This window comes from Agromyces ramosus, assembly GCF_004216665.1.
Classification (GTDB): domain Bacteria; phylum Actinomycetota; class Actinomycetes; order Actinomycetales; family Microbacteriaceae; genus Agromyces; species Agromyces ramosus.
This window is the reverse complement of the sequence record NZ_SGWY01000004.1, coordinates 111821-167722: the sequence shown is the minus strand read 5'-3', so window position 1 is coordinate 167722 and position 55902 is coordinate 111821. Positions and strand designations below refer to the sequence as shown.

At 69.9% G+C, this 55902-nt stretch carries 56 protein-coding genes and 1 tRNA gene (2 of these 57 only partly in view); 38 read left to right on the top strand and 19 right to left on the bottom strand.

Features of this window, described 5'->3' with window-relative positions; all coding sequences use genetic code 11:
- The 3 genes from EV187_RS16990 to EV187_RS16980 all read left to right on the top strand — a co-directional run.
- On the top strand, nucleotides 1-124 hold the 3' portion of the coding sequence (locus EV187_RS16990) for a metal ABC transporter permease (protein WP_130354268.1). Its footprint begins 719 nt before the window's first position; only the last 124 of its 843 coding nucleotides appear in the window; its start codon lies off the left edge, out of view; it ends in the stop codon at nucleotides 122-124.
- The gene (locus EV187_RS16985; RefSeq protein WP_130354267.1) at nucleotides 121-525 is read left to right on the top strand and encodes a Fur family transcriptional regulator; all 405 of its coding nucleotides are present in this window, start codon (nucleotides 121-123) and stop codon (nucleotides 523-525) included. Before EV187_RS16990 ends, EV187_RS16985 begins: the two co-directional genes overlap by 4 nt.
- 133 nt (nucleotides 526-658) lie before the next feature.
- Complete coding sequence (locus tag EV187_RS16980; RefSeq protein ID WP_242609678.1) at nucleotides 659-1342, top strand: YrhK family protein; 684 nt, start codon at nucleotides 659-661, stop codon at nucleotides 1340-1342.
- A gap of 18 nt (nucleotides 1343-1360) precedes the next feature.
- Here the strand turns inward: EV187_RS16980 and EV187_RS16975 are convergent, their stop codons facing one another.
- Entirely contained in the window at nucleotides 1361-1753 is a 393-nt protein-coding gene (locus EV187_RS16975) for an MmcQ/YjbR family DNA-binding protein (RefSeq protein ID WP_130354266.1), read from the bottom strand.
- A 302-nt stretch (nucleotides 1754-2055) separates the two neighbouring features.
- On the opposite strand from EV187_RS16975, the gene rpmB reads away from it, so the two are divergent.
- The 5 genes from rpmB (at nucleotide 2056) to EV187_RS16950 (ending at nucleotide 5510) form a co-directional block, all read left to right on the top strand.
- On the top strand, nucleotides 2056-2292 hold the full coding sequence (gene rpmB, locus EV187_RS16970; RefSeq protein WP_056727420.1) for a 50S ribosomal protein L28: 237 nt from the start codon (nucleotides 2056-2058) through the stop codon (nucleotides 2290-2292).
- A complete protein-coding gene (gene rpmG / locus EV187_RS16965) occupies nucleotides 2292-2459 on the top strand; it encodes a 50S ribosomal protein L33 (protein WP_022892462.1) in 168 nt (55 codons plus the stop codon). Before rpmB ends, rpmG begins: the two co-directional genes overlap by 1 nt.
- Before the next feature lie 3 nt (nucleotides 2460-2462).
- Nucleotides 2463-2768 (top strand): 30S ribosomal protein S14, encoded by a 306-nt coding sequence (gene rpsN, locus EV187_RS16960; protein WP_130354265.1) that lies wholly within the window; start codon nucleotides 2463-2465, stop codon nucleotides 2766-2768.
- A gap of 263 nt (nucleotides 2769-3031) precedes the next feature.
- Entirely contained in the window at nucleotides 3032-3319 is a 288-nt protein-coding gene (locus tag EV187_RS16955; protein WP_130354264.1) for an HU family DNA-binding protein, read from the top strand.
- 250 nt (nucleotides 3320-3569) lie between these two features.
- On the top strand, nucleotides 3570-5510 hold the full coding sequence (locus tag EV187_RS16950) for a bifunctional copper resistance protein CopD/cytochrome c oxidase assembly protein (protein ID WP_207221894.1): 1941 nt from the start codon (nucleotides 3570-3572) through the stop codon (nucleotides 5508-5510).
- Nucleotides 5511-5546: 36 nt separating this feature from the next.
- On the opposite strand, the gene EV187_RS16945 is transcribed toward EV187_RS16950, so the two are convergent.
- Nucleotides 5547-6593, bottom strand: a complete 1047-nt coding sequence (locus EV187_RS16945; RefSeq protein WP_130354263.1) for a hypothetical protein — start codon at nucleotides 6591-6593, stop codon at nucleotides 5547-5549.
- Nucleotides 6594-6777: 184 nt separating this feature from the next.
- Between EV187_RS16945 and EV187_RS16940 the strand changes: the two genes are divergently transcribed.
- Entirely contained in the window at nucleotides 6778-8103 is a 1326-nt protein-coding gene (locus EV187_RS16940; RefSeq protein ID WP_130354262.1) for an ATP-dependent DNA helicase, read from the top strand.
- 52 nt (nucleotides 8104-8155) lie between these two features.
- On the opposite strand, the gene EV187_RS16935 is transcribed toward EV187_RS16940, so the two are convergent.
- Both EV187_RS16935 and EV187_RS16930 read right to left on the bottom strand, forming a co-directional pair.
- Nucleotides 8156-8743: a hypothetical protein gene (locus EV187_RS16935; RefSeq protein ID WP_130354261.1), complete on the bottom strand. Its 588-nt coding sequence runs from the start codon at nucleotides 8741-8743 to the stop codon at nucleotides 8156-8158.
- Nucleotides 8744-8753: 10 nt separating this feature from the next.
- Nucleotides 8754-9161: a DUF4383 domain-containing protein gene (locus EV187_RS16930; RefSeq protein WP_130354260.1), complete on the bottom strand. Its 408-nt coding sequence runs from the start codon at nucleotides 9159-9161 to the stop codon at nucleotides 8754-8756.
- A 227-nt stretch (nucleotides 9162-9388) separates the two neighbouring features.
- Here EV187_RS16930 and EV187_RS16925 point away from each other — a divergent pair, with 227 nt between their 5' ends.
- The 5 genes from EV187_RS16925 to EV187_RS16905 all read left to right on the top strand — a co-directional run bounded on the left by EV187_RS16925 (nucleotide 9389) and on the right by EV187_RS16905 (nucleotide 15096).
- Entirely contained in the window at nucleotides 9389-10621 is a 1233-nt protein-coding gene (locus EV187_RS16925; protein WP_130354259.1) for a serine hydrolase domain-containing protein, read from the top strand.
- Between the two features lie 12 nt (nucleotides 10622-10633).
- The gene (locus tag EV187_RS16920; protein WP_130354258.1) at nucleotides 10634-11200 is read left to right on the top strand and encodes a dihydrofolate reductase family protein; all 567 of its coding nucleotides are present in this window, start codon (nucleotides 10634-10636) and stop codon (nucleotides 11198-11200) included.
- A 114-nt stretch (nucleotides 11201-11314) separates the two neighbouring features.
- Nucleotides 11315-12952, top strand: coding sequence for an MFS transporter (locus EV187_RS16915; protein WP_130354257.1), 1638 nt, complete (start codon nucleotides 11315-11317; stop codon nucleotides 12950-12952).
- A complete protein-coding gene (locus EV187_RS16910; RefSeq protein WP_130354256.1) occupies nucleotides 12949-14406 on the top strand; it encodes a DUF2252 domain-containing protein in 1458 nt (485 codons plus the stop codon). Before EV187_RS16915 ends, EV187_RS16910 begins: the two co-directional genes overlap by 4 nt.
- A gap of 84 nt (nucleotides 14407-14490) precedes the next feature.
- The gene (locus EV187_RS16905) at nucleotides 14491-15096 is read left to right on the top strand and encodes a hypothetical protein (protein ID WP_130354255.1); all 606 of its coding nucleotides are present in this window, start codon (nucleotides 14491-14493) and stop codon (nucleotides 15094-15096) included.
- On the opposite strand, the gene EV187_RS16900 is transcribed toward EV187_RS16905, so the two are convergent.
- Complete coding sequence (locus tag EV187_RS16900; RefSeq protein WP_130354254.1) at nucleotides 15053-16867, bottom strand: glycosyltransferase; 1815 nt, start codon at nucleotides 16865-16867, stop codon at nucleotides 15053-15055. The genes EV187_RS16905 and EV187_RS16900 overlap by 44 nt on opposite strands.
- A gap of 328 nt (nucleotides 16868-17195) precedes the next feature.
- On the opposite strand from EV187_RS16900, the gene gad reads away from it, so the two are divergent.
- From gad to EV187_RS16850, 10 genes are all read left to right on the top strand, one after another.
- On the top strand, nucleotides 17196-18536 hold the full coding sequence (gene gad, locus EV187_RS16895) for a glutamate decarboxylase (RefSeq protein ID WP_242609698.1): 1341 nt from the start codon (nucleotides 17196-17198) through the stop codon (nucleotides 18534-18536).
- Nucleotides 18537-18665: 129 nt separating this feature from the next.
- Complete coding sequence (locus EV187_RS16890; RefSeq protein ID WP_242609676.1) at nucleotides 18666-19451, top strand: phosphatase PAP2 family protein; 786 nt, start codon at nucleotides 18666-18668, stop codon at nucleotides 19449-19451.
- Nucleotides 19441-20193: a phosphatase PAP2 family protein gene (locus EV187_RS16885; protein WP_242609675.1), complete on the top strand. Its 753-nt coding sequence runs from the start codon at nucleotides 19441-19443 to the stop codon at nucleotides 20191-20193. The genes EV187_RS16890 and EV187_RS16885 overlap by 11 nt, the downstream gene beginning before the upstream one ends.
- Nucleotides 20194-20322: 129 nt before the next feature.
- Nucleotides 20323-20697, top strand: coding sequence for a DUF7144 family membrane protein (locus EV187_RS16880; RefSeq protein ID WP_130354251.1), 375 nt, complete (start codon nucleotides 20323-20325; stop codon nucleotides 20695-20697).
- Nucleotides 20698-20842: 145 nt separating this feature from the next.
- Nucleotides 20843-22027 (top strand): low temperature requirement protein A, encoded by a 1185-nt coding sequence (locus EV187_RS16875; RefSeq protein WP_165391256.1) that lies wholly within the window; start codon nucleotides 20843-20845, stop codon nucleotides 22025-22027.
- A 114-nt stretch (nucleotides 22028-22141) separates the two neighbouring features.
- Nucleotides 22142-23875: a SulP family inorganic anion transporter gene (locus tag EV187_RS16870; protein ID WP_242609674.1), complete on the top strand. Its 1734-nt coding sequence runs from the start codon at nucleotides 22142-22144 to the stop codon at nucleotides 23873-23875.
- 81 nt (nucleotides 23876-23956) lie between these two features.
- Nucleotides 23957-24148, top strand: a complete 192-nt coding sequence (locus EV187_RS16865) for a hypothetical protein (RefSeq protein ID WP_130354249.1) — start codon at nucleotides 23957-23959, stop codon at nucleotides 24146-24148.
- A gap of 68 nt (nucleotides 24149-24216) precedes the next feature.
- Complete coding sequence (locus EV187_RS16860; RefSeq protein WP_207221879.1) at nucleotides 24217-24591, top strand: NUDIX hydrolase; 375 nt, start codon at nucleotides 24217-24219, stop codon at nucleotides 24589-24591.
- A 59-nt stretch (nucleotides 24592-24650) separates the two neighbouring features.
- Nucleotides 24651-25304, top strand: a complete 654-nt coding sequence (locus EV187_RS16855) for an RNA polymerase sigma factor (RefSeq protein ID WP_130354248.1) — start codon at nucleotides 24651-24653, stop codon at nucleotides 25302-25304.
- A 1-nt stretch (nucleotide 25305) separates the two neighbouring features.
- Entirely contained in the window at nucleotides 25306-26076 is a 771-nt protein-coding gene (locus EV187_RS16850; protein ID WP_130354247.1) for a hypothetical protein, read from the top strand.
- A 143-nt stretch (nucleotides 26077-26219) separates the two neighbouring features.
- On the opposite strand, the gene EV187_RS18455 is transcribed toward EV187_RS16850, so the two are convergent.
- From EV187_RS18455 to EV187_RS16840, 3 genes are all read right to left on the bottom strand, one after another.
- Entirely contained in the window at nucleotides 26220-27311 is a 1092-nt protein-coding gene (locus EV187_RS18455; protein ID WP_165391255.1) for an AI-2E family transporter, read from the bottom strand.
- A complete protein-coding gene (locus EV187_RS18450) occupies nucleotides 27308-27829 on the bottom strand; it encodes a hypothetical protein (protein ID WP_165391254.1) in 522 nt (173 codons plus the stop codon). The genes EV187_RS18455 and EV187_RS18450 overlap by 4 nt, the downstream gene beginning before the upstream one ends.
- Before the next feature lie 135 nt (nucleotides 27830-27964).
- Entirely contained in the window at nucleotides 27965-28570 is a 606-nt protein-coding gene (locus tag EV187_RS16840) for a DUF1269 domain-containing protein (protein WP_130354245.1), read from the bottom strand.
- 159 nt (nucleotides 28571-28729) lie between these two features.
- Here EV187_RS16840 and EV187_RS16835 point away from each other — a divergent pair, with 159 nt between their 5' ends.
- Nucleotides 28730-30028 (top strand): PucR family transcriptional regulator, encoded by a 1299-nt coding sequence (locus tag EV187_RS16835; RefSeq protein ID WP_130354244.1) that lies wholly within the window; start codon nucleotides 28730-28732, stop codon nucleotides 30026-30028.
- A gap of 117 nt (nucleotides 30029-30145) precedes the next feature.
- On the opposite strand, the gene EV187_RS16830 is transcribed toward EV187_RS16835, so the two are convergent.
- Both EV187_RS16830 and EV187_RS16825 read right to left on the bottom strand, forming a co-directional pair.
- Nucleotides 30146-30703 carry a hypothetical protein gene (locus EV187_RS16830; protein ID WP_130354243.1) on the bottom strand — a complete coding sequence of 186 codons (558 nt, stop codon included), beginning with the start codon at nucleotides 30701-30703 and terminating at the stop codon, nucleotides 30146-30148.
- A 39-nt stretch (nucleotides 30704-30742) separates the two neighbouring features.
- Complete coding sequence (locus EV187_RS16825; RefSeq protein ID WP_130354242.1) at nucleotides 30743-31990, bottom strand: hypothetical protein; 1248 nt, start codon at nucleotides 31988-31990, stop codon at nucleotides 30743-30745.
- Here EV187_RS16825 and EV187_RS16820 point away from each other — a divergent pair.
- On the top strand, nucleotides 31967-32377 hold the full coding sequence (locus EV187_RS16820; protein ID WP_242609673.1) for a GntR family transcriptional regulator: 411 nt from the start codon (nucleotides 31967-31969) through the stop codon (nucleotides 32375-32377). The genes EV187_RS16825 and EV187_RS16820 overlap by 24 nt on opposite strands.
- A gap of 391 nt (nucleotides 32378-32768) precedes the next feature.
- On the opposite strand, the gene EV187_RS16815 is transcribed toward EV187_RS16820, so the two are convergent.
- A tRNA-Gly gene (locus tag EV187_RS16815) sits at nucleotides 32769-32839 on the bottom strand.
- A gap of 78 nt (nucleotides 32840-32917) precedes the next feature.
- Here EV187_RS16815 and dcd point away from each other — a divergent pair.
- The 5 genes from dcd to EV187_RS16790 all read left to right on the top strand — a co-directional run bounded on the left by dcd (nucleotide 32918) and on the right by EV187_RS16790 (nucleotide 38223).
- Complete coding sequence (gene dcd, locus EV187_RS16810) at nucleotides 32918-33523, top strand: dCTP deaminase (RefSeq protein WP_130354241.1); 606 nt, start codon at nucleotides 32918-32920, stop codon at nucleotides 33521-33523.
- A gap of 1081 nt (nucleotides 33524-34604) precedes the next feature.
- Complete coding sequence (locus EV187_RS16805; RefSeq protein WP_165391253.1) at nucleotides 34605-35672, top strand: glycosyltransferase; 1068 nt, start codon at nucleotides 34605-34607, stop codon at nucleotides 35670-35672.
- A complete protein-coding gene (locus EV187_RS16800; protein WP_130354239.1) occupies nucleotides 35669-36538 on the top strand; it encodes a nucleotidyltransferase family protein in 870 nt (289 codons plus the stop codon). The genes EV187_RS16805 and EV187_RS16800 overlap by 4 nt, the downstream gene beginning before the upstream one ends.
- Nucleotides 36535-36804 (top strand): PqqD family protein, encoded by a 270-nt coding sequence (locus tag EV187_RS18445; protein ID WP_165391252.1) that lies wholly within the window; start codon nucleotides 36535-36537, stop codon nucleotides 36802-36804. The genes EV187_RS16800 and EV187_RS18445 overlap by 4 nt, the downstream gene beginning before the upstream one ends.
- A gap of 54 nt (nucleotides 36805-36858) precedes the next feature.
- Complete coding sequence (locus EV187_RS16790; RefSeq protein WP_130354237.1) at nucleotides 36859-38223, top strand: O-antigen ligase family protein; 1365 nt, start codon at nucleotides 36859-36861, stop codon at nucleotides 38221-38223.
- Here EV187_RS16790 and EV187_RS16785 read toward each other — a convergent pair.
- Nucleotides 38220-39389 (bottom strand): ATP-binding cassette domain-containing protein, encoded by a 1170-nt coding sequence (locus EV187_RS16785; protein ID WP_165391251.1) that lies wholly within the window; start codon nucleotides 39387-39389, stop codon nucleotides 38220-38222. The two genes, EV187_RS16790 and EV187_RS16785, sit on opposite strands and share 4 nt — an antisense overlap.
- Nucleotides 39390-39474: 85 nt before the next feature.
- On the opposite strand from EV187_RS16785, the gene EV187_RS16780 reads away from it, so the two are divergent.
- Genes EV187_RS16780 through EV187_RS16760 form a run of 5 tightly spaced genes read left to right on the top strand, consistent with a single transcriptional unit; the run spans nucleotide 39475 to nucleotide 45414 of the window.
- Nucleotides 39475-40980, top strand: coding sequence for a tyrosine-protein kinase domain-containing protein (locus tag EV187_RS16780; RefSeq protein ID WP_165391250.1), 1506 nt, complete (start codon nucleotides 39475-39477; stop codon nucleotides 40978-40980).
- A gap of 20 nt (nucleotides 40981-41000) precedes the next feature.
- Nucleotides 41001-42086, top strand: a complete 1086-nt coding sequence (locus EV187_RS16775) for a glycosyltransferase family 2 protein (protein ID WP_130354234.1) — start codon at nucleotides 41001-41003, stop codon at nucleotides 42084-42086.
- 31 nt (nucleotides 42087-42117) lie between these two features.
- Nucleotides 42118-43251 (top strand): glycosyltransferase WbsX family protein, encoded by a 1134-nt coding sequence (locus EV187_RS16770; protein WP_130354233.1) that lies wholly within the window; start codon nucleotides 42118-42120, stop codon nucleotides 43249-43251.
- Between the two features lie 50 nt (nucleotides 43252-43301).
- Nucleotides 43302-44324 carry a glycosyltransferase family 4 protein gene (locus EV187_RS16765; RefSeq protein ID WP_165391249.1) on the top strand — a complete coding sequence of 341 codons (1023 nt, stop codon included), beginning with the start codon at nucleotides 43302-43304 and terminating at the stop codon, nucleotides 44322-44324.
- A 16-nt stretch (nucleotides 44325-44340) separates the two neighbouring features.
- Nucleotides 44341-45414 (top strand): glycosyltransferase family 4 protein, encoded by a 1074-nt coding sequence (locus tag EV187_RS16760; RefSeq protein WP_165391248.1) that lies wholly within the window; start codon nucleotides 44341-44343, stop codon nucleotides 45412-45414.
- A 2-nt stretch (nucleotides 45415-45416) separates the two neighbouring features.
- Here the strand turns inward: EV187_RS16760 and EV187_RS16755 are convergent, their stop codons facing one another.
- The gene (locus EV187_RS16755) at nucleotides 45417-46655 is read right to left on the bottom strand and encodes an ABC transporter ATP-binding protein (RefSeq protein ID WP_130354230.1); all 1239 of its coding nucleotides are present in this window, start codon (nucleotides 46653-46655) and stop codon (nucleotides 45417-45419) included.
- Between the two features lie 224 nt (nucleotides 46656-46879).
- On the opposite strand from EV187_RS16755, the gene EV187_RS16750 reads away from it, so the two are divergent.
- A complete protein-coding gene (locus EV187_RS16750) occupies nucleotides 46880-47356 on the top strand; it encodes a hypothetical protein (protein ID WP_130354229.1) in 477 nt (158 codons plus the stop codon).
- 85 nt (nucleotides 47357-47441) lie between these two features.
- On the opposite strand, the gene EV187_RS16745 is transcribed toward EV187_RS16750, so the two are convergent.
- Genes EV187_RS16745 through EV187_RS16720 form a run of 6 tightly spaced genes read right to left on the bottom strand, consistent with a single transcriptional unit; the run spans nucleotide 47442 to nucleotide 54797 of the window.
- Nucleotides 47442-48260: an ABC transporter permease gene (locus tag EV187_RS16745; RefSeq protein ID WP_165391247.1), complete on the bottom strand. Its 819-nt coding sequence runs from the start codon at nucleotides 48258-48260 to the stop codon at nucleotides 47442-47444.
- Between the two features lie 49 nt (nucleotides 48261-48309).
- The gene (locus EV187_RS16740) at nucleotides 48310-49431 is read right to left on the bottom strand and encodes a glycosyltransferase (protein ID WP_242609672.1); all 1122 of its coding nucleotides are present in this window, start codon (nucleotides 49429-49431) and stop codon (nucleotides 48310-48312) included.
- Nucleotides 49428-50465, bottom strand: a complete 1038-nt coding sequence (locus EV187_RS16735; protein ID WP_130354227.1) for a glycosyltransferase family 4 protein — start codon at nucleotides 50463-50465, stop codon at nucleotides 49428-49430. The genes EV187_RS16740 and EV187_RS16735 overlap by 4 nt, the downstream gene beginning before the upstream one ends.
- Entirely contained in the window at nucleotides 50462-51592 is a 1131-nt protein-coding gene (locus tag EV187_RS16730) for a glycosyltransferase family 4 protein (RefSeq protein WP_165391246.1), read from the bottom strand. The genes EV187_RS16735 and EV187_RS16730 overlap by 4 nt, the downstream gene beginning before the upstream one ends.
- Entirely contained in the window at nucleotides 51589-52761 is a 1173-nt protein-coding gene (locus EV187_RS16725; RefSeq protein WP_130354225.1) for a glycosyltransferase family 4 protein, read from the bottom strand. Before EV187_RS16725 ends, EV187_RS16730 begins: the two co-directional genes overlap by 4 nt.
- A complete protein-coding gene (locus EV187_RS16720; RefSeq protein WP_242609671.1) occupies nucleotides 52758-54797 on the bottom strand; it encodes a glycosyltransferase in 2040 nt (679 codons plus the stop codon). The genes EV187_RS16725 and EV187_RS16720 overlap by 4 nt, the downstream gene beginning before the upstream one ends.
- A gap of 478 nt (nucleotides 54798-55275) precedes the next feature.
- On the opposite strand from EV187_RS16720, the gene EV187_RS16715 reads away from it, so the two are divergent.
- Nucleotides 55276-55902, top strand: partial view of a glycosyltransferase family 4 protein gene (locus tag EV187_RS16715; RefSeq protein ID WP_165391245.1) — the 5' portion only. The gene runs 606 nt beyond the window's last position; the window shows 627 of its 1233 coding nt (coding positions 1-627); its start codon is at nucleotides 55276-55278; its stop codon lies beyond the right edge, outside the window.

Here is a 55902-nt window from a genome sequence, read left to right as displayed (position 1 = left end):
CGCCATCGCGCTCGCCGCGACGGCGTTCTTCGTGCTCGCGCTGGGAATCTCCAAGGTGCGCGCACTACCGTTGAATCGAGTCGCCATCCCCGTGGAGACCGCAGAGGACGCACGCACCGCATGAAGCGCAACACCTGGCAACGCGAAGCCGTTCGCGAGGCCCTCGACGAGACCGAGGGATTCATCAGCGCGCAGGCGCTGCACTCATCGCTGCACGCGAGCGGCTCGCCGATCGGGCTCGCCACGGTCTACCGCGCGCTCGGCGATCTCGCGGCCACGGGCGAGGCCGACTCGCTGCAGTCGCCCGAGGGCGAGGCCCTCTACCGCGCGTGCACCACGACGGGCCACCATCACCACCTGATCTGCCGCAACTGCGGCCTCACGGTCGAGATCGCCGCCGACGAGGTCGAGGTGTGGGCCAAGCGGGTGGCCGCCGACCACGGCTTCACCGGCGCGGCGCACGTCGTCGACGTGTTCGGCCTCTGTGCGAACTGCACCAGGCTGCTCACGGCGAACGCGGGCTGAACCGCCGCGAACCGGGCCTCTCGGCGGATATCACCCAGAACGCGTGATATCGCCGACGGTCGGTGCGGCGTAGGGTCGGCGTGAGACGGTGACCGAGCACCGTCCGCGACACGCGGATCCCGGAGGACGTGGAGTGAGCGAGCCGGTCCGCCCACCGGTCCCGACCGAGAGGCGACTGCGCCGGGAGGCGTGGGGCTTCGCGGTGGGGTCGGTGTGCTTCTTCCTCGGTGCGCTGCCCTGGTACGCGAACTGGCTCGGCGTCGTCGGCGCGAACCTGACCTTCTTCATCGGGTCGATCTTCTTCACGACGGCGGGCTTCATCCAGTTGAGCCTGAGCGGCCGGAAGGCGCCGCACGCCCGGATGAACCGCGCCGATCGCGCCGACTGGTGGGCCGCCGCAATCCAGTTCCTCGGAACGCTCCTCTTCAACATCTCGACCGGTGCTGCGCTCGCCGCGGCGATCGCCCGACCCGACGCCGTGGGCATCGGCTGGCGGCCCGACGCGTGGGGATCCCTCGCGTTCCTCGTGTCGAGCTCGCTCGCCGTGATCGCGACCAGGGATCGCGAACAGCTCTGGGACGCGGACGCCCGCACCTGGCACGGCACGTGGCTGAACCTCGCGGGGTCGGTCGCGTTCGGCGCCTCTGCGGTGGGTGCCTACGTCGTGCCGGTGACCGGTGACCTGGTGAGCGAGTTCTGGGCGAACCTGGGCACGGCGCTCGGTGCCGTCTGCTTCTTCACCGCGGCGATCCTGTCGCGACGGCCGATCACCCGGAAGGCACGCAGGGACCTCACGGATGCCCCGGCCGCCGGCTGAGACGGGCCGGCGCAGCGACTAGTCGACCTCGTGATCGAGGTGCTCGCGGACGAGCTTCGCGGGCGCGGCCGCCGCCCATGCCTCCGCCACGAGCTCGCCCAGGCGTCGCCTCGAGATGCGGTCGAGGTGCACGAGCACCGCGGCGTAGCCGTCGAAGTGCGGGGTCGTGAAGAACACCGCGGGGTCCTCCGAGACCAGGGCGAACTTCACCGCCTCGTCCTCGGTCCTCGCGCCGAGCACGGGTCCCGCCTGCGCGTCGATGCCGAGCGAGTCGAGGTCGGCGCGGCGCAGCGGACGCTCCCAGACGAAGCCCTTCGTGCGCACCTTCCACTGGGCGCTTCCGCGCGACACGTGCTCGCTCGCCTCGGGCAGCGCAAGCGCCAGCTCGCGCACGTCGTCCCACGTCGCCATGCGCGTCAGGCTACGCCGCCGGATGCCACGTCCGCAGCCCCGTCCCACCGGCTCCACCTGCGCGCATCGCATCCGACACCTGGTCGCATGCGCCCGCCGCCGGCGCGGCTGCGGCATCCGCCGATGACGGCCGCGATCGGCCGGTCTGGTAGACTCGACGTTTGGCTGGGTGCTTCCACCGCCCAGACCGCGACATTCCTCCCAAGAGATCCGCGAGAGATCGCGGGTTTCGGCGTGGGGAGCGTCAGCAGACAAGAGACCTTGGGAGGGGCATCCGCCCCTCGGTATTGGAGGAAAGACCAATGGCAGCAGTGTGCCAGGTGACTGGAGCCGTTCCCGGCTTCGGGCACAACATCTCGCACTCGCACCGCCGGACGAAGCGCCGCTTCGACCCGAACGTGCAGAAGAAGACCTATTACGTGCCGTCGCTCCGTCGTAACGTCACCCTGAACGTGTCCGCCAAGGGCATCAAGGTGATCGACGCCCGCGGCATCGAAGCGGTCATCAAGGACATCCAGGCTCGTGGGGTGAAGCTCTAATGGCCAAGGCGCAGGACATCCGCCCCATCATCAAGCTCCGCTCGACGGCCGGCACCGGGTACACCTACGTGACCCGCAAGAACCGTCGCAACAACCCCGACCGTCTCGTGCTCAAGAAGTACGACCCCGTGGTGCGCAAGCACGTCGACTTCCGAGAGGAGCGCTAAGACATGGCGAAGAAGAGCAAGATCGCGCGCAACGAGCAGCGCAAGGTGGTCGTCGACCGCTACGCGGCGAAGCGCCTCGAGCTGAAGAAGGCCCTCGTCGACCCGAACGGCACCGACGAGACCCGCGAGGCCGCCCGCGTCGGCCTGCAGAAGCTCCCCCGCAACGCCTCGCCGGTGCGCGTGCGCTCGCGCGACGCCATCGACGGCCGCCCCCGTGGCGTGCTCACGAAGTTCGGCGTCTCGCGCGTCCGCTTCCGTGACATGGCCCACCGCGGCGAGATGCCCGGCATCACGAAGTCGAGCTGGTAGGCGAGACCCGCTTCACCGAGAGGGGCGTCCCGAACGGGGCGCCCCTCTCGTCGTCTCCCGGGGTCGAGGCGACGGATGCCGCGGCATCCGTCACGGCGACACGCCGGGTGCCGATCGTCCCGAAGTCCCGGAAATCCGCGTGTTTCCGCGGTTCTCTGCTACATTCGAGGCGGCCCGATCGGCCACGGGGGCGGTAGAACGATCGTTCCCGAGAACTCACAGATAGCTGTACCGAAACAGCGGAAGTCCGAGGAGGACATTCAATGGCTGACAAGTCGCTGAACAAGACCGAGCTCGTCGCGAAGATCGCCGCGTCGACCGGCCAGAGCCAGGCCACCGTCGACGCCGTGCTCGGCGGTCTCTTCGATGCGCTCTCCGAGTCCGTCGGTTCGGGCACCAAGGTCTCCATCCCGGGGTGGCTCGCCGTCGAGCGCACGCACCGTGCCGCGCGCACCGGCCGCAACCCGCAGACGGGTGCGACCATCGACATCCCGGCCGGCTACTCGGTCAAGGTGTCGGCCGGATCGAAGCTCAAGGCTGCGGCCAAGTAACGAGGTCCCGAGACTCCTGAAGGGGCGTGCGGCATCGGCCGCGCGCCCCTTGGTGGTCTCCGGTCGTGAACGCCGGGCGATCGGCGTGAGGCCCGGGGGAGTGGCCGACACCGCGGGGGAGTGGCGGATGTCGCGGGCCGCGTCGCACGCTCCGGGCGATCGCACGGGCGGCGGCGTCTAGGCTGGTTCGGTGCCCCGCTCCGTTCGCGTGCTCGGCCCCGCCGTGCTCCTCGCCGTCGCGCTCCTCGCGATGTTCGCGGGCCTCGCGTACGGCGGCGGCGCCGCGCCGCTCCCCATCCAGGATCCCGGTCCCGTCGCCCGGTACGGCCTTCCCGTCGCCAAGCTCGTCGTGAACCTGGGCGCGGCCGGCATGATCGGCGCGCTCGTGCTCGCCGTCTGGGCGCTCTCGCCGAAGCGGCGCGAGTTCGACCTCGCCCTCGACGTCGCCGCGGCATCCGCTGCCGTGCTCACCGTCGCGAGCGCAGCGACCGGCATCTTCACGTTCCTCGTCGTCACGGGCGAGCCGTTCTCGTTCGGCCCCGCGTTCGGGCAGAAGCTGGGCCAGTTCGTCACGACGATCGCGCTGGGCCAGGCGTGGCTCACCACCACCCTCGTCGCCGCCGCCGTCACGGTGCTGTGCTTCGCGGTGCGCAACCACACGGCGCTCGTGTTCGTGACGGTGCTCGCCGTCGCCTCCCTCGTGCCCATGGCGCAGCAGGGGCACGCTGCAGGTGCCGCGGGTCACAACGCCGCGATCGCGTCGCTCGGACTGCACCTCGTGTTCGCGGCGGTCTGGCTCGGCGGCCTGCTCACGATCGTGCTGCTCCGCCGGGAGCTCGACCGGGAACGGCTGCCCATCGTGCTCGCCCGGTACTCGTCGGTCGCGCTCATCGCCTTCATCGTCGTGACCCTGTCGGGATACGCGAACGCCGCGCTCCGCATCGGCACGTGGGACGAACTGGGCACGACCTACGGCGTGCTCGTGCTCGTGAAGGTCTCGGCCCTCATCGCGCTGGGCCTGTTCGGCGCGGCGCAGCGTCGCTTCCTGATCTGGCGGATGCAGCGGCCCACCTCGGCCCACGGCGCCCCCGCCGACGCGTCCATCTCCCGCGACTTCTGGGTGCTCGTGGTCGTCGAGCTCGCGTTCATGGGCCTCGCCTCGGGGGTGGCCGCGGCGCTCGCGCGCACGGCGACGCCCGTGTCGGAGGATGCCGCCGGCTCGCTGGCCCGCACGCCGGCCGAGATCCTGACGGGCCAGCCGCTCCCCCCGTGGCCCGAGTGGACGCGCTACTTCACCGAGTGGAACCCCGACCTGCTCTGGCTCCTCGCCTGCGGCTTCGGCATCTTCTTCTACCTCGCGGGCGTGCGGCGGCTGCGCAGGCGCGGCGATCATTGGCCCGTGTACCGAGCGGTGCTCTGGGTGGCCGGCCTGCTGCTGCTCGCCTACGTCACGAGCGGCGGCGTGAACGTCTACGAGCAGTACCTGTTCTCGGCGCACATGGGCGCGCACATGGTGCTCACGATGGCGGTGCCGGTGCTGCTCGTGCCCGGCGCCCCCGTCACGCTCGCGGCGCGTGCCATCCACCCCCGCAAGGACGGTTCGCGCGGCGGCCGCGAGTGGATCCTGCTGGCGGTGCACTCGAAGTTCGCGTCGATCATCGCGAACCCCATCGTCGCGGCGGTGCTCTTCGCCGGCTCGCTCTGGGTGTTCTACTACACGCCGCTGTTCCGCTGGTCGATGCTCGACCACATCGGGCACGAGTGGATGATCGGGCACTTCGTGATCACCGGCTACCTCTTCGTGCAGTCGCTCATCGGCATCGACCCGGTGCCGTACCGGTTGCCGTACCCGTTCCGGCTCGTGCTGCTCCTCGGCACCATGGCCTTCCACGCGTTCTTCGGCCTCGCGATCATGTCGGGCACCGGACTCCTGCTCGCCGACTGGTACGGCGCGATGGGCTGGGGAACCGACGCGCTCGTCGACCAGCAGCTCGGCGGCGGCATCGCCTGGTCGGTGGGCGAGATCCCGACGGTCGCCCTGGCGATCACGGTGGCGGTGCAGTGGGCGCGCAGCGACGAGAAGGAGTCGAAGCGCCGCGACCGCCACGCGGACCGCACCGGCGACGCCGAGCTCGAGGCGTACAACGAGCGGCTCGCCGCCATCGCCGAGCAGGACGCGCACCGCGGCTGACGCGGGCGAGCGGATGCCGCGGCACCCCCACACGTGTCACTTCAGCTGGATCGCGATGCTGCCGTCGGGCCGGATCGACGCGCTCAGGGCGACCAGGAACGGCCGATCCTCCTCGAGCGTGTAGAAGTCGCCGTCGAAGAGCGACTGCAGCTCCACCGAGATGTGCGCCACGCCCTCGGTGGGCGGCATCTCGAAGGCCGTCTCACCCGGCGCGAGGGTGACCGGGGGATTGGTCACCATCGTCCAGACGGGCGGGCTCACGACCCGGTCGTCGATCTCGATGCCGAAGGGGCATCCGGCCGGTTGCAGGACCTGCTGGGTCGCGCACTGCGCGAGGTAGTCGTCGAGCTTCACCTGCACGCGTTCCACGAAGGTGGCGGTTGGCAGGGAATCGACGCCGACGGCGTACCGCGAAGCCGGCGCCACGGCCATCGACGTCGGCACCGCCTCGAGCAGGGTCGAGGTGTAACCGAACTCGTAGACGGCCGGTGCGATCGCGAGGTATGGCGCGGTCTGCGTGAAGGCGGCCAGCTCGTCGCCGGTCTTCGTCGCGCGCGTGTCGAGCGTGAGCGTGCCGACGGTGAACAGCGGGTTGTGGGCGGCCGTGACATCGACCACGGTGAGCGGGCTGGTTGAGAACTCCCACCGGTTGAGCACGCCGTAGAGCGGAGCGATGGGGCGAACGTCGAAGGTCGTCTCGATGATGGACACGTCGAGGCGGTAACTCGCGGTTACCGAGTGTGTGCCGTCGGGGTTCGCGACATCGCTCACGATGCGCACGTCCTCCGGGCCGGCCTCGACGACGCCCGAGCGGAACATCGCGGTCGACACGTTCTCGGGCAGGCCCATGGCGGTGAGCTCGGCGGCGTCGAGCGCCACGCCCGGGGTCGTGGATGCGGCGGCGATGTCGTCGTCGGCGATCGCCTCGAGATAGCGCTCGACGAAGTTCGATGCCCCGTAGATCGTCTGGTTCAGCGCGCCGAGCGCGGCGAGGAAGGCGCCGACGAGGAGCATGGCGAGCCCGACCCAGCCGATCACCGCGGCGGGCGACACCGGACCCCGCCGCACGCCTGAGCTCCCCACCCGCACAGTCTATGCGGGCGCCCGGCGCCGTCCCGTCCTCCCCGGGCGCCCGTCGGATGCCGCTCGCGATCCCGGCCGGCGTGGCCCTGCCGCCGCGCCGTTCCGCGGTTACAGTGGGAGCGCGCCCCCACGGGCGTCGCCGCCGCGGGAGCCGCCCGCGGCATCCGCTCGCCGAAGGCAACCAGTGCAGAACGTCACCCTCACCCGCGAACAGGCAGCCGTGTTCCAGGCCATCGAGGGCACGCGCGAGCACGTGTTCGTCACCGGCCGCGCCGGCACGGGCAAGTCGACGCTGCTGAACCACCTCAACTGGCACACCCAGAAGCAGATCGTGATCTGCGCGCCCACCGGGGTCGCCGCGCTCAACGTGGGCGGGCAGACCATCCATTCCCTGTTCCGGCTGCCGATCGGGGTCATCGCCGACCACGACATCGACCAGAACGACACCGTGCGCAAGATCCTGAACGCCATGGACACGCTCGTGATCGACGAGGTGTCGATGGTGAACGCCGACCTCATGGACGCGATGGACCGGTCGCTGCGCCAGGCCCGCCAGCGACCGCACGAGCCGTTCGGCGGCGCGCAGGTCGTGCTCTTCGGCGACCCCTACCAGCTGGCCCCCGTGCCCGGCAGCGGCGACGAGCGCCGCTACTTCACCGACACGTACACGTCGATGTGGTTCTTCGACGCGAACGTTTGGCGCGAGGCCGACCTGCGCATCTACGAGCTCGGCGAGGTGCATCGGCAGCACGACGACGAGTTCAAGCTCATGCTCAACGCGGTGCGGCACGGGGCGGTCACGGCCGAGATCGCGGGCGTGCTGAACGACGTGGGCGCGCGCCGGCCGCTGCCCGAGCAGGGGGCGATCACGCTCGCCACCACCAACGAGACGGTCAACCGCATCAATCGCACCCAGCTGCACCGGCTTCCCGGGCAGTCGATCGCCAACGAGGCGGAGGTGAACGGCGACTTCGGCGGGCGGGCGTTCCCGGCCGATGAGCGGCTCGAGCTGAAGATGGGTGCGCAGGTGATGTTCCTCCGCAACGACAACGCCCTGCGCGGCGACGGGCCGCGGTGGGTGAACGGCACGATCGGCACCGTCACCTCGCTCCAGCGCGAGGTGCGGGTCGAGATCGACGGCGAGGAGCACGAGGTCGAGCCCGTCACGTGGGAGAAGTTCCGGTACACCTGGGACCCGGCGGCGAAGAAGCTCCACCGCGAGATCGTGGCCGAGTTCACGCAGTTCCCGCTGCGGCTCGCGTGGGCGGTCACCATCCACAAGTCGCAGGGCGCCAGCTACGAGACCGCCATCGTCGACCTCGGACCCCGGGCGTTCAGCCCGGGACAGACCTACGTGGCGCTCAGCCGCCTCACGGCGCTCGACGGGCTCTACCTGAGCCGTCCGCTGCGACCGAGCGACATCATCGTCGACCGCGACGTCGAGCGGTTCATGGCCGGCGCGCTCCGCGAGATCGGCCTCGATGCCGCGGCGCCCGGGGCGGCCGGATGAGGTGACCGGGGGTGCGACCGGGGACGTCGTCGCCACGCATCCCCGGTCGCGGTCAGTGGTGTCCGTCGCCGCCGTGGTCGACGTCGGTCACCGAGGTGCCGGTGCCGCCGTGCTCTCCGTGCGGCACGGCGAGCTCGCCCGCCTCGGTCGCGGCGAGTGCCGGTGTGGCGAGTCCCGCCACGAGCAGGGCGCCCGCCACCAGCCCCGCGAGCGAGAGTCGGCCGTCGACGGCCGGCTGCGGCGCGGCATCCGCCGGCCTCGTCGGATGGGGGATCGTGCGGGCGGCGGCTCGGGATCCGCGGCGCACGACGAACGCGCTGTGCACGGCCACGACGCCGATGAAGGCGGATGCCGCGACGAGCGGGCCGACCGCGACTCCGGTCGACGCGGCCAGACCGGTGCCCACGAGGGCGCCGGCGCCCACGAGCACCGCGGCGCCCACGCCGAGCGCGACCGCCGGCGCGATCGCACGCCCCGCGCGGAGCGAGAGGAGGCCCCAGCCGAGTCCGCCGATGCCGGTCCCGGCCAGGGCGACCCCCGCCGTTCCCCCCGCACCGGCGGCGAGGGCGAGGAGCACGAGTCCGCCGCCGAGGGCGGAGAGCATCGGCCAGGTCCTCGCCAGCGTCGTCAGTGCGTTCATGGCGGGCTCCCTAGGCCGTCGCCACGCGTGCCGAGCGCTCGGCCCCGAGCCCCACGCCGAGCAGCACGATGGCGCTCGCGAGGTGCAGGAAGTGGTCGGCCGTGTTCAGCGCCAGGATGTTCGCCGCCGTGCCCGCAAGGAAGAACCCGATGATGCCGAGCAGCAGGTAGGCGCCGCCGACGACGGTGTTGACGGACTTGGCGGCGGTGACGTTCGCGAAGCCCGCGATGAGCAGGGCGGCGCCGATGAGCAGGTGGGCGATGTTGTGCAGCGGGTTCACCTGGAAGACGCCGAGCAGCAGCCCTCCCTCGGTGGCGATGAACCCGACCCCGCCGGTGACGGCGAAGCCGAGGAGCCCGACGAGCACGTAGACCGCGCCGAAGACGGTTGCGACGATGCGATTCGGGGAGTTGCGCATGAGGTGCCTCCTTCGTGGAGCCCGGTGGTCCCGGGTGTGACCGTGGTTCGGCGCGGCCCTCGACGCGGATTGGTCGGCCCGCGGATCGCGGCGATCGAAGGTCGCGCGTCGGGTGGCCACGGGCGCGCCGCCATTGCGGGTTACAATCGCAGCGGACACACGGCTAGGGGGGCTTGGTGGCTGGAGGCCCGGGGAGGTTCCGACGGCGGCTCGTACCCGCCGTCGCGATGGCCGCTGCGCTGGGGCTCGGACTGAGCGGATGCTTCGGCGGCGTCGTCGATCCGGCATCGCAGTTCGACCCGGTCGAGGCGCCGCTCGGCGACGACCTCGCGACGAGCCTCGATGCGGTGCTCGACCAGGCCGTCGCGCTCAGCGGGTCGAGCGGAGCCGTCGCGGGTGTCTGGGCGCCCTGGGCCGGCGAATGGACCGCAGCGACCGGCACGGTCGAATTCGGCGAGGGCGCCCCGGCCGCACGTGCGGACAGCGGCTTCCACATGGCGACGCTCACGACCGAGATCACCTGCACGGTGCTGCTGCGACTCGTCGACGCGGGAACCGTCAAGCTCAACGACGAGGTCGAACAGTACGTCGACTGGATCCCGACGCTCGATGGCATCACCCTCGAGCAGCTCTGCCGGCACACCTCGGGCCTCGCCGACTACTACCCCACCCTGCGCAGCCACTTCATCGCCAATCCTGCGCGCCTCTGGCCCGCCAACGAGCTGCTCTCGAACGGCCTCGCCCTCAGCCGCGTGGGTCCGCCGGGGGAGCAGGTTCGCGAATCGCGCACCGGCATCCTCCTGCTCGGGCTCGCGCTCGAGCGGCGCACCGGCAAGCCGTGGACCGAGCTCGCCGATCAGTACGTGTTCGGGCCGCTCGGTCTCGAGGACACCCGGATGCCCCCGCCCTCGGTCACCGATCACACGGGAGTGCTCGGCGCCTACTCGTCGGCCATCGCGCCGACCGGCGCCGTGGATTGCGCGGTGCTCGTCGACGCCTCCGAGCAGTCGAGTTCGATGGGCGGCGCGGCCGCGGGCGCCGTCTCGACGCTCGAGGACACCCGGGTGCTGAGCGAGGCGTTCGCGACCGGTGCACTGCTCAGCGAGGCCACGGAGCGCAAGCAGTGGGCCGCGATCCCGCTCGGCGGGTCGGCGCCGGCTTGGCAGACGGCCGGCATCGGCGCGCTGCAGTACGGGCCCATGCGCGGCTCCGCCGGTGAGTCCGCCGGTGCCCTCACGGCCGCGTTCACCGACCCCGCGAGCGGGCTCACGGTGGTGGTCGCCCTCAACAACTCGACGGCGGGCGCCGACTTCGTGCGGGAGACGGCGTTCGCGCTCGCCTCCCTGGCGTCGAAGGCGAACCCCGTCGACGGTCGGGAGCGCCCGCTCGTGGAGCTGCCCTGGTCGATCGACCAGGCGACGGCCAAGATGCAGGAACTCGGCATCTGCCCCACGGCATAGGCGAGGAGGCTCATGGGCGCATTGGTCAGCGGCGGCATCATGTCGCTCGACGGGTACATCGCCGACGAGCATGGCGACTTCAGCTGGGGTAGGCCCGATGCCGAGGTGCACGCCTTCGTCAACGACCTCGAACGCTCGGTCGGCACCTACCTCTACGGCCGCCGCATGTACGAGGTCATGCGGTTCTGGGAGACCGCCGCCGACCTGCCCGACCTACCGCCGGTGGAGCGCGAGTACGCCGCGACCTGGCGGAAGGCCGACAAGTTCGTGTACTCCTCGTCGCTCGAAGCGGCGCCGACGAGCCGCACCAGGATCGAGCGCGCATTCGATCCCGAGGCCATCCGGCGCCTGAAGGCGCGGTCCGAGCGCGACCTCTCGATCTCGGGTCCCGGCCTCGCGGCGAACGCGTTCCGGGCCGGTCTCGTCGACGAGGTGTGGATGCTCCTGTACCCCGTGGTGCTCGGCGGCGGCACGGCGTTCCTGCCCGACGGCGTGCGCCTCGACCTCGAACTGCTCGACGAGCGCCGCTTCGACAGCGGCGTGGTGTACCTGCGATACGCGGTGCGCGAGGAACGCTGAGGGGGCATCCGCGCGCCGCTTCCGGTCGGGACGGTTCGGTGGGAGCATCTGACGAGGGCGACCGTCGGGTCGCCGCCATCGCGTATCCCCTACTGGGGCGGGATCGGGGTTGAGATGAAGAACTGGCCGGTCGTTGCGATCCTCGGCAGCGCGCAGTTCGTGATGGTGCTCGACGGCACCGTCATGAACGTGTCGATCTCCACGGTCGTGGAGGACCTCGACACGAGCGTCGACGCCATGCAGGCGGCGATCACGTTCTACACCCTGACGATGGCGGCACTGATGCTGCTGGGAGCGAAGCTCGGCGACGTGTGGGGGCGACGGCGTGCGTTCGTCATCGGCTCGATCGTGTACGCGCTCGGCTCGCTCACGACGGCGTTGAGCCCGAACGTCGTCGTGCTCTTCCTCGGCTGGTCGATCGTCGAGGGCATGGGAGCGGTGCTCGTCATCCCGGCCATCGCGGCGCTCATCGCCGACAACTACGAAGGCCACGCCAGGGTCGCGGCGTATGCGATCATCGGCGCGGCATCCGGTGCCGCGGTCGCAGCGGGGCCGCTCATCGGCGGCTTCGTCACCACCTACTTCAGCTGGCGGTACGTGTTCGTCGCCGAGGTCGTGATCATGGCGTTCGTCGTGCTCTTCTCGCGACGCGTGACCGATCGTGCCGGCGCCAGGCCGGTGCGCATCGACGTGCTGAGCGTGCTGCTGTCGGCGGCCGGACTCGTGTTCGTCGTGTACGGGATGCTGCAGAGCAAGACCTGGGGTTGGGTCATCCCGCAGAACCCGCCGGTCGTCAACGGGTTCCCCATCGCACCGCTGGGCGTGTCGATGACGACCTGGTTCGTGCTCATCGGGGCGGCGCTCATCTGGGCGTTCGTCGTGCGCCAGCGCCGCCTCGTGGCGACCGACCGGGCGCCCCTCGTCGACATCACCCTGTTCCGGATCCTGCGCCTGCGCAGCGGCCTCACGGTGCTCCTCGCGCAGTACGCGATGACCGCGGGCCTGTTCTTCATGATGCCCGTCTACCTGCAGATGACACTCGGCCTCGACGCGCTCCAGACCGGCATCCGGATCTTCCCGCTCTCGATCTCGCTCATCCTCTTCTCGATCCTCGGCACGCGTCTCGCCCTCACGTGGTCGCCCCGACGGATCATCCGCATCGGCCAGGTGCTCCTCGTGCTTGCGTCGTTCCTGCTGCTCGGCGCCGTGGACATCGAACTGCAGAGCCCGGCGTTCGGCGTGGGGATGTTCGTCGCGGGTGCGGCCCTCGGACTGCTCGCCTCGCAGATCGGCAACGTGAACATGTCGAGCGTGGGCGAGGACCAGTCGAGCGAGGTCGGCGGGCTGCAGGGCGTCTTCCAGAACCTGGGCTCGTCGCTCGGAACGGCCCTCATCGGCTCGGTGCTGATCGGCACGCTCGCCACCTCGTTCGCCTCGGGGGTCGCCACGAGCGACCTGCCGCAGGACACGCAGGTCGTCGTGGCCGAGGCGACGCAAGGCGGGGTCGACATCGTGCCCGCGGCATCCGTGCCCGACCTCGCGCGCGAGGCGGGGCTCGACGACGCCGAGGCAGCGGAGCTCGAACGCGTCTATGCGACCTCGCAGATCGAGGCGTTGCGGGTGTCGCTCGTGGCGCTCATCGTGATCGCCCTGCTGTCGCTGTTCTTCTCGCGCGGCATCCCGGCGGAGGTCGGGGGGCGCCCGCGCAGCGAGATCGCGGAATCGGATGAAGGGTCGGAGGTCAGGACATGAGCAGCCAGGGAACGCCCGCAGTCCGGAGCACGAACGAGGAGCTCGCGCCGCCGCCGACGGACTTCGACGCGCGCCGTGCGTACGGGAAGGAGGCGCGTCGGCGTACGCCGCGGTCCGACCACGAGGGCTGGGCGCCCTCCGCGGACCGGGCGGATCCGGTCGCCCTGCTCGAGGAGCAGGCGACGACCCGCGTGCAGGAGCTGGTGCCGATCCGGCACGCGCGCATGATGGTGTCGCCGTTCACGTTCTACCGGGGCGCCGCGCTGCTGATGGCCGCGGATCTGGCCGGCACCCCCACCTCGGGCATCACGACCCAGATCTGCGGTGACGCGCACCTGTCGAACTTCGGCGTCTTCGGCACGCCGGAGCGACGGATGGTCTTCGACATGAACGACTTCGACGAGACGCTACCGGGGCCGTGGGAGTGGGACGTGAAGCGGCTCGCGGCGAGCTTCGAGGTCGCCGGAAGGAGTCGCGGCTTCACCGACGAGGAACGTCGGGAGATCAACCTCGCCGTCGTGCGCGGCTATCGCGAGCGGATGCTGCAGGCCGCGGACTCGCGGGTGCTCGACGCGTGGTACGACCAACTCGACACCGACCGGTTCCTCGCGTTCGTCGAGCAGGAACGGAAGCAGAAGCAGCTCGCCGGAAAGCAGGCGAAGCGCGCCGACGCCGCGCTCGCGAAGGCCCGCACGCGCGACAGCACGCGCGCCGTCGCGAAGCTGACCGAGGTGATCGACGGCCGGCTGCGGATCGTCGCGGATCCGCCGCTCATCGTGCCGGTCGAGCAGCTCGACCCGGTCGGTCGCAGCTACGAGGAGGAGATCGCATGGATGGAGGAGGTGCTGGCGTCGTACCAGACGACCCTCCAGCAGCAGAACCATCCGATGCGGGAATTCTCGTACGTGCACATGGCGCGCAAGGTCGTGGGCGTCGGCAGTGTCGGCACGCGCGCGTGGATCGTGCTGCTGCGCGGCCGCGACGACGCAGACCCGCTGCTGCTGCAGGCCAAGCAGGCCGAGACGTCGGTGCTGGAGCGGTTCCTGCCGCAGAGCGAGTACGGCAACCACGGCGAGCGCGTGGTCAGGGGGCAGCGCCTGATGCAGGCGGCGAGCGACATCTTCCTCGGCTGGCATCGCCAGCCCGGGTTCGACGGCGTCGACCGCGACTTCTACATCCGCCAGCTGCACGACTGGAAGGGCGCGGCCGACGTCGACGCGATGGTGCCGTCTGGTGGCCGCGTGTACGCACGAGTCTGCGGCGAGACGCTGGCGCGGGCGCACGCCCGTTCGGGCGACCGCGTCGCGATCGCCTCGTACCTCGGGCACGCCGATCGCTTCGACCGGGCGATCGGCGAGTTCGCACGTGACTACGCCGACCAGAACGACCGCGACTACGCCGCGTTCGTCGCGGCCGTGCAGTCCGGCCGGCTGGAGGCGGCCGCGTCGGTCTAGGCCGGGGCGATGAGCCCCGCGACACGTCGGACCCAACGTTCCGGCGCCCTCCTTCGTCTGTATCGATGAGGGAAGGAATCGACCATGCCCATCACGACCTCGCCGCCGCGGCGACATCCGCGGGCCTTCGCCCTGGTCGCAGGCATCGCGTGCCTGATCGCGCTCGCCTCCAGCGGCTGCGCCTCCACCGCCCCGAGCGCGCCCGTCGCGCAGCCCGTCGCGCAGCCCGGCGACGAGCTCGACTGCCGCACGGAGGGCACCTGGATGCTGCCGGATGCCCCGCCCACGCCCGATTCCGCGATCCCCGTGCCGGGTCGCGTGCCCGACGGGTTCGAGCCCGCAGCCGCCCTCCGCTGCACGCCGCTCGCCCCGGGCGCCGCGGGCACGGCTCCGGTGGACGACACCCCGCCGGGCGAGCCCGTGGCGCGGGTGGAGCGCTTCGAGGGCGACCTCGCGCCGCTCATCTCGGCGCTCGCCGAGCCCGACGATCCGGTGCCCGACGGTGTCGTGTGCACCGCCGACCTGGAGCTCGTTCCCCCGCTATGGCTCGAAGGCGTCGACGGGCGACTGATTCCGGTGCACTACCCGCGCGACGCGTGCGGCAAGACCAAGCCGGGCGTGCACGACGCCCTCGAGGCGCTGCAGGTCACCTCGGTGAGCGAGGTCGCGGTCGCCCCCAGGAGCGAGTGAGGCGCTGCACCGCGCGACGCGGCAGCGATCTCGTGTCGGGGTGGAGGGTGACGGCGGCGAGCTCGGCCGACGTGCTCCCGACCTCGACCGTGACGACGCAGGTCAGCGGATGCCGCGCGCCGACCAATCGCGTCGCCGACTCGTCGAGCCGCCACGCGATGCGGCCATCGCGGCCCTGCTTCCTGGTGCGCACGAGCGGCCCGCGGCCGCCGTGCTGCACGGCGAGCACCACGCTCGCGTGGCGCGGGACGCCGCGTAGTGCGGCGGAGAAACGGAGCAGCCCGCCTCGGTGCCGCAGCCGGAGCCGATCGGCGCGCGCGTGGATCTCGACGGCCGGTCGGTCGTGCCGCCGGGCGGCGGCGCGCTGCACGCGCCCCCACTCGGCGACGATCCGACGGTCGTCGTGCCGCGCGGCCGTCGCCCGCGCCGCGTCGCGCATGCGCTCGCGTTCGTCGGGCGCCATGGCCACGAGCCTCGCGACGGCGGCAGCCGCCGCTGCCCGATCGCCGTCGGGCACGAGCAGTCCGTCGACCCCGTCCACGATGAGATCGCCGGGTCCATAGGGGATGTCGTAGGCGATCGGGATGCATCCCCGGGACATTGCCTCGGCGAGCACGAGCGGCGAGCCCTCCGACGTGCTGGTGAGCAGGGTCCACGATGCGGTCGCGAAGGCCTCGGCCGCGTCGTCGCGGTGTCCCGGGAAGGTCACGGCATCGGCGAGGCCGGCATCCGCGGCGCGCGAACGGAGGGTTGCGGCATCCGGCCCGTCGCCGTAGACGCCAAGGGTGACCGGGATGCCAGCGACCCGACACCGCCGCACGACGTCGAGGGCGTGGTGGACGCGCTTGCGCCGGGTCAGCCCGGCGACCACCACACCCGCGCCGGCGTTCCGGCCGCGGTCGGTCCTCGGATCGGCGACGGGCGGATCGATGCCGTTCGGCACGACCGAGAGGTTGCCGGGGTCGGAGAGGAGGGCCGCGGCATCCGCACGCTGCCGTTCGGTGAGGAACACGACGCCGTCGAAGCGCTCGAGGCGGGCGAAGACGGCGCGGCGCGACGGGCGCACTCGTGCGTAGGGCCGGCTCGCCCCCTCGTGGGAGTCGAGGTGGGAGTTGTGCACCACGTGCAGCGAGACGAGGTTGGGGCGGCGATGCTCGGCCATGAAGTTCGCGATGGTCTTGCTGTCGGTGAGGGCGAACGTGCGATCCGAGCCGATCCGGCCGTCGAGCCAGTGGGCGTAGAACTCCCACGCGCCGGTCCACTGGCGCACGGGCTCGCCCGCCTCGTCGAACGCGGTCAGCAGCCGCGGCGGGCCCGACGCCCTGGCGCGCTCGTCGAGGAGGGCCAGCGTGCCGTCGGCGCGGCGGTGCTCGAGCGCGAGACGACGCGCGCCCCGCTGCGCCACGAGTAGGGCGGAGCCGTCGCCGGCCTCGGTGACCTCGACGGCGTCGGCCTCGACATGCCCCGTTCGGAATACGATGGGAGCGGGCTCCGGCGCGGCGGCGCGCAGGTCCTCGTAAGGGTTCAGCAGGCGGATGCCGCGCACGAGCTCACCCCGCTCCGCAAGGCGTTCGCGCACCTCGCCGTATCCCGGGCGCGGGTCGAACGTGAGCACGTCGACCTCCCGCCCCGCCAGTCGCACGAATGCGCGCGAGCGGTGGAGCAGGGCCGACGTCATGCCCCCGTACCGTTCGGGGATCCCCCACGTGACGGCGAGCTGTCGGCCGTCGGGCAGCGCGTCAGTCCCGGCGAGATCCTCTCCGAGCGTCATGCCACCACGCTACCGATCCCCACTTTCACGCAGTCTGAGTGATGCGGCCGAGGCGGGCGGGACGTCGAATCGGTGAGGAAACGGAGTTGACCTTGACCGCATCGGGGAGCGGGACCACACTGAGCACCTGGGCCCACTGTGAGTCGACACCCTACCGCTGCCCCCTCGTTCCGGGTCTTCACCGTGCAGACGCACATCCGCGAAATTGGGGGACCACATGACCGACGTCAAGCGCGGCTCGGCATCCGGCGACGGTACCGGACCGATCACATCGAACCGTCCGCCCCACGCCTTCTCGGGGCGGGGCACCCGCAACCAGGTGAACCCCATGTTCGCCCGTGAGGGGATCGCCACGGACTTCCCGATGGACCGGATGCCGGACGTCGGCACGCTGCCCGAGACGGCCTACCAGATCGTGCACGACGAGGCGATGCTCGACGGGAACGCCCGGCTGAACCTGGCGACCTTCGTCGGCACCTGGATGGACCCCCACGCCGCGAAGCTGTACTCCGAGTCGTCCGACAAGAACATGATCGACAAGGACGAGTACCCGCAGACGGCAGCGATCGAGACGCGATGCTGGAAGATGATCGCCAACCTCTGGAGTGCTCCCGACGCGGAGAAGGCGATCGGCACGTCGACCATCGGCTCGTCCGAGGCCTGCATGCTCGGCGGCCTCGCCCTGAAGCGGCGCTGGCAGGTCGCCCGAAGGGCGGCCGGCAAATCCACGGAGAAGCCGAACCTCATCCTCTCGAGCGCCGTGCAGGTGTGCTGGGAGAAGTTCTGCAACTACTGGGACGTCGAGGCGCGGTACGTCCCGATCAGCGACGAGCACAAGGTGCTCGACGGCCACGACCTCGACAAGTACGTCGACGAGAACACCATCGGCGTCGTCGCGATCATGGGCGTCACGTACACCGGAATGTACGAGCCGGTCGCGAAGATCGCCGCCGCGCTCGACGAGATCCAGGAGAAGACCGGGCTCGACGTCAAGATCCACGTCGACGGGGCATCCGGTGGAATGATCGCGCCGTTCCTCCAACCCGAACTCGAGTGGGACTTCCGGGTCGAGCGGGTGGTCTCGATCAGCACGTCGGCGCACAAGTACGGCCTCGTCTTCCCGGGCCTCGGGTGGGTGGTCTGGCGAACCGTCGACGACCTGCCGCAGGACCTCGTGTTCGACGTGACCTACCTCGGCGGGCACATGCCGACCTTCGCACTGAACTTCTCGCGGCCGGGCGCCCAGGTGCTGCTGCAGTACTACCTGTTCCTCCGGCTCGGATGGGACGGGTACCGGAACGTGCAGCAGGCGTCGCAGGATGTCGCCGTCTACCTCTCGGGGGAGATCGGCAAGATGGAGGCGTTCGAGCTGTGGAACGACGGCACGGACATCCCCGTCTTCGCGTGGCAGCTCGCCAAGGGCCATACCGAGAAGTGGAACCTCTACCACCTCTCCGAGCGCCTCCGCCTCAAGGGCTGGCTCATTCCCGCCTATCCGATGCCCGACGACCTGACGGACGTCGTGGTCCAGCGCATCGTGGTGCGCAACGGGCTGAGCCTGAACCTCGCCGAGTCCCTGGTGCTCGACATACAGGAGGCCGTCGAGTACCTGGACCGCCTCGAAGCGCCGATGCCGCACGAGGGCCAGGTGTCCTCCTTCACCCACTGAGCGCTGCGCGCCTGCCGTTAGCACGTTCCCGCTCGACGTGCAATGCATCGGGTGGGGCTTCTGGCGGGCGCCCGACGGGTCATACGGTGGAGGAGCCGCACCGCGAGGGTGCGGCGGAAGGGCGCATCGGTGACGGAGACGACGGAGCGACCCGGCCGGCTGCGACGGTTCCACGAGAAGTTCCTCGTCGAGGAGCGCGTCGTCCCGGCATCCGCCAAGCGCAACCTCTACCTGATCTCGATCGCCCTGGTCGTGGGAGGCCTCACGGCCTTCCTCTTCATCTTCGACTCGGTGCTCGAGGCCGACGACATCTCCGCCGTCGACGCCCCCGTGGAGCGTTGGCTCGAGACCGGCCAGACCGACTGGCTGACCACCGTCATGACCGTCATCGCGTTCGTGTTCGGGCCGATCGTGATGCCGATCATCATCCTCGTCACGACCGTGACCTGGGGCATCGTCGCGAAGCACGCCTGGCGCCCGCTGCTGCTGGCCGGCGGCATGCTGCTCGGCGTGATCATCGTGCAGGTGCTCGCGCCGGTGATCGCCCGCGAGCGGCCGCCCATCGGCGACATGATGCTCGAGATCGACCACACCTCGTCGTTCCCCTCGGGGCACGTGATGGGCGTGGCGGACTTCCTCTTCATCACGACGTACCTCGTGTTCTCGCGGCACCGCAGGCCGGTGATCACGGTGCTGGCGTTCGTCGTGGCATCCGGGATCGTGCTGCTGACCGCGGCCTGCCGCATCTACCTCGGCTACCACTGGGCGACCGACGCGCTCGCCTCGATCGCCTTGTCGCTCGTCGTGCTGGGCATCGTGATCGCCGTCGACACGTGGCGCACGGTGCGGGTCGGCACGCCCTCGGAGGTGGACGCCTCGGAGTCGACCCGGGAGGAGGACGGGAGTGTCGGGTAGCGACGACGAGCAGCCGGTTCCGGCGGCAGCGCCGATCGACAACGCGCACACCGCGCCCTCGCCGGTGGGCGTCGCCCGGTTCTGGCCGGTCGTCTCGGGCTCCGCCGCGCTCGCACTGGTCGCCATGCTCGCGCTCGTGATCTTCTACCGCGAGAGCGACAAGCCGTTCGGGTTCGAGATCGAGTTCATGGCCGGGATGGTGGCCAACCGGGCCGAGTGGCTCACCGTGCCGGCCCTCGTCTTCAACGCCGTCGGCGGCGGCATCCTGTCGAACCTGGTCGTGCCGGCCGTCATCATCGGCGCGCTGCTGCTCTTCCGCAGGCCGTGGGGAGCCGTCTACTACGTGACCGCGGCGATCGCGAGCGCGGCGGTCACCCGCCTCATCAAGGTGCTCGTCGGCCGTGAACGGCCCGAGGACATCCTCGTGAATCCCGACTTCGGCTCGTTCCCCTCGGGCCACAGCTCCAACGCCGCCCTCGTCGCGACCGCACTCGGCATCATCTTCATGCGCACGTGGGTGTGGGTCGCCGGCGCCGTGTACACGGTGCTCATGATGCTCAGTCGCACCTACCTCGGGGCGCACTGGATCTCCGACACGATCGGCGGGATGCTCGTCGGCGCGGGCGTCGCGGTGATCGTCTGGGCGCCCTTCGCGGAGAAGCTGTACCGAGAACACCGGATGCCGCACCCGCCGATCTGGGTGCGGGTGCGCGCGCCGTCGGAGGAGGCAGCGGACCGCTGACCGCTCGCCGACGGCCGGCGACCGCCGACTCGATGGCTCCAGCGACACCCCGAACGGGGTGATGACACGCGCGTCGCGGCGGGAGTAGCTTGTGCCCGACCGCACCTCGTCCGATCGAAGGAGATCATCATGGCAGGTCCTCGTCCGGGCGGGGTCACCCTCGTCGCCGTCATCGCATGGATCAACGGCGTGCTCGGGGTGATCACGGGAATCCTCCTCCTCACCGGAGGCGCCGCGGCCGACTCGCCGGCGGTGACGACCGCCGCGTGGGTGACGATCGTCATCGGCATCGTGACGATCCTCGTCGGCGTCGGACTGCTGCGGGGCAGCAACCTCGCCCGCATCGTCGCCACGGTCGTCTTCGTCCTGAACCTCGCGAACGCGATCTGGACGATGTTCGCCGTGCCCGGCCAGTTCTGGACGGCGATCATCAACGCGCTGCTGGCCGTGATCGGCCTGGTGCTGCTCTACTCCGCCCGCGCGAACGAGTTCTTCCGCGACTAGCGGCGCGCGGATCGTCGTCGCCTGAGCCCCGACGGCCTCGCCGCGGGGCTCAACCCTCGCCCGTCTTCCCGCTCGGTCCAGACGGATGACGCGCCAGCCGCCGCTCGTCGCTTCGGCGCACCTGCGCCGCATGCCATCATGGGCCATGCCCTTCGGACTGCGACGCGATGTGCTGCGGCCGTCGGATTCGTCGCGCGCCGACCGGGTCACGTACGTCGAGCTCTTCTTCGACCTCGTGTTCGTCTTCGCCCTCACCCAGCTCTCGGCGTACCTCTACGAGAACCAGACGCCGCTGGGTGCGCTCGAGGGCGTGATCATGGTGCTCGCGCTCTGGTGGGCCTGGGTGGCGACGACGTGGGTCACGAACTGGCTCGACCCCGTCCGGCTCCCGGTTCGCGGTGCCGTGATCGCGCTCGCGTTCGTGGCCCTCGTGATGAGCATCTCCATCGCCGACGCGTTCGGCGAGCGTGCCTGGGTCTTCGCGATCGCGTACGTCGTGCTGCAGCTCGGCCGCACGGGCTTCATCGTGCTCGCGACATGGCGGCACGATCGCGAGGCGGCGTTCGACTTCACGCGGGTGTTCATCTGGACGGCCGCCGGAAGCGTGCTCTGGCTCGTCGGCGCGCTGCTGCCGCTCCCCGCCCAGCTGCCCTTCTGGGCGATGGCGCTCGGCCTCGAGGTCATCGGCACGCTCACCGGCTTCCCCCTGCCCATGATGGGCTCGATGGACATGGGGCGGTGGGACCTCTCCGGCGCCCACATCGCCGAGCGCTCCGCGCTGTTCGTGCTCATCGCGCTCGGCGAGGGCCTGCTCGTGACGGGATTCGCGTTCGTGGACCTCGAGATCACCGTGGAGACGACGACGGGCATGGTGCTCGCGTTCTTCTCAGCGGCGGCGATGTGGTGGATCTACTTCGACCACGGCGAGCGCATCGGGTCCGAGGCGATGGAGGACTCGGATGCCCCCGGGCGGCTCGCGCGCACCGCCTACACGTTCGTGCACCTGCTCGTCATCGGGGGAATCGTGCTGACGAGCGTCGGCGACAAGGAGCTGCTCGGGCATCCCGAGGAGCAGAGCCTCTCCGCGGTCATCACCGTGCTCGGCGGCCCCCTGCTCTTCCTCAGCGGCACGCTCGTCTTCCGCCGGCTGCTCGAGCACCGCTGGGTGACGCCGCAGGTGGCCGGGCTCATCGGGATCGTCGCGGTCGCCGCGGTCTCACCGCTGCTCACCCCGCTCGGGGTCGGCGGCGCGTCGACGCTGGTGCTCGTCGGCGTGGCCGTGATGGAGACCGTCGACCGGGTCCGGCGCGGGCGGCGCAGCGGCGGCTGAGTCCGCCCGGCTCCAGCCTGACGTGCACGGCCGGCCCGCGACGCACCGTGGTCGAGGCGATACTCGGCACGGCGGCGGGGCACTGCGCGAAGATGGACCCCGAAGGGGGCCGAGATGGCGGCGAAGCGGATGCGGCGGTGGCTGCCGCCGGGCGTCGAGACGGCGCTGCACTACCGGCGCACCTGGCTCCTGCCCGACCTGCGTGCGGGCCTCGTCGTCACCGCGCTGCTGATCCCCGCCGGCATGGGCTACGCGGAGGTCGCCGGGCTTCCCCCCGAGACCGGTCTCTACGCCACGATCGTGCCGCTCTTGGCATACGCGCTGTTCGGCCCGTCGCGCATCCTGGTGCTCGGGCCCGACTCGGCGCTCGCCCCGATCATCGCGGCGGCCATCCTGCCGCTCGCCCTCGGAGACGACACGCGCGCGGTGGCGCTCGCCGGACTCCTCGCGATCATGGTCGGCGTGATCCTGCTGTTCGGTGGAATCCTGCGCCTGGGCTTCGTGACCGACCTGCTCTCGAAGCCCATCCGCGTGGGCTACCTCAACGCCGTCGCACTCCTCGTGCTCATCTCCCAGGTGCCCAAGTTGCTCGGATTCTCGATCGATTCCGGCTCGCTGTTCGGCGACGTGGTGGCCATCGGCGCGGGCATCGCCGCGGGCGAGGCCCAGCTGCTGGCGCTGGTGTTCGGCGTGGCATCCCTCGTCGTCATCGTCGGGCTCACCTGGGCCAGGTCGCCGGTGCCGGGCGTGCTCGTCGCCGTCGTGGCGGCGACCGCGCTCACCGCGATCCTCGGCCTGGCCGACCGACTGCCCGTGGTCGGCGCACTGCCGCAGGGCCTGCCCGCGCCCGCGCTCGGGGGCCTCGAGTGGTCGGATGTCGCGGCGCTGGCGCTGCCCGCGGCGGGCATCGCGCTCGTCGCGTTCACCGACACGGCCGTGCTCTCGCGCACCTTCGCCGCGCGGCGGGGCGAGACGGTGAGCGGCAGCGGCGAGATGGCGGCCATCGGGGCGGCGAACATCGGCGCCGGGCTCCTCGGCGGGTTCCCGATCTCGGCGTCGTCGTCGCGTACTCCGGTCGCCGAGCAGGCGGGTGCCCGCACGCAGCTCACGGGTGTCGTGGGCGCCGTCCTGATCACGGCGTTCATGCTCCTCGTGCCGGGACTCACGGCCTTCCTGCCGTCGGCGACCCTCGCCGCCGTCGTGATCGCGGCGGCCGCTCGCCTCATCGACGTGCACGGCTTCATCCGGCTCGTGCGGATGGACCGGGTCGACGCGTTCCTCTCGCTCGCCGCTTTCGTGGGCGTACTCGTGTTCGGTGTGCTTGCCGGCATCGCCGTGGCGATCGGCCTCTCGCTCCTGGCATTCGTGAACCAGGCCTGGCGACCGTACCGCGCCGAACTCGGGCTGGTGAAGGGGCTCCGCGGCTACCACGACCTCTCGCGCTATCCCGAGGGCGAACGCATCCCCGGCATCGTGATCGTGCGCTTCGACGCCCCGCTGTTCTTCGCCAACGGCGGCATCTTCGAGGACTTCGTGCGTTCACGGGTGAAGGCGGCGGGCCCCGGCATCCGAACGGTCATCCTGGCCGCCGAGCCGATCACCGACATCGACACGACCGCGATCGACGAGCTCGTCGAGCTCGACGACTGGCTCGACTCGCACGGCATCCGCCTCGTGCTCGCCGAGATGAAGGACCCCGTCGTCGACGTGCTGCGCGACTACGGACTGCTGCAGCGCTTCACGCCCGACCGGTTCGCGCCGACCGTGGGCGCCGCCGTGGACGACATCACCGGGCGCCTGCGGAGCGATCTCGACGGCACGAAGTGGGAGGACGACCGTGGCGAGTAGCGGCAGGTCCTGGTGGCCGAGGGGGCCTTCGGTCCCGTGCGGATCGGGCCGGGGCGCGTATCGTGTGCCCGGGAGGTCGACATGAACGACAGGAGTTCGAACGCCGGATGCTTCGCCGGCGGTGGGGCGATCTACGGGCTGGGCATCATCGGCGCCTGGGTGTTCTTCTTCCAGCGTGCCGACGAGTTCTGGGAGTTCATCTGGGCGTTCTTCCAGGGGATCTTCTGGCCGGCGTTCATGGTGTACGAGGTGTTCCGGACGCTCGTCGAGTGACTCCGGGCTCGTCGGGCCGCGCGGGCCGCGCAGGTCGCGCAGGCCGCGCAGGTCCCGTCGTCCACGCGGTGAGCGCGATCGTCACGGATGCCGCGGGGCGGGTCCTGCTCGTTCGTCGGTCCCACGCGCCCGAGGCCGGTCGGTGGGCGCTCCCGGGAGGAAAGGTCGAACCGGGGGAGACCCTCGCCGACGCCGTCATCCGGGAGGTCGTCGAGGAGACCGGACTGGCCGTGCGACCCGGCCGAGAGGCGGGAGTCGTGCGGCGCCGGGCGCCCGGCGGAGGCACCTATGAGATCCACTGCTTCATCGTCGACCTGCTCACGGGCGAACCGGTGGCGGGAAGCGACGCCGCGGGTGTCCTCTGGGTCGCGCCGGGTGAACTCCCCACGGTGCAGACGGTTCACGGCCTGGTGGACGCGCTCCGTGCATGGGGGTGTGTGTGACCGACCCCTGTGAGTGATCGCGGGCGCGCGGCGGCCGGATTGCCTACACTGTTCCGGTCATGCCCGATCTCGAAGGCGCGCTGTCCCCTGCCACGTCCCGTGCACGCACGTCGTCGCGCGGCGGCGCCGGTCGCGCGACGAGCGGCGACGCGTTCCCCGGCGTGCTGCTCGCGGCGCAATCGGGTGCCTCGTGGGCGTGCACCAACCTCTGGATCGACTACGCGCCGGCGGTCATGGGCTTCCTCAGGGCGCGCGGCTCCCTCGAACCCGAGGACCTGACGAGCGAGGTGTTCCTCGCCGTCTTCGATTCACTCGACCGCTTCAGCGGCGGCGAGCCGGAGTTCCGCACCTTCGTCTTCACGATCGCCTACCGCCGCCTCGTCGACGAGCTGCGTCGGCGTTCGACCCGCGGCGTGCACGTGGAGTGGCGCGACGATGCCGACCCGCGGCGCAGTGCGAGCGCGGAGGACGAGGCCATCGGCAACCTGGCGGATGCCTCGGCGAGGGCGCTGCTCGAGGGCCTCCCTCCCGACCAGCGCGACGTCATGGTGCTGCGCATCATCGGCGACCTCACCATCGAGCAGGTCGCCGAGATCGTCGGCAAGCGGCCAGGGGCCGTGAAGGCACTGCAGCGGCGGGCACTGGGTTCGCTTCGGAGGAGATTCTCGGCAGGGCGTACCCCTGCGACGCCCTCCGGCGATAGCAGGGAGTGAGATGAACGAACGCATTCCGGATGCCGCGGCCGAGGCCGTGCTGCGCGGACACGTCCCCGCGGGCTCCCCCGAGCTCGCGCCGGTGGCGGAGGCCGTCGCGGCGCTGCGCGCCGTCTCGTTCGAAGTGCCTCCGCGGCCCTCGGCCGACCTGGCGCTTCGCCTCGACCTCAAACGCGCGGCGAGGCTCTCGACCGACCGACAGCACGTATCGACCACGGTGGTCGCGCAGCCGAACGGGGCGCCGACGCCGAGAAGAGGAAGACGAAGAGTGGCACTTGGTGCATTCGCGGGTCTCGGACTCGCAGCGAAGATCACGATCGGAGCGGTCGCGGCCGCGGCAGTCGGCGTCGCCGGCGCTGGAGCGGCGGGCGCCGTGGGCGGGCTGCCCGCGCCGGTCCAGGAGGTCTTCGACGAGGTCACCGGGCACCCCGGTGGCGAGCACGTGAGCGACACCGGTCTCGAGAAGAGCGAGTTCGGCCAGCAGACCGCCGAGGAGGCGCGTCAGAAGGCGGAGGAGCAGCGACAGGCGGCGCTCGAGAACGCCGAGGAGCGGCGGCAGGCGGGACTCGACACCGCCGAGGAGGCGAGCCGGACCGGCGCCGAGCATGCCGACGGCGCTGGCCAGGCCGGGCTCGAGAAGGCGGGCGACGCTGGTGGAAGCTCCGGCACCGCGAACGGGACCGGACTCGAGACCGCCGGAGAGAAGGCGAACGCCGAACTCCCCGAGCCGGGCGGCAGCAACGAGGCTGAGCAGGCGAAGGAGCGCGACTGACTCCTGACGCCGACCGCCTGCGGAGCGAACGCCCCCCCGTTCGTTTCGCACGGAAGGAGTGATCGTCCCCCCACGAGAGCTCCCCGGGAGAGGACCCCCGCCACTCGGCGGGGGTCCTCTTCGTCAGGGCTGCGGTCCGGATGTCACCCCGAGCGGGATGCTGCCGGATCACGCGTCTTCGGGCGCGCCCAGCGTGCGGGAACGTCGTCGCCGTCCCACACCTGCACGACGCCCCAGGCCGCGGCGGTGAGCGGGACCGCGAGCAGGGCTCCGGTGATTCCGCCGACGGCCGTGCCCGCGGCGATGACGACGAGCACGACGAGGGCGTGGAGGCTGACCGTTCTGCCCATCAGGATCGGCTTCAGGACGTTCGCTTCGACCTGGTTGACGACGATCACGACGAGCACGACGAGGGCCGCGTTGAGCGGTCCGTTGCTGACGAGCGCCACCAGGGCGGCGATCGCTCCCGCGCTCACGGCGCCGATGATCGGGATGAAGGCGAGCAGGAGCGTGAGGATGGCGAGCGGTATCGCGAGGGGGACCTGCAGGATGAGGAGACCGATGAGGATTCCCACGGCGTCGAACAGTGCCGCGGTGGCCGTACTGGAGATGTAACCGCCGAAGACATCGACGGTCTTGCGCCTGATGCGTTCGGCGCGGTCGTAGGCCGTTCCCTCGAACGGTCGGGCGAGGAACTCCCACATCGCCGGGCCGTCCTTGAGGAGGAAGAAGAGGATGATCGCCATCATCCCGAGACTCGCGCCGACCTCCGTGACGGCGCCGATTCCGCCGAGCGCGCCCGATCCGAACTCTGCGCTCGTGACGAAGGCGCTGACCTGCTCCGTGACCTCATCCAGCTGACGCCGGTCGGGTGAGAACGGCATCGTCTGCAGCCAGGCCATGACGCGCTGGAGGCCGTCCTGGGCCTTGAACGCCAGCTCGCCCCATTCGTGGCTGACGGATCCCACCACGAAGGCGAGAGCGCCGGCGATCACCGCGAGGAGGAATACGAGTGCGAGCACGGCGCCGAGGGAGGGCGGCATCCTGCGTCGTCGTGTCCACTCCATCCACGGTGCGAACGCCGCCGCGAAGATGAGCGCGAGCACCAGCGGGATCGTGACGATCGACAGGCGGCTGAGGAGCCAGACGAGGGCCACCACGACGGCGCCGACGAGGAGGAGCTGCGCCCCGCGGGTCCCGGCGCGCCCGAACCCGTCGCTCCAGAGCCGGGTCAATGGACCACGACCTTGAGCAGGACGACTCCGCCGACGGCGGCCAGCTGGAGCAGCAGGTAGCCCGCCTTCTGCCACGTCGTGGTGGCGCTCCCGCGCAGGCCCCAGAGGACGAGCACGAGCTGGGTGACGGTCAGGGCCGCGATCGCGAGGATCAGCCCCGTCCTGAGACTCCAGATGCCCGTGTCGCTGAGCAGCAGGAGGACGGCGGGCACGACGGTGATCTCCAGCGCGCGAATCGACGCCCCGAGGATGCGGCGCATCGTGCTCCGCCGCGTTGCTCCGCCGTGCTCGCTGGCGTGCGCGATCGTGTCGGCCACGAGGCCCGCGGCGAACAGCCCTCCCATGGTGCCGAGGAGACTGCCGGCGGCGGCTCGTCCGGTGAACGCCTCGGACGACGGGATCATGACCAGGAGCGTGGCGACGCCGGTGATGGACGCGTACAGCGCCTCTCGCGCATGCTGCGTCATCCGCGCCGGTCGCGTGTCGCCGGTCGCGAGCACTGGTCGTTCGACCTCCATGGTTTCGTTCCCTCCTTCTGGATCCGGTTGTCGGCGGCCGAACGAGCAACCGCTCGCCGAGGCCCCTCCCGAGACGGTGATCGGGGCGACGGTCCGCGCCGAAGCGCGGCTCGGTGCCCCGATCTCCGCGGCGTCTCAGGCGGCGTCGAGCTTCTCCTTGAGGGCGGCGATGCGCTCCTCGGCGTTCTGGCGGCGCTCGGCCCTGCGCTGTTGGCGCGCTGCCTTGTCGGCTTCCTTCTGCGCCGTCCGGTAGGCGTCCTCGACCGCCTCGAGCTCGGCGAGCACCACGTCGGCGGGACGTCGGTACACCGTGCCGCCCTGCTCGGTCATCAACGTGTCGACGATCTCGACGGCGTACTCGTTGACTTCAGCGACGACGGCCGTGCCGCCCAGTGGGATGTAGCGGCTGATCTCGCCGAGCACGCTGTCAGAGTCGTCGGCGCGACGGATGTCGAAGGCGCCGCCGACGAGCAGGCCTCCGGTCCACCCGAACAGCATCCCGATCGGGCCGCCGATGACGCCGACCATGAGCCCGATGAGGCCGCCTCCCCAGGTGGCGGCCCCGACGACGGCGTCGCCTCCCTCCGGGGTGTCGAGACGGCCCTGCTCGTCACGGGTGACGATGCTCGCGGAGAGCACCTCGACGCGCCCCTCCAGCCCGGCGCCCTTGAGCTCGCTCAGCGCCTGATATGCCTTGCTCCGGTCCTCGAACGAGACCGCGATGACATTGTGTTCGTACATTGTGTGTGACCTCCAGATCACTGTGATTTCTGATGGATTCGCGGGGATCTCCCCGACTCATCAACGGTCTCGTGGATGGGTGCTGGGGTCATCGTGCGGTCTGTCGCTGCAGTCGACGTGGTCATGTGCACTCTGCCCTCGGAGGACTAGGCTGACCGCGTGTCAACCGCTGATGCGATGGCGAGGGTCATCGCAACGCTCGACTGGGACGGCGACCTCTGGCCGGACTCGCTGCCGTTGCACGAGGCCGAGCAGCTCCGCTCCCGACTGGGAGACGGCGCCGCGCGGTGGGTGGCCGGGGCCGTCGAACGGTCCCTCGAGGCATTGCAGGAGCAGATCCACGACTCGCTCGCACCGTGGCCGACCATCCGAACATTCGCCCGGCACGTCCTCACCGCGACCCTGCTCCGGCTCGCCGGCGAGGACGGGCTTCCGGCCGACACGGAGGCGATCGATCGCGACCTCGCCGAGGACATCGTTGCGCGGGACATCCCCCTGTCGGATATCACCGGAGCCCTGCGGAGCATGCAGCACGAGTGGCTGTCGCTCCTGATCGATGCCGCCGTCGGCGTGCGACCGGAGGGCATCGGCGTCATACCCGCCTTGGCGACCTCGGTGACCGGAACGATGGACGCGTGGATCGGCGCGGCAACCGATGCGATCGTCGACGAGCGCCGTCGTGTATTCCTGGCCGAGCAGGTTCGCGTTCGCAGCGCGATCGAATCGCTGGTGACGGCCGAGCCCGTCGATGTCGAGGCGGCCACGCAGTTGCTGCGGATCCCGCTGGCCGGCTGGCACCTCGGCTGCGCCATCGGAGTGCCGCCGGGAGGCGCGGTCGAACGGCGAGTCCTCGATGGCCTCGTGCATCGGTTCGGCCGGGCGGTCGGCAGCGAACGGATGCTGCGATACGAGACGAGCGCCGGGAAGGTCCACCTCTGGGTGACCACCGATGGCCGGCCGCGAGCGCCACGAGTCGAGGATCTCCGCGTGCCGGCCCCGCTGCTCGTCGGCATCGGCGCACCGCACCGGGGAGCCGACGGATTCCGTCGCACCTTCGTCGAGGCTTCCGATACGCTGCGACTCGCCGCCGGTCTGGGCGACCACGGCGGTGCCTCCTACGGCGACGTCGCGCTGGCGATCGTCCTGAGCCAGGACGAGGAACGCGCCCGCTGGTTCGTCGAGCACGAGCTTCGCGAGCTGGCCGGCGACAGCCCCGAGACGGCCGAGATGTGCAACACCCTCCGGACGTTCTTCGACACGCGGATGCGCATCGCTCCGGCAGCCGAACGACTCTTCCTGCACCGCAACACGCTCATCAACCGCCTCGAGCGGATCCAGGCCGTGCTCGGCCACGGCGTCGCCGAACGCTCGGCCGAGACGCAGGCGGCGCTCGTGCTCGCCGAACTCTTCGTACGGCGCCTCGACGACCCGGCCACCGAACGCGACGACAGCGGGTGAATCTCGAGCGGATGACGGGAATCGAACCCACGCGCTCAGCTCCGGAAGCCGAGCCCAGCCCGAGGTATGTCAGCCTCTGCTCTGGTAAAGGCTGATGCCGCAGCTCGCTCACGGCGCTCAGCCAGCCGATTGCACCCACCCTCCATCGGGCAGGACCGGTCCGAACACCACCTCGAGGTCGGCACCGTCCGAGGCAGTCAGTGTGGCGTAGGACGTGTCATCCAGCAACATCATCGCCTGGTCCCTGGGGTGACCCTGCGCCCACACTGCCCGCGCCTGCTCCGGACTCAACACGAAGCAGTCAACTCCCGGTCCGGGCCCGGTGGCGTATACCCACCCTGCCCCCGCCGCCCCTGCCTCTGCCGCGCCCGCCGACAGGGTGAAGGTTCGTTCGGTTCCTCGGAGGAGCGTCTGCAGGTCCAGTGAGAGACGGTCCCGGATCGCGCCCACGTCGCCGATCGCGCCCACGCCGCCGGGGTCGGTGGGGCAGAGGGCATACTGCGACGGCAGGTACTCCTCAGGAGTGGGATCGGACCACACATCCATCGGCACGTCGTCGCGGTCGACGAGGAGCATTACATGGATCCTGCTCCATCCGGCAACGATCTCGGCCTCGTCGACCGGAGCCGAGAACCCGGTGGATTCGCCGTGTTCGGATCCCTGCTTGGGAACCATCGACGAACTCTTCGCGCCGGCATCGACCCGCTAGGAGAACTAGCGGCCCCTCGGGCCCGGATGCCAGGCCACTCCGGTGAAGAGATCGTTCGCCGGAAGTTCGGCGAGGACCCGTGATGCCGAACCGTCGGAACCCATCAGCAACAGTCGGCGGTCCGAGGGGGCGAAGTCGATCGCGGCGATCTGCGCGCCGTCGGGCGACCACGCCGCGGCGACATAGTGGCCTGAGGCGATCGGGTGCAGCGCCGAGGCCGAAATCGCCGGGCTGGAGCGGTCGGCGCTGACCAGGTACAGGCCGGCCTTCTTCGGGCTGGTCAGCGGGTTGAGCGATGTCGATTCGGGGTTCTTCTGACGCCAGGGGCCTGCGATTACGAGAAGCTGCGAGCCGTCGGGCGACCAGGCCATCTGTCTGATGTGGTCGAACCCGGGGCCCACCAGTTGTCGAGTACTGCCAGTGTCGAGGTCGACGACATAGACGGAAGGCAGCACGTCCATGCCGTCCTGCTGGTACGCGAGATAGGCGATCCGGGCGCCGTCGGGGGACCACGCGGTGACCGGCACCACGCCGGTGTCACGGTCTCCCACCGGCGGATCGAGTTCGATGACGCGAGACGCGTCGACACCCTCGAGATCATTGAGGCGGAGCCGGTCGCCCTCGTCCTCGAAGAACTCGATGGCGGCGGTGCCGTCTGGGGAGAGCCAGGGATCGGTCACGAACCAGCAGCAGCCCCCAGGGCCCGGGACCGGCGTGATCGCACCGTCGGCATCCATCACGTAGCTGCTGCCGCTGTGTTCGGAGGTCAGGGCCAGCCTGGTGCCGTCGGCGGACCAGCCCGCCGGCGTGAGTGCACTCATGCCATTCGGGAGAGCCAGGGCATTGACAGAGGACGGGTCGGTTGGGTCGATGGAGTTCAGCACACCACTTACCGGGTACACGATCCGACCACGTGCCGGCTCGAAGACCCCGAAGGACGCCGGGAAGGCTGGTGGGTCGACCGCAGCTCCCTGGCTCTGCGGCGCGCCGCCGTCCAGAGCAGCCGTCACGGCGATCGCAGCAACGGCGACCGTCGCAGCAGTGACGGCGCCGATGACGAGGCGCCGTCGACGGGCGCGGTTCCTGGCCTCCTTGATGAGCACCTCGACGGGCTCGCGCGTCGCGGACTCGTCGAACGCGGACCGAGCGGCGACGGGCTCGCGTAGCCGGGCGTTGCCAGGCTCGTGCGATATAGCCTCGTCGAACTCGGACGGGGCGGAAGCTGGCTCATGGAGCGGAGTCGTGACGATCATCGGTACACCTTCGTCCTTGGTGCTATTATCACTAGCATCATAATTCCTGTCAAGGTCGACAAAGCCGAACCGACCGACCTCTACGAGCAGGTCGCCGCGGAGATCCGTCGCGCGATCGCAGAGGGCGAGGCCGAGCCGGGTGAGCGGCTCCCGCCGGCGAAAGACCTCGCGGCCGTGCTCGGGGTCAACACGAACATTGTGCTGCGGGCGCTGCGGCTGTTGCGAGAAGAGGGCCTGCTCGAGTTCCGCCGTGGCCGCGGCATCTCGGTTGCCGGCACGCCGGCGCAGGGTGCCGTCGTCCAGAAGGCGCGGGAACTCGTCGCATTCGCGCGTCGTCACGGGTACCGAGTCGACGAGTTGGTCGACCTCATCAATAAGCTCGCTTGACCCAATGGAGCACGTGAAGGCACGCATCATGACGAGCACCGCGACCAACACAGACGACGTCGCCGGCGTGGGCGGCGTGGGCGGTCCTACTGCGGCGTAGCCCGCTTTGCGGCCGTGGTCTGCCCGGTCATCAGTCCCCTCCGCATGCCGTCCGTTGCGCCCACTCTCCGCCGACTACCAGCCGACGCCAGATCCGCGAGGAAATCTACCCACGGTGAGTGAGCGCGGCTGGCGTGACAGTGGGTCGCTCCACGGAGTTGAGCGGGGTTCACTCACGAGAACAAGTTGAACCATTAACCGTGGGTGAACCGCCACCAAGTCGAACCGATGCAGAATCTCGGCCGCCGCCGCGAGGCTCGAATGTGCTGCTGATCAGGTGAAATTACCGGAGAGCGGATGACGGGAATCGAACCCGCGCTATCAGCTTGGGAAGCTGAAGTTCTACCATTGAACTACATCCGCACGCGGCATCCGCAGCCCCGCCTGGGCGGGTGACGGTGCAACGGAAGCCATCCTAGCAAGCGTTGCTACGCTGGCTGCGTGCTTCTCTCGGATCGTGACATCAGGGCCGAACTCGACCGCGAGCGCATCCGGTTGGAGCCCTACGAACCGGGGATGATCCAGCCGTCGTCGATCGACGTGCGCCTCGACCGGTACTTCCGGCTGTTCGACAACCACAAGTACCCGTTCATCGATCCGGCCGAGGACCAGCCCGAGCTCACCCACCTCATCGAGGTGCGGCCAGAGGAGCCCTTCATCCTGCACCCGGGCGAGTTCGTGCTCGCGTCGACGTACGAGGCCGTGACGCTGCCCGACGACATCGCGGCGCGACTAGAGGGCAAGAGCTCGCTCGGCCGTCTCGGCCTGCTCACGCACTCGACCGCCGGCTTCATCGACCCGGGCTTCACCGGGCACGTCACGCTCGAGCTCTCGAACGTCGCGACCCTCCCGATCAAGCTGTGGCCCGGCATGAAGATCGGCCAGATGTGCTTCTTCCGCCTGTCGTCGCCGAGCGAGCGTCCCTACGGCTCGGCCGAGTACAGCTCGCGCTACCAGGGGCAGCGCGGACCCACGGCGTCGCGCTCGTTCCAGAACTTCCATCGCACCGACGTCGGCGTGACCGAGGCGGGCTCGGCCGGTCGCTGACCGAGCGGATGCCGCGTCCGCCCCGTCCGCCCGCCGGATCGGGGAGTCCTTGCGGTGAGCGGCTCGCCGTGCGGTCCGCGCACCGGCATTCGCGCCGGCACCGGACTGCCCGAGCGCGAGGAGGGTGGTGCGCACGCCGAACGCCGACCAGGCGACGAGTCCGAGCAGCTTGGCGCCATCCTCGACGAGCACGGACGACTGCGTGGGCACCAGCAGGAGGTCGGTGACGACCGAGACCCCGAGCCCACTGAACGCGAGCAGCAGGAGTCCGACATCGAGGTCGCGAAGGATCGCCTCCCGGAATCGCACGACGAAGCGGAGGAAGGCGAGCCCGTAGGCTGCGGCGACCAGTGCGCCGACCCCCGGAGCGAACGCCGCAGCCTCATGCAGCAGCAGGAGGTCGTCGAGCGCGAGCACGAGGGTCAGCACGGCGATCCACGAGACCAGCCGGCGCCACGGCGCCGAGGCATCACGCAGGATGAGCCGCCCGATGGCCGCGGCGCCGCTCGAGAGCGCGAGCACGACGATGCCGACGTTCGAGACCAATCCGTAGGCGGGACTCGCGCCGGCACGGGCGGCGGCGACGACCTGGCTGTCGCGCAGCAGGTCGCTCGGTGGGAGCCACGGCTGCATCGCGGTGAGCGCGATCACCCCCGCGACCGGAAGGACGACGGAGAGGTACACCGTGGGCGGCGTGCGCGAGAAGGTGCGTGTCAACCACGCGATCGGGCGTTCATCGGTGCGGGCGCGACTCATGGCATCTCCACCCCGGCACATGCCACGCTGCGGCCGGGATTCGGGTTCGGGAACGGTCGGGGCTGGGTAGGGCGCCGCCGATCGGGTGGCTCTCGGGCAGAACCGGTGCGCGCTGCCGACCGGGGTCGGCGCTCGTCCAGGCCAGCGGCTGGACCCACGCTATGCGGGCGCCGGCATCGGGTGAAGGGCTTGACAGGAGGGTGAACGGATGCCGCGTCGGCGCGACGTCGCTCGCCCGCCGGCGGCGGGAGAATGGTCGGGGTCCTCCGCGGTGCCGCGGCCGCGTCGTAGGATTCGGCAGGAACACGCACGAGAGGGGGCGGCAATGACCGACGTCGTCCTCGCCCATGACTACCTCGTGCAGGTCGGCGGCGCCGAGCGCGTGGTCGCCGAGTGGGCGGCCGGGTTCGGCGCCCGCTCGATCGTGACGCTCGCCTACCGACCGGAGTCCACGTTCGAGGAGTTCCGCGACCTCGACGTGCGGGCCACGATCCCGCGCGCGCTCGCGACGCAGGTCGAGCGGATGCTGCCGGCACTGCCGGCGATCGCGGCGCGCACGAGGGTCTCGGGGGGCGACGTCGCGCTGGCGTCGAGCAGCGGATGGGCGCACCGCTTCCGCTTCGAGATCCCGCACGTCGTCTACGTGCACAGTCCAGCGCGCTGGCTGTACGCCGCCGACGACTACCGGATGCGGCTCAGCGCCGTGCGCCGGGCCGGGCTCGCGGTGAGCACCCCGCTGCTGCGGCGCGGCGACCCCGAGGCCATGCGCCGCGCGCGTGCGATCGTGGCGAACTCGGCCGTGACCCAGGAGCGGATCCGGGCGGCGTACGGGCTCGAGTCGATCGTGGTGCATCCGCCCGTGCAGCCCGTCGCGAGAGGCGCCGAGCCGCCGCCGCGCGAACTGTCGCCCGGGTTCGCACTCGTGGTGGCGCGCGACCGCGGCTACAAGAACGTCGCCCTCGCCGTCGCCGCCGCGCGGGAGGCGGGGATGCCGATCGTGATCGTCGGCGCTGGCTCCGAGTCGCTCGACGATCCCGACCAGGGCGTGCGCGGCCTCGGTCGTGTGACCGACGGCGAACTCTGCTGGGTGTACCGCAACGCCGCGGTCCTCGTCGGCGCGGGGCGCGAGGACTTCGGCCTCACGGTCATCGAGGCGGCACTCGAGGGCACGCCAGCTGCGACGGTCGCCGCCGGCGGTTACCTCGAGACGGTGCGGCCCGGGAGGAACGGCGCCCACGCGGCATCCGCGACCGCCGTCGACCTCGCCGCCGCGATGGGCCGCGCCCGTGACATCGACGCCGACCACTGCCGCGAATGGGCACGCGGGTTCAGTCGAGACGTGCACGTCGCCCGCCTCGCTAGAGTGATCGAAGAGGTGGTGCAGCGGGCGTGAACGAGACCCAGGTGAGCGTGCCGCTTCCGGTGCGCCTGCGATTCGGGCACGCTGCCGTGCAGCACCTTGCCGACTCGATCGGCGTCGACCTGCTGCACATCAAGGGGGTCGCGGCCGATGCCTCGCTCCGCCCCGACGGCGATACCGGCAGCGATGTGGACGTCCTCGTCAGGCCCGACCACGTGGCCCGGCTCGATGCCGCGCTGCGGCGGAACGGGTGGCGCCTCTACAGCACGTTCGAGCTCGGGTCGCCGTTCGGTCACGCGCAGACCTACCTGCACGACGCGTGGGGATACATCGATATCCACCGGTTGTTCCCGGGGATCCGCGTGGCGCCCGAGCGCGCGTTCGACCGGCTCTGGTCGGAGCGCCTGACGACGGAGATCGCCGGGGTGGCGTGCGCCGTTCCGACGGTGCCCGCACAGGCGCTGCTGCTCATCCTGAACGCGGCCCGCTCGACCGGCTCCAGCCGGAGGGACATGAGGTACGCGTGGGACGGCGCATCCTCCGAGCGTCGTGCCGAGATCGAGGCGCTCGTCCGCGCCCTCGACGCCGAGGTGGGCTTCGCGGCGACCGTCGGCGGGTTGGAGCGATTCAAGGGCGAGCGTGACTATCGGCTCTGGAAGGTCGTCTCACGAGGCGGCAGCCGGTCCGAGGAATGGTGGGGGCGCATGCGGGCCGCCCCGACCCTGTCCGATGCGGTGCGCATCGCCGTCCGAGCGCCGCTCGTGAATGTCGAGCACCTCGCATTCCAGCTCGGACGACGACCCTCACGACGCGAAATCGCGATCGAGTTCGTCGCTCGTCCGGCCCGCGCCGTCGGCGAGGCGTGGCGGGCACTGTTCGACCGGAGGTCGGCGCGATGACGGCGGCACTCCGCCCTCCTCCCGGTGTCGCGGTCATTGAGGATGGCGAGACCGTGTACGCCGCCGCGCTCCCACGAGGTCCCATCGTGGTGCTGGAGGGTGTGGCGGCATTGATATGGACGACGGCCCGACACGCCGATCGAGCGGACATCGCCAACGAGATCGCCGAGGCGACCGGCGCGGACATCCGATCGGTCGGTCCCGAGGTTGATGCCTTTCTCGATGGGCTGGTGGAGCGCGGCCTGCTCGAGCCTGCACTCGACTGATCGTCGGCGCCCGGCACCTGCGATACTGGAGCGAATCTCAGCAAGGGAACTGCCATGACGTCCACGAGTCTCCGCGCGCTGATCTGGCGCAGCCGGATCGCGGAGTGGTGGGCGAACGCCTGGCGCTGGGTCCTCATGGCCGCTGCGGCGGCGGCCGTGGTGTACATCCTGCTCGAACAGAACGTTCAGAACGCGCCGATGACGGCCATTTCCCTCTCGGCGCTCATCATCGCAGCGGTCATCACGCGATCGCAGCCTCTCGCGATCGCGCTCGTGGCCATGCCCGGCCTGTTCATCGTGCAGCGCGTCGGCCTCGGCGGCGGTGACCTGTCGGTATCGGATGTGGCGCTTGCGGCGGCCTTCGGCTGCGCGCTGCTTCTTGGCGAGCGACCGTACAGCCTCCCATTGCGCCGGATGCTGTGGCTGAACCTGCTCTTCCAGTTCACCACCCTGTTCACCGTCATCGTCAACCCATTCCCGGCCAATACGGTCGAATGGTTCCACGCCTGGCTCCTGGTCTCCGGCGCGCTCGTGGTCGGCTGGGCGCTTGGTGCTGGGGGTCAAGCGCGGCTCGCGCTCAATCTGATTGTCGCCACGGGTGGCGTGCTGGCGGTGGTCACACTCGTTCACGGCATACTGCAATACGCCCGCGGCGACTTCGCCGCGGTCTATCTCACCTGGCCGTTCGAAATGCACAAGAACTTCGTCGGAACGGTACTGGCCTTCGTCGCCGTCATCGTCTACATCAACCCCGACTGGTTCGGCTGGCCCAAACGGTCCGCCGCGGTCGTCTTCTGGCTGGTGATCGCCGCGGTGCTCATGACGCAATCTCGTCAGGCGCTGATCGGGCTCGTCATCGCCGTCCTCGTCGCGGTGTTCCGGCGACGCGCAACGGGCCGGTCGCGCTTCATGCTGCTGCTCACCATCCCCGCCGCCATCCTGGTCGTGACGATGGTGGCCGACCAGATCGCGTCACAGAATCAATACAACTCGGTCTTCCAGCGCCTCAATTGGTTCCGTGAGGTCTACCACCTCTGGCGAGAGTCACCCGTGTTCGGGCACGGCCTCCGCTACTGGTACAACGACACCACCCTGTTCCAGCCGCCGCAGGCGGAACTGGAGGTGCTGGTCACTGCAGGTGTCGTCGGGCTCATCGGCTTCTTCGTGATGTGGCTGGGCATGGTCGTCGTGCTCTGGCGGGTGGATCCCCGCTTCGGCACGCTCGCGGTCGCGGTCCTGCTGTCGCGGCTCACCCAGGGCCAATTCGATCTCTTCTGGACTGCAGTCCAGGTTTCGATCCCGTTCGTGATCGCCGGTGTGTGCCTCGGTGCGTTGGCGCGAGAGGAGCGCGGCGACGCGGCGTCGTTCCGAATCGACACCCGAGCCTCGACTGAGCGCCTGGGATTGAGGTCGACCTAGCGCCGGGTGAGCAACCGGGCATCGACCAGTTGCTGCAGTGCGGCGCTCACGACCTCTGCCGCGTCGATGTCCTCCGGCGGCTCGGAGAGCTCACTGATCGCGGCATCGACGAGGTCACGTTCACTCGTGCCGTCGGCTGCAAGCCAGATCACCGGGCCGACGCCCTCGAGCACAGTGACCTCGTGCGGCCTGAGCACGAGCAGACCGTCGTCGACGAGCAGCGCGTCGGTGTGGTCGGTGCGTCGATATGTGCTGTGCGCGCCCGTTCCATCGGCAGCCTCGACGACCTCGTGCGGGTCGGTGACGCTTCCCTTGACGCAGTCGCAGCCACGCTGCGACTGTGACGCCAAAGGGGTGAGCGATGGCTTGCGTTCGTCGACGGTTCCGAGGATCTCTTCGACCAGGCCGGGAAGCGTCTCGGCCTCGGTGTAGACGATGCGGCGCAGGCCGCCGGTCGCGAGGATCACCTCCGCAAGCGTGCTGAGCGGATTCTCGAGTTCGGCCAGGTAGCTGGTCTCGGGGATGAGGAGCGGCAGTGCCTCGGCGACAGGTACGGACTCGACGTACGGCCGATCGATGCCGGGTCGACGATCAAGCAGCGCGAGTGCGCCGAGCCGGAGACCATCGCGCGGGGCTGCGCGAAGTCCCAGCTCGGAAGCGGCGCGGTGGACTTTTCGGTCGGGGCGCTGCCCGAACGAGAGCGGTTTCGGGTATACGAGGACGTCGCCGCCGGGGCGGATCGCCAGGGTCTCATCGGTGACGTAGGCATACGCCGAGCCCAGCGCCCGCGCCGCGGTTGTCTTACCCCGACCGGATGGCCCCACCAGACCGACGACCCGGCCGTCATCGAGGGCCACGGCGGCCGCATGCAGCATGACGGCCTCGCCCCTGAGCCCGTCGATGGCGCCGAGCGTGACCTCGGAAGTGAGCGTGTCAGCGAGTTCTTTCGGGGTGGCGGCCCGGATCGTCTTCTCATCCCGGATCAGCTTCTCGTGGGGCGATCGGGCGACTGCGACGGAGGTGTCGATGCTGCCGCGAACGGTCAGCGACGGCACGTGGCCATTGTCGGCGATGAGATCAGTCCACTGCGATCGGATACCGTCGCGCTCGTCGGCAGATAGCGAGTCGTCGAGCTCGACACGGATGGTTGAGGTGAGCGCCCGCACATGGAAGGTCGTTGGCATAGCATGGAGCCTACTCGTTGAAGATCTGCCGCGCCGCGGCGGGGGCCCCAAACGCGACGGAGGTGTCATGGAGCTCCGCGATTACATGCGTGGTCTGCGCAGGCACTGGTTGGCAATCGTGCTGATGACCGCCATCGGGCTGGGAGCGGGCTACGGCTGGACCCTGCTTCAGACGCCGGTCTACACCGCGAATGCGAGCGGGTATGTCGCGTCGAAGCAGAGCGAGGATGTCGGTATCTCCACTATCGGAGACAACCTGGCGCGATCCCGGGTCCAGTCGTATCTCGACATCGCGGGTTGGCGTGCCGTCGCCGAGAACGCGATCGAGGAGCTCGGTCTCGATACCACGCCCGAGGATCTCGTCACCCGGGTGACGGTGGAGAACCCCGAAGACACCGTGATCATGAAGATCAGTGCCGAGGCGTCGACGCCCACCGACGCACGTGACCTCGCCGAGGCGTGGCTCCGCGGGATGATCATCGAAATCGACGCCATCGAGGGCGACGGCACCGAGGGGTCGGCGCCGGTCACGGTCATCACCGGTGACTCCGCCTCCCTTCCGTCGAGCCCGTCGTTCCCCGACGTGCAGTCGGCGGTGCTGGTGGGCGGCATCCTCGGGCTCGGATTCGGCATCGCCTTCGCCATGATCCGCACCGTCTCCGACCGGCGCATCCGCAGCGCCGATGACGTGGAGCAGAAGACCGGGGTGGCGGTCGTCGGTACGATCCCCATCGTTCCCGGTCTCGATGCCGAGAATCGCCTCATCGATGCGAGTGAGAAACCCAGCGGCAAGGTGTCTCACTTCGCCGTGTCCGAGGCGTTGCGATCGCTCCGCACGAATCTCCAGTTCATGGACGTCGATCACCCGCCGAAGACCATCGTTGTCACGAGTCCCCTTCCGGGCGACGGCAAATCGACCATCGCCTGCAACCTGGCATTGACGCTCGCCGCGGCTGGAACCACCGTCGTACTGGTGGACGGCGACCTCCGCCGGTCGATGGTCGCCAAGACCATGGGGCTTCCTGGTGGGGCAGGGTTGAGCGATGTACTGGCGGGCCGCGCGAGCCTGGCCGAAGTGCTGCAGCGCACCCCCCGTTCGAACAACCTCCTGGTCCTTGCGGCGGGCAGCGTGCCGCCGAACCCGAGCGAGGTGCTCGGGTCGGAGCGCATGCACACGCTGCTCTCCGATCTGACCAAACATGCCACGGTGATCATCGACGCGCCTCCACTGCTTCCCGTGACCGACGGCGCCGTGCTCACCCACCAGGCCGACGGCGCGCTGGTTGTCGTCACCCTCGGCAAGACAACCCACGACCTGCTCGAGAAGGCGCTCGACACGCTCCGCAAGGCGCGCGGACGCGCGCTCGGCGTTGTGCTCAACAAGACCCCCCTCCGTGGCGCCGACGCCTCGCCCTACTCGTACGACTATCGTCGGGACTACACCGCGACCGTGCCCGAGGATGCGCCCGTGCCCCACACCGATATCGGAGCGGATCTGTCCGCAGAACTCCCAGACCTCGACAGCGAGCACGAGCCCGTGCCGGCGCCCGCACGACGCGGTCGGCGAAGCTGAGTTCGGCGCGGCTGCGCACGATGACGGGGGAGTCGGTCGGCGGGTCGGCCGGTGCTGACGTTCAGCCGATCGTCTCGGTCGTGATCCCCCTGTACAACGGCGCCGCCTACATCGCCCAGACGCTCACCTCGATCTCCCGCCAGACGCTCGAGAACATCGAGGTCATCGTCGTCGACGACGGCTCCACCGACGATGGACCTGACCTCGTTCGCACTCATCCTGTCGGTGCCTCGCTCCACGAGCAGTCGCACCTCGGCGTGGCGGTCGCACGAAATCGCGGACTCATGCTCGCGCGCGGGCGGTGGGTCGCCTTCCTCGACCAAGACGACCTCTGGCATCCGACGCACCTCGAACGAGCTCTGCGCTGGCTGCACGCACACCCCGGCGAACACATCGTCTTCGTCCGGGAGATCACATTCGGCATCGCAGATGAGACCGACCGACTCCGTTCGATGGACTCGGGTGTCGCCGGCTGGGCGACTCATCTCGTCGGCCGCGAGGGCGCATTGGAAGAACTCACCGGTGCGGCCGAGGTGAGTGGTTCGGATGCCGTCGAGGTACATGACCTCCGCGCGATGCTGCGCGGCCCGATCTCCGTGACCACGAGTTTCGTTGCGCAGCCGGAGCTCCTCAGGCTCGTCGGTGGGTTCGCGCCGCACGCGCTCGCCATGGACGACTACTGGATGCTCGTGAACGTGGCACGACTGCAACCGATACCGCAGATCGATCAGCGCACGGTGTTCTACCGCGTGCACGTCGGCGCCACCTCCCGCAGCACCCGCCTCGGCATGCCCTTCCTCTCCTCGGCGATTGCCCTGCGCCTCGGGGGCGGCCTGATCGGCATTGATGAGGGGCTCCGTGGCGGCCTCGTCGGAAAGCTTCATTCACATCTGCTCCGCGAGCTGCTCACCTCCCCCGAGTACGCCGGAGAGGCGAGGGTGCGCCGCGCAGTCGGTCATCTCGCCTCGCTGCTCTGGCCCCCGCACGGCCTGCACGGCGAACGTCGCCGAGCGCTGATCGCGGCTCGTCTGCCGTGGCTTCGACGCGCCATTCGCACGCTCCGCGGCGGCTTGCCACCCGCCGCTCTACGGCACGACGGACAGTAGGATCAACGTGCTCGGTTGACGGTTCGAAGAAATGGCGGTTTCCTTGGTCGAGAATCCCGCGTCCCACCCTGCCGCGGACGTACGCGCCGAGAGCGCGCCACCCGGGCTCAGGGCAAGGGCGCTTGCGTTCTACCTTCCGCAGTTCTTCCCGATTCCCGAGAACGACGAATGGTGGGGTCCCGGCTTCACCGAGTGGACCAACACCGCGAGAGCGCGGCGGCTCTTCCCCGGGCACCTCCAGCCCACGCTTCCCGCGGACCTCGGCTTCTACGATCTGCGGGTGCCCGAGACCCGGCAAGCGCAAAGCGACCTCGCTCGCGAATACGGGGTGGAGGCCTTCGTCTACTGGCACTACTGGTTCGGCGACGGCGATCGGATCCTCGATCGGCCGTTCCGTGAGGTGCTCGAGCTCGGAGTACCCGAGATCAGCTTCTGCCTCGCGTGGGCCAACCAGTCCTGGACGGGAATCTGGCACGCCGCCGCCGACAAGGTGCTCAAGCAGCAGACCTATCCGGGCCACGACGATGATCGTCGCCACTTCGAGGCGATCCTTCCGGCATTCCGTGACGAACGGTATGTCCGAGTCCACGGTCGCCCGTTGTTCTACGTGTTCCGGCCCGAGGAGTTGCCGGATGCCGCTGCGTTCGTCGATCGCTGGCAGGCCATGGCACGACAGGCGGGACTCGATGGCCTGTACCTCGTCGCGGAGTCGAGCGATCTGCTCGGTGCGGGTGCGAGATACACGGATGCCGCGGCCGATGGTTTCGACGCGAGCGTCTACATGCGGCTGCCCGCACATGTGACGCGGGCCTCCCGCTTCCGCATGCGTGCGATTCGGAAAGTCATGGGCGGACCCGAAATCTGGCCCTACTCCGACTCGGTGATCGCCACCTATCCCCGCGATCCCGACGTGCAGCCATGCGTCTATCCCAACTGGGACAACACGCCGCGTGCCGGCCGCCGTGGCCTCGTCGTGCAGGGGGCCACACCGGCGCGGTTCCAGCGCGCCGTCGAGCAGGCGGTCGACCTGCTGGCCGACCGACCTGCCGAGGACCGACTGCTCTGGGTCAAGTCGTGGAACGAGTGGGCCGAGGGCAACCACCTCGAGCCCGACCTCCGAGACGGTCATGCGTGGCTGCGCTCCCTTCGGTCCGGCCTGTCATGACCACCCCGCAGCGTCTCCCCGCGGCATCCGATCGACCATTGCGGATCGCGATGATCTCGTATTACTTGCCGAGTGAGAGCAAGATCGGCGTCGGCTACCAAGTGCACGCGCTCGCGAACGAGCTGGTTCGCCGCGGACACACCGTCGACGTGTTCAGTCCCTGCGCGCCGGTCGACGGGGCGCTCTACGGTCATGTCCACCTCCCGATGTCCGGTCCGCTCAGGACGTTCCGCTTCGCGTTCGTCATGCGCCGGCAGGACCTGTCGTCGTACGACGTGCTCCATGCGCACGGCGAGGACTACTGGATGTGGCGCAGGCGGGTTCCGATGCACGTCCGCACGCTGCACGGCTCCTGCTTCGAGGAAGCGTTGCACGTGAAGGGTGTCAAAGAGACGGCGCGGATGCTGTTGCTAGGCCTCACCGAAGTGCTCGCGAGCCTCGTGGCCGATCGGACCGTGCTCATCTCCCCAGGGACCCGCCGCTGGACGCCATGGGTGCGATCCATCATCCCGAACGGGGTGGATCCAGCGATCTTCGGCCGGGCTTCGCCGAAGGCCGAACGGCCCACGGTGCTGTTCGTCGGCACGTGGGGTGGTCGCAAGCGCGGTGCTGCGCTCGCCGAGGCGTTCGCGCGCGACGTCACCCCGCGCCTACCTGACGCCGAGCTGCGCATGGTCACGCAGGACGCGCCTGCCAGCCTCCCTTCCGGTGTCACTGCGCTCGGCCGGCTCAGCGATGCCGAGCTCGCAGACGAGTACAGCCGTTCCTGGGTGTTCTGCCTCCCCTCGACGTACGAGGGTTTCGGCATCCCGTACGCCGAGGCCATGACCGCCGGAGTCCCGGTCGTCGCGACACCGAACCTCGGCGCCAGATACGTGACGGAGGAGGGCAGTGCGGGAGTTCTCACGGGGATGCAGGACCTCGGGCATGTGCTCGCCGATCTCCTCTCGGATCCGGATCGTCGCGAGCGGGTCGCACGCCGGAGCCGCGAACGTGCGAGGTCCTTTGAACTCGGAGCCGTGGTATCCGCCTACGAGCAGGTCTACCGCAGCGGGAGACGACGTGGTCGCTGACCGGCGACGTCACCGTGTGCTCTGGCTCAGCAACGAGACGCCCGACGTCTCGGGACAGGGAGGCCAGCGGCGCCAGTACTTCCAGATCAGGGAACTGGGGCGCGCCGGTGTCGCGGTCGACGCGATCACCCTCGCCGGTCCTCAGGACGACACCTCGCTCAGGGCCATCGCCGACGTGCGTCGCGTCCACCGCCATCGGGGGTTCGGCATCCCCGACCCTGTCGGCCGATCGACAATCGCGCGCGCAGTGCGCAACACGGCATACGACGGGGTCGTGGTCGCTCATCTCGACTCGTGGGCCATGGTCGAGCGGGCTCCGTCACACGGCGGCGCTCGCATCCTGATGGACCTGCACAACGTGCTGAGCGCGTGGGCCGATCGAGAGGGACATCACGTCCGCGCTGTCGAGTTCGGGAGAATCGAGCGGGCAGTGCTTGGTCGCGTCGACGCGGTTGCCGTCTGTTCCGACGCTGAGGAACTCCGGCTCGGTACGGGCGGCACTGCACGGCGGATCGTGCTGCCCCACGGGATCGATGCCGCGGAATGGCCCGAACCGGGCAACCGAATGGGGCCGCCGGCGGTGGGCGCCATCGGCAATTGGGACTGGGAACCGAACCGTCACGGCATCGAGTGGTTCATCCGCACCGTGTGGCCGGCCGTCGTCGGGCGCGTTCCGGATGCCGAATTCATCGTCGCGGGCGCCGGTCTGCGGGCCGCCCTGGCCGATGCACCTGGCGTGCGGTACCTGGGCCGGATCGAGCGACGTGAAGATCTCATCGCGCGGGTCGACGCGATCGTCGTTCCCGTGCTCGACGGCGTGGGCGCTCCCGTCAAGTACGGCGAGGCGCTCGCCAGTGGGCGTGCGGTGCTCGCCACGCCCGACGGGGCGAGTGCTCATCCCGGCGCACCGGCGTTCGTCTCGTCGGACCCCGGCCAATGGTCCGAGGCGCTCGTGGCCTGGTTCTCGGATCGAGCCGCGGCGGCGGCGGCCGGGGCGGAATCGAGGCGATACGCGTTGACTGAGCTGACCTGGAGTCGGACGACCCGGGCACTCGTCACCTGGGTGCGCGAATCCCCTGGGATGTCGTGAGCCTAGCGCTGTGGACGCTCGAAATCGTCGGCTGCGTCGACCCGATACGTGAAGTCCGTGAGAACGATGCCGTTGGAATAGGCGTCCTCGGGCACAGCGTCGGGATACGGCAACTCGGGCAGCACCTCGAACGCCTGCGCACCCTGCCATGCATCGAGGATGCCGGCGCGGCAGACGAACACATCGACGGAGTAGCGCCCGGGACGTAGCCACAGACCGCTGATGGTGAGCGTCGCGCGTTGCGGTTCGGTCGGATCGAGCCAGACGCCGTGCACACGAGAGTCGCACTGGGCGATGACGGCACCGTTCGCGTCGTTGATGTGCGCGGAGACATAGTACGGCAGGGTCGAGTCGGCACCGGTCGACCCGAGGTCGATCTCGATCACCTTGTCGTCGGCTGCGTGATACGCGCGCTCCATCCGCACATCCGTCGCGCGCAGCTCGCCCGATCCGGGTCTGCGGGCGGCCTGCCGTTGGGCGGAGGCGAACTCCTCGAAGGTCGCCCGGTAACGCATCAGGGCGCCATCGACGGATCCGTGGTAATCGAGCCGACCGGCATCCAGGAATAGTGCGCTCGTGCAGAGGGAGGTGATCGTTTGCATCTGGTGGCTCACGTAGAGCACCGTGCGGCCGCTGCGCGCGGCATCCCGCATCTTGGCAAGCGACTTCCGCTGGAACTCGGCGTCGCCGACAGAGAGCACCTCGTCGATCGCGAGCATTTCGGTGTCGAGGTGCGCGGCCACCGCGAACGCGAGTCGCACGTACATGCCCGAGGAGTAACGCTTGACAGGGGTGTCGAGGAAGCGCTCGACGCCCGCGAAGTCGACGATCTCGTCGAAGCGCTGCTTGATTCCGCGCTTGCGCATGCCGAGCAACGTGCCGTTGAGGAAGATGTTCTCTCGGCCGGTGAGCTCGGGATGAAACCCAGTGCCGACCTCGAGTAGGCTGCCGATGCGTCCATTCAGCTCGATGCGCCCTGTGGTCGGAGCGGTGATGCGTGTGAGGAGCTTGAGCAGCGTCGACTTGCCGGCGCCGTTGCGGCCGATGATGCCGACTGCTTCGCCACGCGGGATCTCGAAATCGATCTCGTCGAGTGCCTCGAAGTACTCGTATTCGGCGCGCTGGAACGGATGCCGGAGTCGCTGCACGATCGCTTCGGTAGCCCGATTGCTCCGGTGCTGGTGACCGATGCGGTAGACCTTCGAGAGGTTGGAGACCGAGATCGCCATGGCGTTCGACATGATCTCCCTCGTCTTCTGGCGCATTCCGGCCTGCGACCGGGCGTGGAGCCTACGCTAACACCCCGGATCAATGCCCCCCGAAAGTGGGGGTCGTCAGTATTGGAGGAGATCGACACGACCCCTAGAGTTGATTCGCCAAACCCGATAATGTGCCCAGAGAGAGTTCCGCTCTCTCCCAAGAAACCCGAATGTGTCCAGCAGCCTCAGCCCAGGAGGAATCACCCATGAGCGACCTCGAAGAGCAGAAGCCGGGCGTCAGCCGACGCACGGTCGCCAAGGCGATGGCGTGGTCGGTTCCCGCTGTCGCGCTCGCCGTGCCGGCCCCGGCATACGCCGCCAGTCCGAGGTGCGTGCCCACAATCTCGTTCGAAGGCTGTCGATGCCCCGGACAGTCGAGCCCCGAATTCGACTTCGAGTACTTCGTCCGGTTCTGCGCTGTCCTTCCCGAGGGCTGCGGCACAGGGGACGTCGTGATCGAAGGCATCTTCGCCAACACGGGCGACAATCCCCCCCTCGTGCCGGTCGGCTTCAGCTTCCCGGTCAGCGTACCCGCTGATGGTTGCACCGAAACGGTCTTCCAGCTCGGCTCCACGAACAGCAGCGTCAATGTGCTCGTCGATGTTCAGGGCTTCGCTGACCTCGTTGAGGCCAAGATGCCGGTGCAGTCGTGCCCCGAATGCGAGGGAGAAACCACCCCGTAGGAAAGAGGCTTCGCGCCTGAGCGCTGTGACGACGAGAACCCCGGTCTGATGACCGGGGTTCTCGTCGTCACAGCACGTGGTCCGCTCAGATGAGGTCGGCGAACGACCGCTCGTGGCGCTGGAAGACGATGGCACCCAGCAAGAACCCGCCGATACTCACAAGCACCGCGCCGACGATCTGCCACGTTGGTGGCAGCGCCTCGCCGAGGAGCGAGTACCGGAAGAGCTCCATGAGCCACGAGAGCGGATTCGCGGCGAACACGGGAAGCAGGTTGTCGGGCACCGCGTCGAGGGAGTACGCGACCGGCGTTGCGAACAGGGCGAACTGGAGCGCCCACGGCAGGATGTACCCGACGTCGCGATAGCGCACCATCCATGCCGATGCGGCGAGCCCGATGCCGAGCGCGAGCAACACGAACAGCAGCACCCAGACCGGGAGCAGCAGCACGCCCCATCCGGGGTTCACCCCGTAGATCACGAGCAGCACGATGCCCAGCGCCAAGCCCACGGCGAAATCGAGCAATGCCGACATGGCGGTCGAGATCGGCACCAGCATGCGCGGGAAGAACACCTTCGCCACGAGTGCCTGATTGGCGACGAGCGAGGGCGCGGCGCGGCCCAGCACGCTGCTGAAGAGCGTCCACGCGAGCATGCTGATGAAGGAGAACAGGAAGTACGGTATGCCGCCTGTGGGCAGGTTCGCGACGCTGCCGAACACGAGCGAGAAGATGCCGGCGGCCGCCAGCGGCTGGATGAGCACCCACGCGACCCCGATCGCGGTCTGGCGATAGCGGAGCACGACATCGCGCTGGCCGAATCGCAGCGCGACCTCTCGAGCCTCCCACAGCTCGCTCCAGGGTGGGAGGGGCAGCCGGCCCGGGGGGTTGATCACGGTCGTTCGCATGTGTGTCCGTTCGAGATTGCGGATGCCGCTGCCCGCCTGACTTGGAATGCTACCCGTCGGCGACGGAAGTGAGCACCTCGCGCATGCGGGCCACACGTTCGCCCCAATCGGCCACGGTGCCATCGGCGCCGTCAGGGAAACGAGTGGGGGCAGGCAACGCGGCGGCGACCGCCTGTGCAAAAGCCCGACCGTCGGCGATCGTGATCCGCGGGTCCGCTGCATGACGGAATCCTGCAACTGATGTGGAGACCACATGCCGCCCGACCGCCTGGTACTCGTAGAGCTTGAGGGGATCGAGACTGTCGGTGAAGGAGGTGACGACGTGGGGAACGACGAGCACGTCGGCGTGCTGCAGGTACGCGATCACGTCGTCTCGCGGCCTTGCGCCGAGGAATCGAACGCCGGCCTGCTCCAATCGCTCCGTCTCCTCCGCGGCGAGGAGGTTCGGGCCGACGAATGTCAACGTGCCCTTGGACCCGAGTGCGCGCGCCGTGGCCTCGACGAGGGGGACGTCGAGCCGATCGGCATGCACGGTGCCGAGGTAGAGCGCGACTGCTGCGCCGGGCAGGTCCGACGGCCGCGGCATGGGGTGGCGGTAGGCGGCGACATCCACCGCATTCGGGATGAGCGTGACCGGCCGCGCGGCGCCCTTGCGCCTCGCAAGCTCTTCGGAGCAGACCACGACCTCACGAGCCGAACGCAGCAGGAATGCCTCGTTGTCCGCGATGCGCGCCAGTTCGGCGGGGGCGCGGTCGGCGGCCAGCCAGTCGTCGGTGATGTCGTAGAGCGTCGGCCAGCCCGAGAGCCGCGCGAGGGTCGCCGCACCGGGGTCGTTGATCCAGAGCAGTGGCGCGCGAATCCCGAGCCTCCCAGCGGCCCGCATCACTGCGCGGGCGAGGCGCTCATCGGCGTGCGCGTCAAGCCGACGGGGCAGCCACTTCACCGCTCGCATCGTCCAGAGCCGCTCGCGAGCCGTCCCCGCCACCGCCGCAGGAGCATGCCCGAAGCTTGGGGCGCGCCGCTCGCTGAGGTCGTGCAGCGGGTCAGCCGGCGGCTCGACGAACAGGACCCGCAGATCAGGGTCGCCCGCGACCAGGCCGGCGACGAGGTGCTGGTTGCGGCGCCACACGTCGTCCCAGACCTCGAGCGACATCACCACGAGGTCGGTCACAGCACGCTCCTGTAAACCGCGTCGGTGCCCTCGACCTGCGCTCGCAGCGAGAACTCGCGCCGCTGGCGAGCCTGCTCGGCCGTACCGAGGGCATCGCGCCCGACGGTGTCGTCGGCCAGCGATCGCAGAGCGCTTGCGGCATCCGTCACGTCATCGGGCCGGAACATCGCTCGCGGGTCGAGTCCCTCGAGCATCTCGCGATGCCCGCCGCCCGCCGCAGCCACGACGGGGAGGCCGCCGGCCATCGCCTCGAGCACGCTCAACCCGAAGTGCTCGAACGGGCATGATGCGAGCAGGATGCCGGCTCGGGCCGTGACGGCGGGGAGATCGGCGCGGAAGCCGAGGAAGCGCACTGTGCGCTCGAGGCCGAGTTCCCTCACGAGCGCCCGGAGTATCGCGAGCTCCGACCCGGTGCCGGCGATCTCGAGGCTCCAGCCATGGGCTGCCAGTCCGGATGCAGCGAACGCGCGGATGCCGACGTGCGTGTGCTTCTCAGGCTCGAGACGCTGCGCCATGAGCACCGTGCGTTCCCGAGGTCGGCCGTCTCCCAGCGGCCGTGTTTCGACACCGGGATGCACGACCATGCTGGGTCCGTCGACGGATGCCGCGACGACCTCGCTGATCGCGAGCTGCGCGTCGATACGGCGACGGATGAGCGCACCGATCGGGACCGGTCCGACGCTGCCACGGGGCTTGGCGAAGTGCCGCGTGGCGACGACGGCAGGCCGATGGCCACCGCGGCCGAGCAGGCCCGCGATCGTGCCCACCTCGGCCGCGGTCATGTGCGTGTTCACCACGTCGACGTCGTCGGCCTGTCGCCGAACCGCTCGCGACACCTCGAGCGTACGCACCGCCGGAGTGTGCTCGATGCCCGCGGCGTGGAGGCTTGGACGCATCCACTCATCCGCTCCGCCGATGACCGCGACCTGATGGCCGTCGGCGGCCTGCTCGCGCGCGAGCCTGAGGACGAACTGCTCGACGCCGGCGAAGCCGTCGGACCTGATGGCGTGCAGGATGCGAAGGGGCTCCGTCACGGCTCCTCCTTCTTCGACGCCTGCAACTCATGGACGAGGGCGAGGTACCGGTCGGCCGCTGCCCGCCAGGAGTGACCGGCGGCGCGCTCACGTGCCCGCTGCCGCCACCCCCTGAGATCCTGTCCGGTGAGCTCCCGGAGCCGCTGCCCGACCACCCTGGCGTCTGGCGGGACGATGAACCCGTTCACACCGTCCTCGATCACCTCAGGCGCGACCCCGACGGACGTCGAAACGACCGGCACCCCGCTCGCGAGGGCCTCCATGATCACCAGGCCGTAGGACTCGTACGCGCTCGGGAGCACGAACACATCAGCAGCTTGGAGAAAGGGCACCGGGTCGGGTTGCGGACCCACGAAGTGCACCCTGTCCGCAACCCCGAGCCGCTCCGACCGGCCTCTCGAGTGCCGGATCTGATCCGGCGTTCCGCCGACCACGAGCAGCGCGACGCCCGGTGCCTGCGGCAGTGCGTCGATCACGATCGGCAGGCCCTTGCGCTCGAACTCGTGTCCGATGAACACGGCCACCAAGGAGTCGCCCGGAAGTCCGATGCTGGCGCGGGCCCGCGCGCGTTCGGCCTCGCTCGCCGGGCGGAAGCGCTCGAGATCGACCCCGTTCGCGATGACCCGGATGGGAATGTCGACCCGCCCATACGTGTCGACCAGGAGCCGCGCCTCTTGATCACTGAGCGCGACGATCGCGCGGTGCGTGCGGCCGCGGTAGCGGATGCGGTCGCGCACGGCGGTGAAGAGATGGAGCGGGTTCCGCAGCATCCGCAGCGCATAGTGGCCTCGGCTGCGCATGGCAGCCGTCAGCAGGCCGTGATTGACGTAGACATCGCCGGCCATCACGTCGTTGTGGCAGATCGACACCGCGTCGGGTCGCTCGGCGAGGAACCTGCGCGCTCGGGCCGTGCCGACCGTGCTGAACCAGGCCACGTCGGCTCCGTGCCGGAGGCGCATTCCGATCGCCGATCGTGGCGTGCGTCGTCGTCGCCGGCCCGCTTCGACCGCGGTGAACCGCTCCACGGTCGCCCCGCTGGCGACGAACTCGCGCTCGAGTTGATACGCGACCCCGGCGACGCCGGTGCCCGGCCCGATCGCGGGCGCGATCTGGACAATGCGCGTCATCCGCTCGCTCCCCGGGCGGCGTCTCGTGCAGAGCGCACACGGCGCTCGGCCTGCAACTCTGCCACGAGGTCGAGATAACGCTGCGCTACGGCGCGCCATGAGTACGGCTCGACGCTGGCACGCGCCCGCCGCCCCCACTCGACGAGGTCGTCGTCCGAAAGCAGTGCCAGCTGTTCGAGCCGCTCGCCCACGACGCGGGCATCGCGCTCGACGAGGAATCCATTGTCGCCGTCGGCGACCACCTCTGGCGCGAAGCCCACGCGGGTCGTCACGACCGGCAGCCCGCTGGCGAGTGCCTCGAGCACGACAAGGGCGTTGGCCTCGTACGCGCTCGGCAGCACGAACATGTCTGCTGCCGCGAGGAACGGCCCGAGGTCGTACCGGGGTCCCACGAAAAGCACTCTCGTACCGACGCCGACCGCCTGGGCCGCCGCGTTCGCCTCGGCGATGATCTCGTCGGAGCCACCGACGATCAAGAGCAGTACCGACGGCGCGTGGCGAAGGCCCTCGATGGCGACATCCAGACCCTTTCGATGGAATTCGTGACCGACGAACACCGCGACACGCTCCTCGTCGCCCAGTCGCAGTGCTGCGCGCGCCTCCCGCCGCTCCTGCGGCGTGGGTGGGCGGAAGCGATCGAGGTCCACGCCGTTCGGGATGACGACGACGGGCGGCCGCACGCGGCCGTACGCGTGGTGCAATTCCGCGACGTCCTGCCGCGACAGTGCGACGACCGCTCGGTGCGTGCGCCCGCGGTAGCGGTAGCGGTCGCGCAGGTGGATGAAGATGTGAAACGGGTTGCGGAGCATCAACCAGGCCGGATTGCCCCTCGCACGCATCGACGCGAGGATGACGCCGTGGTCGACGTACACGTCGCCGGCAAGCAGGTCGTTGTGGCAGATCGAGATCGCCTCGGGGCGCTCAGCGAGGAATCTGCGGACCCGCGCCGTTCCGACGGTGCTGAGCCACACGACGCGCCAGCCGCGCGCGAATCTCCGCAGGAGCCGAGCCTTCGGCCACTTGCTCGACTTGCCCTGCCGTGCGTCTTCGAACGTGTACCGCTCGACCGTCGCACCCAGCGCACGGAACTGCCGCTCGAGGTTCCATGCGACGCCGGCGACGCCGGAGCCGGGTCCTATGAACGGCACGATCTGCACGATCCGCGTCATCTCTCGGCCCTCGCGGGTGACCGCGCCGAGTCCGGTTCACGCCCGAGCCGCGACTCCACGCGCACCGGTCCCAACCGGTACAGCGCCGCGCGGCGTCGCGCCTCCCGGCCCCGCTCGCCGCGGAGTACCAGTGAGCGCGTCATTGCCCCGAGCCACTGCCCGATCCGCGCGGACTGCCACCCGAGGCTTCCATAGTGCTTGCGGAGGTAGCGCTCGATCGACGCATGGAAGTGGGCCTCGCGGCGCTTCGCGTCGTTGCTTGTCGCTGCTCCGACGTGGAGCGCGGTCGCCCCGGGCACCGAAGCGTGGCGCCAGCCGAGTCGGCTCGCGCGGTAGGCCCAGTCGGTCTCCTCGGAGTAGAGGAAGAACCGCTCGTCGAATTCGCCCACCTGGTCGATCGCCTCGGCGCGCAGCAGCAGTACGGAGCCGATGACGAAGCGCGGTGCGCGGTGGAAGCGGGCAAGTCCGGCCGCTTCGAGCCAAGTCGAGAGGGGCGAGGGAAACGGCCATTCGACCTTTGAACGCACGCCGGTCCCGTCGACCTGCTCAGGGCCCACGCTCGCGAGGTCGCGCTCCGCGCGCAGCGCCTGCTGCAGCACGTGAACGTCGCGGGTCGCGATGACCGCGTCGGGGTTGAGGAGCAGTACGTCGGCGCCCGGCACGAGGCGAACGCGCAGGGCGAAGTTCACGCCGGCGGCGAATCCGTCGTTGTGGCCGGGGTCGAGGTAGCGCACGCCGAGCTCGGTGCAGAGCTCCTCGATCTCGGGCAGCGACGAGTTGTCGACGACGGTGACCGGCAGATGGGCGACGGGCTCGAGGGCACGGCGGAGCAGCTCGGGAGTGCCATACGCGACGACGATGACCTCGACCGGGGGCAGACCTGAAGAGCCGACGGATGGCGTGTGCACCACCGAGCGGTACAACTCGAGGTAGTCGCGGCCGACCGCCTCCCAGCTGCATTCGGCGGCTCGCGCGAGCCCCATGGAGCGAAGTTCGTCCCGCCGCTGTCCCGCAGCCTCGACGAGCCCGAGAGCGAGCGCCCCCGCATCCCCGGCCGGGACCACGATGCCCGCTCCGCCGACGACGGCGGGCAGTGCTCCGGCGTCGCTCGAGACCACGGGTACCCCCGATGCCATCGCCTCGACCGCCACACGGCCGAATTGCTCCGTCCAGGTCGGCGTCGGCAGCGAGGGCACCGCGAGCACGTCGAGCGAATGGTAGAAGTCCGCGATGTCGTCGGGCTCGATCGGTCCCATGAACTCGACGCGATCGGCGATGTCCAGTTCGTCGGCCCGTGCGCGCAACGCCGGCCCGGCCGGGCCGCCGCCGACGATGCGAGCGCGCAGGTGCGGGTCGCGCGCGACCGCGTCGATGAGGATGTCAGCACCCTTCTCCGGCACGAGCCGGCCGACGAACCCGACCGTCACCGGTCGGGGTCCATCGACCGGGCGGGGCTCGGCGAGCCTGGGCGCCGCCGTGGCATCCGATCGGAAACGCTGCAGGTCGACACCGAGCGGAATCACTCGAGCCCGCCCGGCGAAGCCCTTCTCCTCGGCGATCCGAGCGGCCTCGGAGTTGCACGCCGAGATGCCGGAAGCGGTGCGCAGCGCCAGGCGCTCGAACCAGCGGAACGGAACGGGATACCGCTTGCGCAGATTCTGCGCGGTGTAGAGCACGATGGGCGGTCGTCGGCGCCGCGTCGCGCGAAGCAGAAGAATCTCGGCGGTTGCGAGCGCGAACGGCTCTTCATGGATGTCGATCAGGTCCCATTGCTCGCCGAGCAGTCGCCAGATCGGCCGCGGATCGTAGAGGAAGAGGGCGGGATGGCGACCGATCGTGGCGACGCCCGTGACCGTTTCGCCGCGACGAGGCTCGAGCGGGACGGCACTGCCACCCTCGCGCCACCGCCGCGCTGACAGCAGCGTGACGTCCACGCCGAGCCCCGCGAGCGCTCGTTCGCGACCCCGCCACTCGTCGACGACGGCGCTGTGCGAGACCCGCAGCACGCGCACGGATCCTCCGCTCGTAGACTTCACTGGACATCTACAAGATATCGGGTGCGCGGTGCCGCATCCCCGCGCGGGCGTATGGTCGGGTTGGGCGTGCCAGAAATCGAAGGTCCGTTCGGCTGGGGTCGGAAGGAGACGGTCTCTCCGCATCCTGGCGCTCGGCGTCGTCACGTCGACACCGCGTGGGCAAGCGCACGTTCGCGGCCGCTCCTTCGTCGACCACGGCGCTCTGCGACGCCCCCAGTGCGCGTACGCCGCCCCCCACGTAGACTGCCGCTGACAGTGACAAGAGATCCATGCCGACCCGCGCCCACCCATCGCGGCCGGCATGGGGGAACGCCCTTGCGGCCCGAAGCTTGGGGGAGACAGTGGTCGACGATGCCCGCACCGCGCCACCCGGCGCCGGCGGAGCGGCTGCCGTCCGTTCTGACGGTGGCAAGCGGTCGTGCCGATGAGCGCTGAGTCACGCATGAGGCAGGCAGGGGGCGAATCGGACGCTCCGCGTGTGCTGCACCTGGACCACACGACGGTCGCGGGCGGCGCGGAGTTCGCGCTGCTCCGGATGATGCAGGCAGGTGCGCCCTGGCGCCCGTGCATCATGCTCGCGCCCACCGACGAGGAGGGCTTGGGGGTATACGAGGCACTGCCGCCGGAGATCCCATGCCGTGTGGTCGGCGTCCGGCAGCCGGCGGGAGTGAGCTGGGGCGGAATCAGCCTGCAGGTGCTCGCGGGCGCCCGACTCGTGATGCAGGCGATCGCCACCCGGATGCACCGGAGCTTCCGTGAGGCCGACGTCGTCGATGCGAACACGGCCCGCGCCGCCGCCTATGGCGCCATCGCCGCGCGGTTCTCGCGCGTTCCATTCGTCGTGCACGTGCGCGACATGACCGAGCGCGATGCGCTCGGTCGCACCGGTCATTTCCTCATGCGACGCGTGATCCTGCCGCGAGCCGACGGTATCATCAGCGACACGCATCCCCCGCTCGACTCCGCACGCCCGTACGTCAAGCCCGAAGCACTCATGAGTGTCATCCCGAGTGCCTCAGGCATTCGGGTTCGTGACACGCCGCCGATGCGGACCGAAGGCACCTTGCGAATCGGCATGCTGGCGCGCATCGACCCGTGGAAAGGT

What these genes read in the sequence shown, in the direction of transcription:
- EV187_RS16985 (WP_130354267.1), top strand. Translation starts at nt 121, where the DNA reads ATGAAGCGCAACACCTGGCAACGCGAAGCCGTTCGCGAGGCCCTCGAC.
- EV187_RS16975 (WP_130354266.1), bottom strand. Translation starts at nt 1,753, where the DNA reads ATGGCGACGTGGGACGACGTGCGCGAGCTGGCGCTTGCGCTGCCCGAG.
- rpmB (WP_056727420.1), top strand. Translation starts at nt 2,056, where the DNA reads ATGGCAGCAGTGTGCCAGGTGACTGGAGCCGTTCCCGGCTTCGGGCAC.
- rpmG (WP_022892462.1), top strand. Translation starts at nt 2,292, where the DNA reads ATGGCCAAGGCGCAGGACATCCGCCCCATCATCAAGCTCCGCTCGACG.
- rpsN (WP_130354265.1), top strand. Translation starts at nt 2,463, where the DNA reads ATGGCGAAGAAGAGCAAGATCGCGCGCAACGAGCAGCGCAAGGTGGTC.
- EV187_RS16955 (WP_130354264.1), top strand. Translation starts at nt 3,032, where the DNA reads ATGGCTGACAAGTCGCTGAACAAGACCGAGCTCGTCGCGAAGATCGCC.
- EV187_RS16950 (WP_207221894.1), top strand. Translation starts at nt 3,570, where the DNA reads ATGTTCGCGGGCCTCGCGTACGGCGGCGGCGCCGCGCCGCTCCCCATC.
- EV187_RS16935 (WP_130354261.1), bottom strand. Translation starts at nt 8,743, where the DNA reads ATGAACGCACTGACGACGCTGGCGAGGACCTGGCCGATGCTCTCCGCC.
- EV187_RS16930 (WP_130354260.1), bottom strand. Translation starts at nt 9,161, where the DNA reads ATGCGCAACTCCCCGAATCGCATCGTCGCAACCGTCTTCGGCGCGGTC.
- EV187_RS16925 (WP_130354259.1), top strand. Translation starts at nt 9,389, where the DNA reads ATGGCCGCTGCGCTGGGGCTCGGACTGAGCGGATGCTTCGGCGGCGTC.
- EV187_RS16920 (WP_130354258.1), top strand. Translation starts at nt 10,634, where the DNA reads ATGGGCGCATTGGTCAGCGGCGGCATCATGTCGCTCGACGGGTACATC.
- EV187_RS16915 (WP_130354257.1), top strand. Translation starts at nt 11,315, where the DNA reads ATGAAGAACTGGCCGGTCGTTGCGATCCTCGGCAGCGCGCAGTTCGTG.
- EV187_RS16910 (WP_130354256.1), top strand. Translation starts at nt 12,949, where the DNA reads ATGAGCAGCCAGGGAACGCCCGCAGTCCGGAGCACGAACGAGGAGCTC.
- EV187_RS16905 (WP_130354255.1), top strand. Translation starts at nt 14,491, where the DNA reads ATGCCCATCACGACCTCGCCGCCGCGGCGACATCCGCGGGCCTTCGCC.
- EV187_RS16900 (WP_130354254.1), bottom strand. Translation starts at nt 16,867, where the DNA reads ATGACGCTCGGAGAGGATCTCGCCGGGACTGACGCGCTGCCCGACGGC.
- gad (WP_242609698.1), top strand. Translation starts at nt 17,196, where the DNA reads ATGTTCGCCCGTGAGGGGATCGCCACGGACTTCCCGATGGACCGGATG.
- EV187_RS16880 (WP_130354251.1), top strand. Translation starts at nt 20,323, where the DNA reads ATGGCAGGTCCTCGTCCGGGCGGGGTCACCCTCGTCGCCGTCATCGCA.
- EV187_RS16875 (WP_165391256.1), top strand. Translation starts at nt 20,843, where the DNA reads ATGCCCTTCGGACTGCGACGCGATGTGCTGCGGCCGTCGGATTCGTCG.
- EV187_RS16870 (WP_242609674.1), top strand. Translation starts at nt 22,142, where the DNA reads ATGGCGGCGAAGCGGATGCGGCGGTGGCTGCCGCCGGGCGTCGAGACG.
- EV187_RS16865 (WP_130354249.1), top strand. Translation starts at nt 23,957, where the DNA reads ATGAACGACAGGAGTTCGAACGCCGGATGCTTCGCCGGCGGTGGGGCG.
- EV187_RS16855 (WP_130354248.1), top strand. Translation starts at nt 24,651, where the DNA reads ATGCCCGATCTCGAAGGCGCGCTGTCCCCTGCCACGTCCCGTGCACGC.
- EV187_RS16850 (WP_130354247.1), top strand. Translation starts at nt 25,306, where the DNA reads ATGAACGAACGCATTCCGGATGCCGCGGCCGAGGCCGTGCTGCGCGGA.
- EV187_RS18450 (WP_165391254.1), bottom strand. Translation starts at nt 27,829, where the DNA reads ATGGAGGTCGAACGACCAGTGCTCGCGACCGGCGACACGCGACCGGCG.
- EV187_RS16840 (WP_130354245.1), bottom strand. Translation starts at nt 28,570, where the DNA reads ATGTACGAACACAATGTCATCGCGGTCTCGTTCGAGGACCGGAGCAAG.
- EV187_RS16830 (WP_130354243.1), bottom strand. Translation starts at nt 30,703, where the DNA reads ATGGTTCCCAAGCAGGGATCCGAACACGGCGAATCCACCGGGTTCTCG.
- EV187_RS16820 (WP_242609673.1), top strand. Translation starts at nt 31,967, where the DNA reads ATGGAGCGGAGTCGTGACGATCATCGGTACACCTTCGTCCTTGGTGCT.
- EV187_RS16825 (WP_130354242.1), bottom strand. Translation starts at nt 31,990, where the DNA reads ATGATCGTCACGACTCCGCTCCATGAGCCAGCTTCCGCCCCGTCCGAG.
- EV187_RS16805 (WP_165391253.1), top strand. Translation starts at nt 34,605, where the DNA reads ATGACCGACGTCGTCCTCGCCCATGACTACCTCGTGCAGGTCGGCGGC.
- EV187_RS18445 (WP_165391252.1), top strand. Translation starts at nt 36,535, where the DNA reads ATGACGGCGGCACTCCGCCCTCCTCCCGGTGTCGCGGTCATTGAGGAT.
- EV187_RS16790 (WP_130354237.1), top strand. Translation starts at nt 36,859, where the DNA reads ATGACGTCCACGAGTCTCCGCGCGCTGATCTGGCGCAGCCGGATCGCG.
- EV187_RS16780 (WP_165391250.1), top strand. Translation starts at nt 39,475, where the DNA reads ATGGAGCTCCGCGATTACATGCGTGGTCTGCGCAGGCACTGGTTGGCA.
- EV187_RS16775 (WP_130354234.1), top strand. Translation starts at nt 41,001, where the DNA reads ATGACGGGGGAGTCGGTCGGCGGGTCGGCCGGTGCTGACGTTCAGCCG.
- EV187_RS16770 (WP_130354233.1), top strand. Translation starts at nt 42,118, where the DNA reads ATGGCGGTTTCCTTGGTCGAGAATCCCGCGTCCCACCCTGCCGCGGAC.
- EV187_RS16765 (WP_165391249.1), top strand. Translation starts at nt 43,302, where the DNA reads ATGATCTCGTATTACTTGCCGAGTGAGAGCAAGATCGGCGTCGGCTAC.
- EV187_RS16755 (WP_130354230.1), bottom strand. Translation starts at nt 46,655, where the DNA reads ATGTCGAACGCCATGGCGATCTCGGTCTCCAACCTCTCGAAGGTCTAC.
- EV187_RS16750 (WP_130354229.1), top strand. Translation starts at nt 46,880, where the DNA reads ATGAGCGACCTCGAAGAGCAGAAGCCGGGCGTCAGCCGACGCACGGTC.
- EV187_RS16745 (WP_165391247.1), bottom strand. Translation starts at nt 48,260, where the DNA reads ATGCGAACGACCGTGATCAACCCCCCGGGCCGGCTGCCCCTCCCACCC.
- EV187_RS16730 (WP_165391246.1), bottom strand. Translation starts at nt 51,592, where the DNA reads ATGACGCGCATTGTCCAGATCGCGCCCGCGATCGGGCCGGGCACCGGC.
- EV187_RS16725 (WP_130354225.1), bottom strand. Translation starts at nt 52,761, where the DNA reads ATGACGCGGATCGTGCAGATCGTGCCGTTCATAGGACCCGGCTCCGGC.